This is a genomic window from Nocardia albiluteola (assembly GCF_018860155.1).
In the GTDB taxonomy this organism is placed as follows: domain Bacteria; phylum Actinomycetota; class Actinomycetes; order Mycobacteriales; family Mycobacteriaceae; genus Nocardia; species Nocardia albiluteola.
Map to the genome: position 1 here is coordinate 630,708 of NZ_JAHKNI010000002.1, position 56,045 is coordinate 686,752.

Genomic DNA, 56,045 nt, shown 5'->3' on the forward strand with positions numbered 1-56,045 from the left:
GGTCCCCTCGATCGCATCACGCTGATCGCGCTCGGCGACGAGCAGAACCCCGCCGCCGATCCGGCATTGCCCTGGCCCGGCCGGCTCCCCGAGCCCGCCCCCGCCGTCGTGCTGATCAACCATCCCCCGGTGTCTCTGGAAACGGTTGCCGGAGAACAGGTCTGGGTCACCGATCGCGGTGTTTTCACCGCCGAGCCGGGCCTCCTGCGCTGGGGCAGCAAGCAGTGGGAAGTGACCGGATGGGCCGGGCCCTGGCTTCTGGACGAACGCTGGTGGGCTGGTGAACATCCTGGTGGCTACGCCGTGCGCGCCCAGGTCCTGCTGGACGCCGCGGTGCGTGCCCTGCTACTTCTCGGCTATGACAACGCCTGGCATGTGGAGGGCCTCTACGAATAACCCGGGATCACTCGGGCAGCGTCCAGACCAGCGCCATGCTGAACGGATGCCCGAGCAGGTTCGCCCATTTCGGCTTGGTCGCCAGCCAGGCTTGCTCGACCAGGGCCTCGGCAGCCTCGTCCAGGCGCCAGCCCGCCTCGACCCCGGCGGCGACGTGCTCGCTGAGCAGGTGCAGATGGGTGCTGATCGCCAGCGGTTCGCCCGACTCGCCTGTGTAGTGCGTGGGCATTCCGGTCACCATGAGGAACTGCGGGTGGTAGCTGACCAGGACGAAGATGCCGCCCGGCGCGGCCAGCCGCCGGGCCTCGGCGTAGAGCGGGGCGAGTTCGGGCAGGTGCTCATCGATCAGGGACGAGATCACCAGATCGTAAGCGCCGCCGGGTAATCCGCTCTCGCGCGCGTCAGCCCGGGTGAGCGTGGCGTGTGCGCCGCGCTCGCGGGCCACGCCGAGCATGCCCTCGCTCAGATCCACCCCGTCGATCCGGTCGATTCCCCGTTCGCGCAGCCAGTGGCCGGTCCGTCCGGTCCCGCAGCCCAGGTCCGCGGCCCGGCGGACGCGACCCCAGGTCGGTCGCCGCAGCCGGTCCAGCAGCGCGATGTCCATCTCGTCCATGACGGTCTGCTCGTAGGTGGGGGCCCATCCGTCGTATCCGGTGGCGACATCGACGGTGGGGTAGTTACGGCGATCGAAATCCGCGAAAGTCGGCATGGGGCAGTATCGCCGGTCGGAGCGGGCGGAGGCCAGGGGATTTCCGGCACAGTTCGCCGCGGTCGATGCGCCAGGGGAGGATCGTCGTGGTTTGCGGCCCGGGCTGCGTCCATCACCAGCGAACGACCGCTGCGCCGCACACAACGGCGTATGACTCCCGGCACATTCGGCGGCGTGGGCCCTGACGGGGCACGTATTCTGGCTGATCGTGGAGTTGACGGTTGCCGGGGTCTCGCTGCGCGGCGCCCGTATCGCCTATCGCGATACGGGTGCGACGGACTCGGCCTCCGGTCCCGAGGCGCCCGTGGTGGTGGTGCACGGCATGGGCGGGGACGGGCACACCTGGGATCGGTTCGTGCACCGGCTGGTGCGGCTGGGCCGCCGCGTGATCATCCCGGATCTGCGCGGCCATGGCCGCAGCGCGCACACCGGCTCCTATCAATTCGACGAGTTCGGCGCGGACATCCTGCAGCTGTGCGAGCGGCTGGGGCTGACGTCGGTGGATCTGGTCGGGCATTCGCTCGGCGGCTACGCGGTGTCGTGCGTCGCGATCGAGCGGCCCGGCCTGGTGCGGCGCTTGGTGATCGAGGAGCAGCCGCTGCCGATGCGCCAGGGTGACGAGCAGATGGCCCTCACCCGTCGCCTGCCGACGGCGCCGGAGCTGTGGCACGCCACCACCAGCCTGCTGCGGCATCCGCGCGCGGTGCTGGCCTTCGACCGATCGATGACCAGGGCCGCGCTGGAACAGTTCCGCAGGCCCAATCCGCAGTGGTGGGACCGGCTCGGCGAGATCACCGCACCCACCCTGATGCTGCGCGGCGGCCCGGGGGGCATGGTCGACCCGGACAAACTGGAGCACTTCCGCGCCCGCGTCCGGGATTGCAGGATCGAATCCTTCGACTGCGGCCACAGCATCCACCGCGACCGCTACCACGAGTTCTCCGCCACGGTCCTGCCGTTCCTCGGGCACTGACGCCTTCTCTATTGTGAAACCGTGTTCGAAGGAATGTCGTGCTCGGCCGCTGCCGCGGTGGATATTCCCCTGCCGGGTAGCGCCACGCGGGTGACCGGGTGGCTGTGCGTCGAACAGCCCGGGGCCTGGGGACGCGATGTGATCGGCGACGAAGTGCTCGGGAGCCGGATCACCGCTGAACTTGCCGCCCATACGAAGGCCGCCGGGGTGCGCCCGACCCTGATCCGGCGGCCGGGGCGGAGCGAATTCACCGGTGCGCGAACGGTTCTGATCGCCTCGACCGGCCCGCGGGATCCCTGGTGCGAGCGGCTGGAGATCACCGGCCTCGAGCAGCTACTGGAGCTGGACCTGCAACTGCTGAACGGTCCCGCGCCCGGAATCGGTGCGCGCGTGACGGATCCGGTGGTGCTGGTATGCGCGCACGGCAAGCGCGATCAGTGCTGCGCGCTGCTGGGGCGTCCGATCGCGGCGGGGCTGGCCGGGGTGTATCCCGAACAGGTCTGGGAGTGCTCGCATACCGGCGGTCATCGGTTCGCGCCCGCGATGGTGCTGCTGCCCGGCGGGCTGACCTATGGGCGCGTCGGCGAGGACGCGGCGCTGGATGCGGTGGCCGCTTATAGTCGGAATGATCTGTCGCTCAATGGATTCCGTGGGCGCAGCTGTTATACGCCCGTCGAGCAGGTGGCGGAAATCGCTGTGCTCGAGCAGCTTTCGCCGGATCGATCATCGACGGACATCGAACTTTCCGTCGCCTCGATATCCGATGCGATTGTCTCCGGTGATCCCGCGACCTTCGCCGGAGCCGCCCTGGTCACTCACCTCGATGGCCGCCGATGGCTGGTCACCGCGCATACCGTCGCGCACGCGCCGCGCCAGGCCAGTTGCGGCGCCGCCCCGAAGCCCGCTACCGCCATCGTCGCGGACCCACCCCGGCTGTTGCCCTGAACGAGGTTGTCTCACTCGGGCATCGGCAACTGGAATCAGCCCGCAACTGCTGATCGCTCATGCCCTCGACTCGGCCGGTTACTCCATGGCGCCCGCGCCCGATGAGAAGATCGCGATGGACTCCGGCCGCATGTGGTGACGACGAGACCCATGACGCCTATATCGGCAGAGCGACGCAGATGCGCCGGGTCGTGAAATTGCGTTGCTGTTCCGTGCCGGTGGCGGCACGATCGGACGATGGACACCGAACGACCGCAGGCGCTGGCACCCGGTGTTGCCCCGCCCGAACGAATCGAACTCGACGGCTTGGTGATCCGGCGCTGGCTGCTGAGCGACGCCGAGGCGCAGTTGCAGGCGATCGAGGCGTCGTACGACGAACTGCACAGCTGGTTGTCCTGGTTGGCTGAGCCGCTGACGCTGGAGAAGCAGCAGGAATACTTCCGGATGAACGTCGCGGACTGGCCCGTCAACGGGAACTGCAACTACGGCGTATTCGATTCCGGCGGAACCCTGCTCGCCTCCCTCGGTCTGCACGATCGGGTCGGGCGCAGGACGCTGGAGATCGGATACTGGTGTCACACCGAGCACACCGGCCGCGGCATCATCACCCGTGCCGCGGGCGCGGTGACCGAGATCGGGTTGTCCTTGCCGGGTATCGATCACATCGAAATCCATTGCGACGTAACCAATGAGCGCAGCGCGGCGGTGCCCCGCCGCCTCGGCTACCGACTCGATCGCATCCAGGAGCGCGCACCCCGCGCCCCAGCCGAATCCGGGCGGGAGATGATCTGGGTACGTGACCGTTAGCGTCCGTTCATGGTGAAGGCTCAGGCCTTCCTACCAGTAGGTGCCCGGTACCAGGCGGGCCGCCCGGCGCAGGGCCCTGCGGGTGACGCGCCCGGCCGGTGATTGCGGGCGTCGCGGCTTGCGTTGCGGCGCCAGGGATTCGGGGCTCGCCTCGGGATCCGGGGCGGATTCGCCCTTGGCTGCGGGGGAATCGGGCAGCGCGCGGTAGTAGCGGTGCAGCACCCGGTCCTTGATGTGCGGGGCGAACAGCGTGCCGTATTCGGCCAGGGTGCCCAGCGGGACGTCGATGCGCTTGGGGCGCCCGGTCAGTGCGCGCACGATGGTCGCCGCGGCCCACTCCGGGGATTCCGAGGGGCCCTGGTTGCCGCTGGGGGTGATCATCGGGGTGCGCACCAGCGGCATGTGGATCGTGGTGAATGTGACGTTGTCCGCGAGCATTTCGGCCGCGGTCACCTCGGCGAACTTGTCCAGTGCGGCCTTGGAGGCCAGGTAGGCCGCGAAACGCGGGGTGGCGACCTGCACGCCGGCGCTGGAGATGTTGACGATGTGCCCAAACTTGCGCTCGCGCATCTGCGGCAGCAGCGCCAGCGTCATCCGCACCGCGCCGAAGTAGTTGACCGCCATGGTGCGCTCGAAGTCGTGCATCCGGTCGGTGGAGCGGTGCACCGCGCGGCGAATGGAACGTCCGGCGTTGTTGACCAGCATGTCGACGTGGTCGTGCTCGGCGAGGATGGCCTTGACGGTCTGCTCGACCGATTCGGCATCGGTGACATCGCAGCGATATCCGTATGCCCGCCCGCCCGCGGCGTCGACCTCCCGCACCACCTCGGCCAGTTCGTCCTCGCGCCGGGCCAGCAGCAGCACCACCGCGCCCTTCGCGGCGACCGCGAGGGCGGCGGACCGCCCGATGCCGGAGGAGGCGCCGGTGATGAGCACATGCTTGCCGGTCAGATCCCGGCGGGCGCGCCGGCGGTCCACGTAGTTCCCGGCAGCGTGGTTGTCCGTCATCAGTGCTCCCTTGCAGGTCGATTTGCCATTAACTTACTCCAGAGTAAGTTCCGGTGCCACTAGGGGTTCGTCACAGTTTCGATCCGGGTCGGCCGCGTCCACGGTCGAGCACTTGACATATCAGGCAACCGGATATCGAATATATGTTCGATACGAGATGGCTCGCGGAGGTGCGCATGGGCTGGGGCAGTGGCCCGCCGACCTGGTCGGAGATGGAGCGGGTGCTCTCCGGGCGGCCCGGCCGCGCCCCCGAACCCCCCGGCGACGGCGGCGACAGCCCGGCCTGGTCGCGCAGACGCGGGGAGTATCGGGCGGGCGAGCGGCCGCGGCCCGGCGGACCGGTGGTGCCGTATGCGGAGCTGCACACCCATTCGGCCTACAGCTTTCTCGACGGCGCCTGCCAGCCCGAGGAACTCGTGGAGGAGGCGGTGCGACTCGGACTCGAGGCGCTCGCGCTGACCGATCACGACGGGTTCTACGGCGTGGTGCGGTTCGCGGAGGCCGCGGCCGAATGGGGGCTGCCGACGGTGTTCGGCGCGGAGTTGTCGCTGGGTGCGGACGCAATGACCGCACGCCGGGGAGACGAGGGTGCGGTGCGGCGCGATGGCGAAGCCGGTCGCCGGAACGCCGGGGAGGGGGCGATGCGGGCGCCGCGGAGGGCGGGCGCGGGATCGGCCGATTCCGAACCGCGTGCGGGCGCACCGGATCCCGCGGGCCCGCATCTGCTGGTGCTGGCGCGTGGGCAGGAGGGCTACCGCCGGTTATCACGGGAGATCTCGGCCGCCCACATGGCGGGCGGGGAGAAGGGGATCCTGCGCTACGACCTGGACCGGCTCACCGAGGCGGCGGGCGGGCACTGGCAGATCCTCACCGGATGCCGCAAAGGTCATGTGCGCCAGGCGCTTGCCGACGGTGACGCGGCGGCCGAGGTGGCGCTGCGGGAGCTGATGGAGCGATTCGGCTCCGACCGGGTGAGCGTGGAACTCACCCAGCACGGCATTCCGCAGGACGACGAGCGCAATGCCCGGCTCATCACCCTGGCCGATCGGGTGGGCCTGCCGGTCATCGCCACCACCGCGGCGCATTTCGCGACCCCCGGCCAGCGGCGGCTGGCGATGGCGCTGGCGGCGGTGCGGGCCCGCCACAGCCTGGACGATATGGACGGCTGGCTCGCGCCCGCGGGCGGGGCACATCTGCGCTCCGGCGCGGAGATGGCGCGGCTGTTCGCGGATTGCCCGCGGGCGGTCGCCGATGCGGCTGCCCTGGCCCGCGAATGCGCCTTCGATCTGCAGCTGATCGCGCCGAAATTGCCGCCGTTCGAGGTCGAGTCCGGGCACGACGAGAGTTCCTGGCTGCGCAGGCTCACCTATGAGGGTGCGGTGCGGCGCTACGGCCCGCCGTGGGAATACCCCAAGGCGTACAAGCAGATCGAACACGAGCTGCGGGTGATCCAGGAGCTGGATTTTCCCGGCTACTTCCTGGTGGTGCACGATATCGTCACCTTCTGCCGCGACAACGACATCCTGTGCCAGGGACGGGGTTCGGCGGCCAATTCCGCGGTCTGCTACGCGATCGGTATCACGAATGTCGATCCCGTGGCCAATGATCTGTTGTTCGAACGGTTTCTGTCGCCCGAGCGCGACGGTCCGCCCGATATCGATATCGATATCGAATCCGATCGCCGCGAGGAGGTGATCCAGTACGTCTACGCCCGCTACGGCCGCGAATACGCCGCCCAGGTGGCCAACGTAATCACCTATCGCGGTAAGTCCGCGGTCCGCGATGCCGCACGGGCACTGGGGTTTTCGACCGGCCAGCAGGACGCGTGGAGTAAACAGGTGAGCCGCTGGAACGGGGTCGCGGAGGAGACCGATTCCGATATTCCCGCCGAGGTGCTGGAGCTGGCGGGCCGGATCGAGGGACTGCCACGGCATCTGGGCATCCATTCCGGCGGTATGGTGATCTGCGATCGGCCCATCGCGGACGTCTGCCCGGTGGAATGGGCCCGGATGCCCGGCCGCAGCGTGCTGCAGTGGGACAAGGACGACTGCGCCGCGGTGAAATTGGTGAAATTCGACCTGCTCGGCCTCGGGATGCTCTCGGCGCTGCATTACATGATCGATCTTGTGCACGAGCACAAGGGGCATCGCGTCGACCTGTACCGGCTCGATCTCGCCGAAGCCGGTGTCTACGAGATGCTTTCGCGCGCCGATTCGGTGGGGGTCTTCCAGGTGGAATCCCGGGCCCAGATGGCCACCCTGCCGCGGCTCAAACCGAAGAAATTCTACGATCTCGTCGTCGAGGTGGCCCTGATCCGGCCCGGTCCCATTCAGGGCGGTTCGGTGCATCCCTATATTCGCCGCTACAACGGGAAGGAGGAGATCACCTACGATCATGACTCCCTGCGTAATTCGCTGTCCCGGACGCTCGGCGTGCCGCTGTTCCAGGAGCAGCTCATGCAGATGGCCGTGGACGTGGCCGGTTTCACCGCGGCCGAGGCGGATCAGCTGCGCCGGGCCATGGGTTCCAAGCGATCGCCCGAGCGGATGGAACGACTACGCGAGCGGTTCTACCGCGGCATGCGTGAATTGCACGGTATCGAGGGAGAATTGGCGGACCGGATCTACGAAAAGATCTATGCCTTCGCGAATTTCGGTTTTCCGGAGAGTCATTCGCAGAGTTTCGCCTCGTTGGTCTTCTATTCGGCGTGGTTCAAACTGCATCATCCGGCGGCGTTCTGCGCGGGCCTGCTGAACGCTCAGCCGATGGGATTCTATTCACCCCAATCGCTGGTTGCGGATGCCCGGCGGCACGGGGTGGTGGTGCACGGTCCCGATATCAACCACAGCCTCGCCGCGGCCACGCTGGAAATGGGCGGTATGAGCGAGTCAGGGCGCGGTGCGCCCGGCGGGCACGGAGGAGGCAGCTTGCGTAACCACGCAGGGCCCTCGGAAGCACCGCCATCAGATACAGCGGTGGCAGCGGAGCCCAATGGAGACAGCACGCAGGTGCGGCTGGGGCTGGCCGCGATCCGGCAGATCGGCGCCGAACTGGCCGAGCGGATCGTGGCCGCGCGGGTGACCGGGCCCTACACCTCGTTCCTGGATCTGACCGGTCGTGTGGAACTCACCGTGCCGCAGGCGGAATCGCTGGCCACCGCGGGTGCACTGGACAGTCTCGGGATCGACCGCCGCGAGGCGCTGTGGGCCGCGGGCGCGGCGGCGGGGGAGCGGGCGGACCGGTTGCCCGGCACGGGTGCGGCCACCGCCGCCCCCGCACTGCCCGGCATGAGCGAACTGGAGCTGGCCGCGGCCGACGTCTGGGCGACCGGGGTCTCGCCCGGCAGCTATCCGACCGAATTCCTGCGCCCGCACCTGGATGCGCTCGGGGTGATCCCGGCGGCGAGACTGCTCGAGGTGCCGGATGGCTCGAAAGTGCTGGTGGGCGGGGCCGTCACGCATCGGCAGCGCCCGGCCACCGCGGGCGGGGTCACCTTCCTGAATCTGGAGGACGAGACCGGCATGGTGAACGTGGTGTGCTCGGTGGGGCTGTGGCAGCGCTATCGCCGCATCGCCCAGGGGGCGTCCGCGCTGCTGGTGCGCGGGCGCGTGCAGAACGCCGAGGGAGCGGTCACAGTCGTCGCGGAACATCTGCAGCGCATGGATTTACGCGTCGCGTCGCGTTCGCGCGACTTCCGCTGAGTGGCCGCCCTCCTCGCCGGGCCGCCGAGTCAGAAGCTGCTGTCGCCCCCGCCACCGCCGCCGTCGAATCCGCCACCGCCGCCGTCGAATCCGCCACCGCCGCCGTCGAATCCGCCGCCGTTGTCGCCGCCGAAGTAGGAGTCGCCGCCCCCGCCGCCGAACTGCTGGTCGCCCTGATAGCCGCCCTGGTCGTAGCCGCCGCGGTCGTAGTCGCGGTCGCGCTCCTCGTCCCTGCCCTCCATCTTGCCCAGCTCATAGCCGAGCAGGCCGCCGCCGACCGCGCCGATGCCACCGGCCATGCCCGGGCTGATGCCGCCACCTCGACCGTAGCCGGGACCGTAACCGCCGCCGCCGTAGCCGGGGTCGCCGTAGCCCGGGCCGCCGGGGCCGTAGCCGCCGGGGGCACCGCCGCCGAAGCCGCCGCCACCCCGGCCGCGCCGCCGGAACACCGCCACCACGGCCGCCACGATCAGCCCGATGATGATCACCGGGCACAGGATGCCGAACAGTCCGATGTGGCCGCGGCTGCTGGAGTGCGAGGCCTGCGGGCCGGTCGCATTCGTGCCGCCCGCCTGGTTGACAGTGGTGGCCAGCGATTGCAGCGCGGCTACCGTCGCGCCGGTGTAGTTACCGGTGCCGTAGCCGCTCTTGAACGCGGAGATCGCGGCCGAGGTATCGCGGATGTGGGAGTTCGAGCCGGTCCTTATCGCGATTTCGTGGGGCTTGGTATTGATGGCGATGACCACGTCGGTCGCGCCCGTGACGTGCTTGCGCGCCTCGTTGTCGAACGCCGTTGAGCCGCCGGAGAATGCATTGACGGTGTAGATCTTCACCGGGTCGGACAGCGCGTTGCCCGCGGTGGTGACCTGCCCGCTGTCGAGGATGTTCGCGGCGTCGTTGATCGTGACCGGACCGGCCGTCGCCACACCCATGGTCGTCAGAAACGTCGCCGCTGCCATCGCCAGCAGGACTGCAAGTCGTTTGGCCATACCGCACTCTCTGGGTTGTACAGGGACACTGCCGCCCCGTTCGTACGCGAGCCTACCGAACCGGTCGGACAAGACCATGCGGTCCGGATTCGGCGCGCGCATCCCGTGAGTTCCCAGACTTCGCGGAGATATTCGTCCGGGCCGTTCCGGCGGGTGCGTTTGGCGACTAATGGGGTGCGTTTCAGGAGTGAGGGTGCGGATGTGGCCTTGTTCGTGACAAGGCCGTCGACGCTGATTACGGTGCCGGATATCGGTGGGAAATCATTCGGGCAAGGGGGATGGATGATGTCGAATTCGTGTGTTGTCGATTCCGATGCCGTGCGGCGGCTCGGGGCCGTCGCACGCCGGGCATGCCGGGAGATCGATGGCTCCTCGGGCGCGGAACTCGGAACCGTCGGGCTGTTCGCGCGGCTGGTTCCGCACAGCGTGGTGGTGCACGCGTGGTGCGAATCGGCAAGTACCGCGGCCGATCTCGTGCAACGCAGCGCCGATCGTTTCGGGCGCCTGGCCGAGCATACCGACCGCGCGCTGAGTGTGTACCTCGAGGCCGATCTCGCGCACGCGGGGCTGTTCGCCGGGCTGGAGGTCCGGATATGACCCCGCCGCGGTCGGTGCTGGAGAACTGGCGCGCCCTGGAGGCGGCCGATCGGGTACGCGCCGAATTCGACCGGCGGATAGGGGATCTGGAGGCACTGTCCGCGGCGGTGCGCGCGGAATGTCATCGGCTCGACGGCGACGGCTGGCGCGGTGCGGCCTTCGAGGCGGTGCTCGCCACCGTCGAGGCCTCGCACCGGCACAACCGGATGCTGTGCGATCACGCCGAGGGCCTGCGCGATGCGGGTGTACGAGCCCTGTCCGATCTGCACTACACGGCGCTGGCGCTGTTGGACTATGTCGCCGATGCCGAGGCGGACGGTTGCACGGTCGCGCAGGACTGGACCGTCACCGCCGAATCCGCGGCGGGTGCGGAATGGGCAGAGGTCATCGGCGAGGCCCTGGCCGCTGTCGAGCGCGCCGAACAGCGAGGCAGACAGGCGATTTTGGCCGTGGGCCACGAATTGCGGCACCTGGCCGGCGCGTTCGGCGGCGATCTCGGGCCGCGGTTCTCGGACCCCGATGTGCCCGGCCCGACCGGCGACGATTCGCCCGAGCAGACCGGCCATGGTTTGCCCGAGCAGTCCGGCGACGATTCGCCCGCGCGGACCCACGACGATTTGCCTGGGTGGGCCAGCGATGCGAGCAGACTCGCGGCCTTGAACGGTCGACCGGGCTGCGCGATATCGAACGGTACCGGGGCCGATTCGTCGATGCTGCCCGCCGTGGGGGCCGATGCGGCATCGAACTCCGAACTCGCAGTCCGGGACGAATCTTCGGCTACGGAAGTCGCCGCTGCGGTAGACAGCGTTCGAACGGAATCTGCCATGGAATTGGCTGCCGCGCAGCATTTTCCGCTGTCGGGGACCGATGTCGCCCCGACACCCGGTCCGGGGGTTTCCGCCGAACAGCTCATCGCGATCATGCCGGATCTGCCGATGGATCAGGCGCGGGAGTATCTGCCCGCGCTCAACGCTGCCATGCAGGAGGGCGGGATCACCACACCGCAACGGCAGGCGGCATTTCTGGCACAGCTGGCCCACGAGAGCTGCCAGCTCCGGTATTTCCAGGAGCTCGGCGACGACGATTATTTTCACCAGTACGACCCGGGCCGGCTCAATGCCGCCGCCGGCAACACCGAGCCGGGTGACGGCCCGCGCTACCACGGGCGCGGTCCCATTCAGCTGACCGGTCGTGCCAACTACCGTGCCGCGGGGCAGGCCCTGGGCCTGGATCTCGAGGGTGATCCCGAGATTGCGGCCCGTCCGGATGTCGGCTTCCGAATCGCCCAGTGGTACTGGATATCTCGCGGCATCAACGCCCTGGCCGATGCGGGCGACTTCGCCGCGGTTACCCGCGCGATCAATGGTGGCTACAACGGCATGGAGTCCCGGGAGGCGTTCTACCGGCGGGCGCTGGGGGTGCTGGGATGAGCCCGGGCGGCATCCAGGCCGCTCCGCCGCGCCCTGCGCGCCCGCGCCCTGGCCTTATGGGGATCTGCCGCTTGCCCGCGCTGGCGCTGATGGTGTGGGTTTTCGTTGCCTCGGGATGTGCAGGCGGGGTATCCGGGTCGGCGGCGGTCCAAGCGCCGGCGCTGATGAGCAATTCGGCGCCCGCGGCCGCGTCGGGTCGCCCGTTCGTCTTCCGCTCCCGGACCGAACTGGTCCTGGCCACCGCCGAGCGGGTCCTCGCGCGGTACCCGGGCGTATACGTCGATGCCGGTTTCGCGCAGGACAATTCGCATGTCTACGCACTCGACGAATCGGGAGTGCTCACCGCGATCCGGGTGGCCGATGGCATGCGGCTGCCGTGGCGGGTTGATTGCGGCTGCGATCGGATCTTCCCGCTGCACAACTCGGAGGTCGGCTGGTGGCAGGAGCCGGGCCGGCTCATGCAGGCCGATCTGCGCGATCCGGATCCCGCTGTGCGGGCGGCGGTTTCGCTCCCGTCGCCGGTGCCGGTCGTACCCGGTGCAGCGGTGTCGGGGCCGCGGCTGCTCGCGGCCCGGGAGCGGATACTGATTCTCGACCAGGTGGAATCGCCGCCCGGTGCATCCTGGGGTGTCAATCACCTGTCCCTCGTCGACATCGGGACGGGATCGGTGCGGGCACTGGGGCCGGTCGAGGGCGTCAACACCGCGCTGGATCGGGCAGTGCTGCGTCCCGACGGGCAGGCCGTCGCCCTGTCCGGTCGGGTGCGGGACGGAATTGCCTGCGGCACAACGCGTCTGCTACGCATCGACCTGTACCGTGAGCGGCTCGAGGCAGTCGAGCTTCCGGCGAGCCACAGCTGCTCGGAGCTGGCCGATCTGCGCTGGGACGACGCCGAGCTGACCGTCACGGATACAACGTGGGAGTCACGATCCCCAGATCGGCTCGCCACCGCGGTCTGGAGCAGATCCGGCACGCGCTGGGATCGGCGCGGTGACGACCGCACCGTCAGATACGGTGCGCTGACATCGGAGGTGGCGCTCGAGATCCGCCGCACCGGTCACGACCGGCCCCACGGATCCCACTCGGGCGATCTGGTTCTCACCGCCGCCGGAGACTCCCTCGTCCTCGCGCACGACGTCCTGGACCTGAGGCTTTCCCATGGGTGAGCCCATTGTGCGTACCTCCGCCTTCGCTCCGCCGGTGCGCGGTGTACCAACGGCTGCGCAGGCAGCGCCGATTAGGCTGCGGTCATCCCGCCGAGCCAGGAGCATCGCATGCCGACCGTGGTCCGGGCGACCATCACGCCCAACAGCCGCAAGGGCCCCCTCGTCGAAACCCTCGACGACGGCACCCTGCGACTGTACGTGCGCGCGCCTGCGGTCGAAGGAAAGGCGAACAAGGCGGCGATCGAGCTGCTGGCCAGGCACCTCGGCGTGTCCAAGGGCTCGGTCCGCCTCACCGGCGGCGCTACCTCGCGCTTCAAGCGCTTCGAGATCGACGCCTGAGGCACCCTCCGAGACAGGGCAGCCCGCCGACTCACACCCCGCCGGGAAATCCCAGCTGTCGCCACGCCTCGTACACCGCGACCGCCGCGGCATTCGACAGGTTCATCGAGCGCCGGCCCGGCAGCATCGGGATCCGCACCTGGTCGGTGATGTGCGGATCGGCGAGCACCTCCGGTGGCAGCCCTGTCGGCTCGGGACCGAACAGCAGCACGTCGTCGGGGCGGTACACGATATCGGTGTTGCGCGTGGCGCCGCCGGTGGTGAAGGCGAACACTCGGTCCGGGCGAATGGCTTTCCAGGCGGCGGCGAGATTTTCGTGCACCGACACCGAGGCGAGGTCGTGATAGTCCAGCCCGGCGCGGCGCAGCTTCGGCTCCGACAGATCGAACCCCAGCGGCTCGATCAGATGCAACGAACATCCCGTCCCCGCGGACAGCCTGATCGCATTGCCGGTGTTCGGTGGAATGCGCGGCTCGAAGAACATCAGCTTCAACACAGCAGGAGACAGCCTCTCGTCACGTCCGGCTGCGAGAACTCTACGCGTGGTCCGGGCCGTCCTGCGGCGTCGGCCTCGGTCACCGCCGAGCGCTCCCGTCCTAGGATCGGCGCCATGATCAGCGCCGACGACCACACCTATCTCGCACGCTGCGTCGAACTCGCCGCGCGCGCACTCGACCTGGGGCACGAACCGTTCGGCTCGCTGCTCCTGGCGGGCGATGCGATCGTCGCCGAGGCCATCAACGAGGTCGGCGGCGGTGACGCGACGCAACATCCGGAGTTCGAGTTGGCGCGCTGGGCCGCGGGCAATCTGCCCGCCGATCGGCGCGCCGAGGCGACCGTCTACACCTCCGCCGAGCATTGCCCGATGTGCTCGGCCGCGCACGCCTGGGTGGGGCTCGGGCGCATCGTCTATGCCAGCTCCACCACCCAGTTGACCGCCTGGCGCGCCGAACTCGGGCTGCCGTCCGGCCCGGTCCGGCCACTGCCGATCAACGAGGTCGCACCCGGAATTCCCGTCGCGGGTCCCGATCCCGAACTCGCCGACCAGGTTCGCCGGCTGCACGTCCGGCACGCCGAGCGGAGCCGGGGTGACTGACGTCCGAGCCGACTGACCACCGCGCCGCCGCCGGGTGAATGCGAGAATCTGGGGGTGACCGATGCGCCCGCGACCACTCCGCCCACCCGCCCGCTCGGATTCCTCGGGTCACTGCGCAACCAGCTGCCGATACTGCTGGTGGCGGTGGTGCTGCTGGTGGCCGTGGTGTTCATGGCGCAGGACCGATGGCGGCGCGGTGCCCTCTTCATCGGCGGCGCACCGCTGCTCGCGGCAGTACTGCGGCTGGTACTGCCCGAGGCGCGGGTCGGGTTGCTGGCGGTGCGCAGCAGACCGTTCGACGTCGGCGCCTACGCGGTGCTGGGCGGCACGATCATTGCCCTGGCGGTCACCATCAGCACCCTCGGCATCGGCTGAGGCACTACGGCGCCGAGGCACTGCGGCCCGGTGCCCCGCCGAGCCTCGGCTGACCCCGCTACAGCGAGTTGCGCGCCAGGTCCATCGTCTGAACCAGCAACTTGCCGACCGCCTCGGTCTCGGTCAGGAATCCGTCGTGCCCGTCGCGCGAGCGCACGATCTCGAGCCGCCGGCATCCGGGGAGCAGATCGGCCAGCTCCTGCTGGGTGTGCAGCGGATACAGCCGGTCCGAGTCGACACCGCCGACCACGCAGGGCACCGCCGTCGCGGCCAGCGCCGCGGCCACCCCGCCCCGGTCGCGGCCCACGTCGTGACGGTTCATGGCGTCGGTCAGGAGCACGTAGCTGGCCGCGTCGAAGCGCGCGGTCAGCTTCGCGGCCTGATGGTCCAGATAGCTCTGCACCGCGTAGCGGCCGCCGTCGCGGGGGTTCTCCTCGCCCTGGGCGCGGTTCTCGAAGCGGTGGTCCAGCTCGAAATCGGTGCGATAGGTCAGGTGCGCGATGCGACGGGCGATGCCCAGACCGGTCGTCGGCGTGCGGCCGGTGCCGTGATAATTGCCACCCTGCCAGTCCGGATCGGCCGTAATGGCCGCGATCTGCGTGGTCTGGGTGCCGATCTGGTCCGCGGTGGCGCGGGCTCCGACGGCCAGCACCAGCGCGGCTCCCACCCGCTCCGGGTGCCCGACCATCCACTCCAGCACCCGCATGCCGCCCATCGACCCGCCGACCACCGCGGCGAGCCGGTCGACGCCGAGCAGATCGAACAGCGCCCCCTCCGCACTCACCTGGTCGCGGATGGATATGCCGGGGAACCGGGCTCCCCAGGGCCGCCCGTCCGAGGCGATGGACGCCGGGCCGGTGCTGCCCTTGCAGCCGCCAAGCACGTTGGTGGCGATCACGCACCACTCGTCGGTGTCGAGCGGTGCGCCGGGCCCCACCACGCCGTCCCACCAGCCGGGCAGCGGGTGCAGCGCATCGGGCGCGCCGACCACATGCGAGTCGCCGGTCAGCGCGTGCTCGACCAGCACGATGTTGTCCGCCGCGGGGGACAGCTCACCCCAGCGCTGCACGGCGAGCTCCACACCGGGGATCACCTCGCCGCTCTCGAGGCGGATATCGCCGACGCCGATGGTGCCCAGCCGCCCATCCGGTGGCGGCAGCAGCCGTGCTGCCCGGGTACGGGACGCGCTCCGCTCGATGCTCACGGTCACCGTGCCACCGCCGCGCGGGGCGGCGTGGTCCGCCGGACCACGAAATCGGTCACGGACGCGAAAGAATTACTCATGTCGTGGCTCTTTCCAGAGGTCTGCCGGTGAGCGTTATCGGAGTCCGGATAGCGGACGGCTACAACACATTTCGGAAATCCTCCTGATGGTCGCGCTTGCTCTCGGCCTTCGAGAGCCCGGTCATCACCCGGAGCACCCCACCGCGACAGGAGGGTTGCCGGCCAGCGAGCCGGGGCTTGGCGCTGGCGCTCATGACCTTCCCGCCATGGTAGCGGGCCGCGGCGCGGGGGAGAAAGCAGGTGTGCAATGGCGGCGCCGCGGACCCGGCGCGAACGCCGGGCGAGCAATTGCCTGCAAACCGCGGGTGTGACGGAGGTATCACTCACCGGTACGTCGGCGCGCGTGAGACTCAGCGCACCAGTATGCTTGTACTGTTTGGCACCTCGGAGTCCCGTGACCAACACGGGGCGTATACGTTGTCTGTTGAACAGCCGGGCCCGCTCACAAGCGTGTTCACCTGGCCGAGTTAATGGGAGCATCATTCCTAGGAGGACACGAAGATCCATGTCCAAGATCAAGGTTGAAGGCACTGTCGTCGAACTCGACGGCGACGAGATGACCCGGATCATCTGGCAGTTCATCAAAGACAAGTTGATTCACCCGTACCTGGATGTGAATCTCGATTACTACGACCTCGGTATCGAATACCGCGACAAGACCGACGACCAGGTGACCATCGACGCCGCCAACGCCATCAAGGAACACGGCGTGGGCGTCAAGTGCGCGACCATCACCCCGGACGAGGCGCGCGTCGAGGAGTTCGGCCTCAAGAAGATGTACCGGTCGCCCAACGGCACCATCCGCAACATCCTCGGCGGCACGATCTTCCGCGCGCCGATCATCATCTCGAACGTTCCGCGTCTGGTTCCCGGCTGGACCAAGCCGATCATCATCGGCCGTCACGCCTTCGGTGACCAGTACCGCGCCACCGACTTCAAGGTGTACCAGGCCGGCACCGTCACGCTGACCTTCACCCCGGAGGACGGCAGCGAGCCGATCCAGCACGAGGTCGTGAAGATGCCCGAGGACGGCGGCGTCATCATGGGCATGTACAACTTCAAGAAGTCCATCCAGGACTTCGCGCGGGCCTCGCTGAACTACGGCCTGCAGCAGAACTACCCGGTGTATCTGTCGACGAAGAACACCATCCTGAAGGCCTACGACGGCATGTTCAAGGACACCTTCCAGGAGGTGTTCGAGACGGAGTTCAAGCCGCAGTTCGACGCCGCGGGCCTGACCTACGAGCACCGGCTCATCGACGATATGGTCGCCTCCTCGCTCAAGTGGGAGGGCGGTTACGTCTGGGCGTGCAAGAACTACGACGGTGACGTGCAGTCCGACACGGTCGCGCAGGGCTTCGGCTCGCTGGGTCTGATGACCTCGGTGCTGCTGACCCCGGACGGCCGGACCTGTGAGGCCGAGGCGGCGCACGGCACCGTGACTCGGCACTACCGGATGCACCAGCAGGGCAAGCCCACCTCCACCAACCCGATCGCCTCGATCTTCGCGTGGACCCGTGGCCTGGCGCATCGCGGCAAGCTGGACAACACCCCCGAGGTGATCGGCTTCGCCCAGACCCTCGAGGACGTGGTCATCAAGACCGTCGAGGAGGGCCAGATGACCAAGGATCTGGCACTGCTGGTCGGCGGCGATCAGGGCTACCTGACCACCGAGGAATTCCTCGGCGTGCTGGATGCCAACCTGGCGCGCGAGCTGCGCTGAGATCGTGCCGTCGTCGCGGCGTGCGGCCGTGATGACCTGATGAAAGCCCGGGCACCCGCCCCCACCGCTCTCCCGGTGGCCGCGGGTGCCCGAACTGTTTCGGCTGGCGGTCAGCGTGACTGCAAGAGCTGGACGATCTCACCGAGCTGATTGTCGAGTCGGTTGAATCGTTCGGCGGTTTCGTTGAAGCGTTCGGTGGTCTGGTGTTCGAGTTGGTCGAATCGCTGGGCGGTTTCGTTGAAGCGTTCGGTGGTCTGGTGTTCGAGTTGGTCGAATCGCTGGGCGGTTTCGTTGAAGCGTTCGGTGGTCTGGTGTTCGAGTTGGTCGAATCGCTCGGTGGTCTCTTTGAAGCGCTCGGCGGTCTGTTGCCCGAGTCTCTCGAACCGCTTGTTGTGCTGACGCAGCATCCCCAGGACGACTCCGAACTGATGACCGGTGGTCCGCTGGAAGCGGCGTAGTCGCAGATCAACCCCGCGGACAGCGGCCTGCGTGGTGTGGGCCGTGCGGTTGGTGTCGTCGAGCAGCTCGTAGATGTCGTCGACGTCGTGTCGCAACCGATCGATGCTTGGGTCTCGCTGCGGCTTGGTCATGCCGACCACGCTAAAGGCCGTGACATCGCCTGGAAAGGCACATTTTTCGATCTGGGGATAACTTTCGACCGACGCGATGGTTGTGAATAGCGACCGGTTGACTCTGTGCTCGGCTGGAATCACCGGGCCGGTGATTCCAGTTACACCGCGACCGACATGCGCCGCCGTTGCGTACTCGAAAGCCGGTGACCCCCAAGGGATTCCGGTAGATCCTCGAACCGGGCGCCGTGGTGGTGAGTGAGATCACCGGCGTCTCGGGTATCGGGGCTGGTCGTGGTCGTGTTGCGCTTGGTCGTGCCCAATTCTTCCGTCGCGCCCGCCGTTCCTGTCGTGCCTGCGCAGTCCGTGCCCGTCCGATCGGATGCGCGCGTCACGGTGCATTCGGGTGATGCCACCGCACCACGCACCGGCTGGCACATTCCCGCCATGCTGGCGTTGGCGCTGGGCGGATTCGGCATCGGCACTACAGAATTCGTCACCATGGGTTTGCTGCCGAATATCTCGCGGGCCTTCGGGGTGTCCGAGCCGACCGCAGGGTATGGGGTGTCGGCCTATGCGCTCGGCGTGGTTGTCGGCGCGCCGGTGATCGCCGCGCTGTGTGCCCGGGTGCCGCGCAAGCGGCTGCTCATCGCCCTGATGGCCGCGTTCACGCTGGGTAACCTCGCGACGGTCTTCGCGCCGTCCTTCGCCACGATGGTGCTCGCTCGATTCGTCTCCGGCTTGCCGCACGGCGCGTACTTCGGCGTCGCCTCCCTGGCCGCGGCGAGTCTGGCCCCTGCCGGGCAGCGGGCAAAGGCGATTGCCGCGGTTATGCTGGGACTGAGCGCCGCCAATGTTGTCGGCGTTCCCGCTGCCACCTGGCTGGGCCAGAATCTCGGGTGGCGGGACGCCTACCTGGTGGTCACCGTGATCGGGCTGCTGACCGTCGTGGCCATCGCGCGATTCGTGCCCCAGCTGTCGGGCATCCGGGTCACCGATCCGCGCACCGAGCTGGGCGCGCTGCGTCGCTCGCAGGTGCTGCTCACGCTGCTGGTGGGTGCGGTCGGCTTCGGCGGCATGTTCGCGGTCTACACCTACATCACCACCACGCTCACCACGGTCGCCGGGATGTCCCTGGGTGCGGTTCCGATGGTGCTGGCGCTGTTCGGGTTCGGCATGATCGCCGGAAATATCGCCGGGGGCGTGCTGGCCGATCGCGGGGTGGACATGTCGGTATTCGCGGCGCTCCTGGCGATGGTGGTCATCCTGGCGGGATTCGTTGCCGCGGCGCACAATCCGTACACCGCGGGCGTGGGCGCCTTTCTGGTCGGGGCATCGGGCGCGGCGCTGTCGCCGGGGCTGCAGACCCGATTGATGGACGTCGCGCACGACGCTCAGACCCTGGCCGCCGCCCTCAACCACGCCGCGCTGAACATCGCCAACGCCGCCGGGGCGTGGCTGGGCGGTTGCGTGATCGCGGCGGGGCTCGGCTACACCGCTCCGGCCGCGCTGGGCGCGGGACTCGCGGTAGCCGGTGTGCTGCTGTTCACGGTCACCGTGTGGTTGGGCCGTCGGGCGGCCCCGGCGCACTGAGGTCGATCGGGTGCGCACGATCGGTCGGTCGTGCGCGCGCCGTCGGTGATACTTCGCACGACAGTTCCATTCAGATCTGCATGTAAGTGTACAATTCGCGAAATGACCAGGCCTGCCCCTCCGAAGCCGCGGCGCCGAACCCAGGAGCAGCGCAGCAGCGAGATGCGGGTGCGGCTGCTCGATGCCACCATCGACTGCCTGGTCGAGTTCGGCTACGCGGGGACGACCACGCCACGGGTCGCCGAGCGTGCCGGGGTCACCCGCGGCGCCCAGGTGCATCACTTCAAGTCCAAGACCGATCTGGTCGTGGCCGCGATCAGCCACCTCGCCCAGCGGCGCACCGAGGCGGCCATGCAGGAGCTCGGACGAGCGCGGGCCGGCGGTGATCCGGTCGGCGCCATGCTCGAATCGCTGTGGACGCTGCATCAGGGGCCGCTGTTCGTCGCGGCGATCGAACTGTGGGTGGCGGGCCGGACCGATCCGGTGCTGGCCGCCGAGATGGAGAAGGTCGAGCCCTTCGTCAACAACGCGGTGCTGCTGTCGGTCGCGCAGGCCGTGCCGGATGAGGTGCAGCGCAAGGAAGTTCGCGACTTCGTCTACACCGCGATGGACGTCCTGCGCGGCATTCTTGTGACCGGCTTCATCGCGCCCGATCCCGAACGCGCGCACCGCCGCTGGCGCCGGGCGTCGGTGCACCTGCGCGCCGCGGCCGCCGCTGTGCCGGGGTTGCGGCCCGTCGCCGGCTGATCCGGTCGCAAGCTCGTCCTCTTACGCCGTACGGCGGCCCCGATTTCGCTACCGACAGCCCTTGTGGCCTTACATACATGTCTGTATGTTTGTTTTCATTCGGTCCCCTCGGGACCGCCATTACCGCCGCCGGAGGCGACCGGTGGTGCGGATGTGAGGAGTTCGATGGCGAACAAGGTCTACGTCGTCGGCGTCGGTATGACGAAATTCGAGAAGCCGGGTCGACGCAAGAACGAGGACGGCAGCGCCTGGGACTACCCCGACATGGCGCGCGAATCGGGCACGAAAGCGCTTGCGGATGCCGGGATTTCGTACGACGAGGTGCAGCAGGCGTACGTCGGCTACGTCTACGGGGAGTCCACCTCGGGGCAGCGCGCGGTCTACGAACTGGGCATGACCGGCATTCCCGTGGTCAACGTCAACAACAACTGCTCCACCGGATCGACCGCGCTCTACCTTGCCGCACAGGCGATTCGGGGTGGCCTGGCCGACTGCACCCTGGCCCTGGGGTTCGAGAAGATGCAGCCCGGCTCGCTCGGATCCACCTGGGACGACCGCGAACAGCCGATGGCCAAGCACATCATGGCGCTGGCCGAGATCTCCGAGGTGCTCTTCCCCGTAGCGCCCTGGATGTTCGGCGCCGCGGGCCGCGAGCACATGAAGCAATACGGCACCACCGCAGAGCATTTCGCGAAGATCGGCTACAAGAACCACAGGCATTCGGTCAACAACCCGTATTCGCAGTTCCAGGACGAGTACACCCTCGAGGACATCCTGGCCTCACGAATGATCTACGACCCGCTGACCAAGCTGCAGTGCTCACCGACCTCCGACGGCTCGGGCGCGGTGATCCTGGCCTCCGAGGCGTTCGTGGACCGGCACGATCTGGCCGGGCAGGCGGTGGAGATCGTGGGGCAGGCGATGACCACCGATTTCCGGTCCACCTTCGACGGCACCGCCAAGAACCTGATCGGTTACGACATGAATGTCCAGGCCGCACGCCAGGTTTACGCGCAGTCCGGCCTGGGGCCGGAGGACTTCCAGGTGATCGAGTTGCACGACTGCTTCTCCGCGAACGAACTGCTCACCTACGAGGCGCTGGGACTGTGCGGCGCGGGCGAGGCCGGGCGGCTCGTGGACGACGGGCTGACGACCTACGGCGGCACCTGGGTCGTCAATCCGTCCGGCGGCCTGATCTCCAAGGGGCATCCTCTGGGCGCAACGGGTTTGGCGCAATGCTCGGAGCTGACCTGGCAGCTGCGCGGGCAGGCCGAGCGCCGTCAGGTGCCGAATGTGACCGCCGCACTGCAGCACAACATCGGCCTGGGCGGGGCGACGGTCGTCACGGCATATCAGCGCGCGGACCGCTGAGCGGCCGCGGGCGCGCCGGACAACGTTGCGAATGATGTTGTCCGGCAACCGAACTCACGTCAGGAGCAGTACATGGGGCACATCGAGTACACCCGGAAGATGACCGCGACCCCCGAGGCACTGTGGGCCATGGTCGGCAACCCGAACACCTGGGGCGACTGGTTCTCCATTCACGAGCGGTGGATGGAGGAACCGCCCGCGACGCTCACGGTCGGCGGCACGCTCGTGGCGAAGGTCGTGATGCTGGGTATGGCGAACAAGTTCGAATGGAACGTGCTCGCGGTCCAGGAGCCGAGCACGCTGACCCTCGGCGCGACCGGAATGGCCGGTGTGAAGGTCGAATTCACCTTCGATATCTCCGGCGACGACGAGGGCAGCGAACTGTCGCTGCGGGGCGATTTCGAGGGCGCCCTGATCAAGGGCGCGCTGGGCAAGGCCGTGGAGAAGGACGGTATGAAGCAGCTCGAGACCTCTCTCGAGGCTCTCGACAACCTGGCCTCGGCGTCGTGAGCGGGCCATCGACACGGTGCGCATCGGGCACGACGGAGCCGATCGCCGGCGAGGTCGAGTCGTGACCGGGGCCGACGCCCGGGTAGTCGAATTCGACGACGCGGGACTGGGGAGCTGGTCCGAGGAGGAGCAATTCCAGGTCACCCAGGACCGGATCGTGGAGTACGCGGCCGCGACCAATGATCCGATCGCCGCGCATCGCGCGGGCGAGGTTGCCCCGCCGGTCTTCGCCATCGTTCCGGTCTTCGACACGATGCTGGTCCCGGTCCTGGATGTGGCGCCTACGGACATATTCGGCCGGGTGGTGCACGGGGAGCAGGACTTTCACTTCCACCGCCCGATCCGGCCGGGGGAGACGCTCACCGCACGGGCCCGCGCGATCGGTTACGCCGGCCGCGCCAACGGCAGCACCATCACCATCCACATCGAAACCCGTTCCGCCGATGGGGAGTTGGTCAACGAGCAGTACCTCACCGCCTTCTTCCGCAATATCGACGCAGGCCGAACGGTCGGCGCGGCGGCGCCCGGCCACAAACTCGACCAGGCCCTGCGGGGCGGCGATCCGATCGCGGAGGTGCCCCAGCACGTCGACGACGACCAGACCTTCCGTTACGCACCGGCCTCCGGCGATCCCGTACCGCTGCACCTGGACGAGGAGGTCGCCAAGGAGGCCGGGCTGCCCGGCATCATCGCGCACGGGCTGTGCACCATGGCATTCGCGTCCTGGGCGGTGCTGACCGAGGTCGGTGGATCGGACGTGCACCGGCTGCGGCGCTTCGCGGTCCGATTCGCGAAATTGGTCTTCCCCGGCGATGATCTGCAGACCCGAATCTGGAAGATGAACTCCGGCAACGGAATCACCACCTACGCATTCGAAACCGTGCGAGGTGCGGACGTCGTGCTCAGCGACGGCCTGGCCGAGATCGCGGACTGATTCCCGCGCCCGGCACGGCACGAACCCGCCGGGTGCACAACCTTTCGACAGGAGAGACGATGGGCGCATTGGAAGGCCGGGTCGCCGTGATCACCGGCGCCGGCCGCGGGATCGGGCGCGAGCATGCCCTGCTGTTCGCCCGCGAGGGCGCGAGCGTCGTGGTCAACGATCTCGGCGGCAGCAATGCCGGTGAGGGCGCCGATTCCGGTCCGGCCCACGAGGTGGTCGCGGAAATCGTCGCCGCGGGCGGGCGCGCGGTGGCCGACACCGGCAACGTCGCCGAGTGGGACGGCGCGAAGAGCCTGGTGGACCGGGCCGTTTCGGAGTTCGGCAGCCTCGATGTCGTGGTCAACAACGCGGGCATCCTGCGCGACGGATTCCTCGCGGGCCTGGACGAGTCGCAATGGGACGCGGTGATCGCCGTGCATCTCAAGGGACATTTCAACGTCCTGCGCCACGCGGCCTCGTACTGGAAGGAACAGTCCAAGGCCGGCAACAGGCCCAACGCGGCGGTCATCAACACCGCTTCGGCCTCGGGCGTCACGATTCCCAATGCCGGACAGGCGAATTACGGCGCCGCGAAGGCCGGCATCGCCGCGCTGACCCTGGTCGCCGCGGAGGAACTGGAACGATATGGCGTGCGGGTCAACGCGATCGCCCCGATGGCCCGCACCCGGCTGACCCTGGCCACTCCCGGAATGGGTGCGATCTTCGCCGCCGAGGTCCCCGAGGGCGAATTCGATGCGTTCAGCCCGGCCAACATCTCCCCGCTGGTGGCGTACCTGGCCGGCGCCGAATGCCCGATCACCGGCAAGGTGTTCGCGGTGCAGGGCGGGGCGATCTCCGAGCTGGCGGGCTGGCACGACGTGAAGACCATCGAGACCGAGGGGCCCTGGCTGATCGACGATATCGCCGCCCGGCTGCCGTGAACCGAAAGGTATGGGATAACAACGATGTTCGAATGGTCCGAGACCGATGAGCTGATCCGCGACGCGGTGCGCGGCTTCATCGCCAAGGAGATCCGCCCGCATCTGGACGAATTGGACAGCGGCGATATGTCGCCGTACCCGATCATCCGGAAGCTGTTCAGTCAGTTCGGCATCGATGCGCTCGGTGCGGAATCGGCCGAGAAGATGCTGGCGCGAGAGCGGGCCCGGGCGGCCGGTGCAGCCGATACGGGCACGGAGAAGTCCTCCGACGGAGGCGCTTTCGGCGGCGGTCAGCAGTCGCTGATGGCGGTGCTGATCGGCGAGTTGTCCGGGGTCTGTATGGGGTTGGTCTCCGCCATGGGCGTGAGCATCGGCCTCGGCGCGACCACCATCGCCTCCCGCGGCACGCTCGCGCAGAAGGAACGCTGGCTCGCGGACATCCTGACGATGAAAAAGGTTGCGGCGTGGGCGATCACCGAGCCGGATTCGGGCTCGGACGCCTTCGGTGGCATGAAGACCCACGTGCGCCGCGACGGTGAGGACTACATCCTCAACGGGCAGAAGACCTTCATCACCAACGGCCCGTACGCCGACGTCGTGATCGTCTACGCCAAGCTCGACGAGGGCGACGGCGCCGACAAGCGCGAGCGCAAGGTCCTGACCTTCGTGCTCGACAAGGGCATGGAGGGCTTCACCCAGGGCAAGCCGTTCCGGAAGATGGGCCTGCACGCCTCGCCCACCGGCGAGCTGTTCTTCGACAACGTCTGCCTCGGCCGCGACCGGCTGCTGGGGGAGACCGAGGAGCACAGGGGTGGCGACGGCCGCGAGAGCGCCCGCTCCAGCTTCACCGCCGAACGGGTGGGCGTGGCGTTCATGTCGCTGGGCATCATCAACGAATGTCACCGGCTGTGCGTGGATTACGCCAAGAACCGGACGCTGTGGGGCCAGGAGATCGGCCGCTTCCAGCTGATCCAGCTCAAGCTGGCGAAGATGGAGATCGCGCGAATGAACGTGCAGAACATGGTGTTCAACGCGTTGGAGCGTACGCGCGCCGGAAAGCCGCTGACCCTCGCCGAGGCATCGGCGATGAAGCTGTACTCCTCCGAGGCCGCGACCGACGTAGCGATGGAGGCGGTCCAATTGTTCGGCGGCAACGGATACATGACCGAATACCGCGTGGAACAGCTTGCGCGCGACGCGAAATCGCTGATGATCTACGCGGGCAGCAACGAGATCCAGGTGACCCACGTCGCCAAGGGGCTGCTCGGCGCCGAGTAGGTGGTGCGGGGTCGCCCGCGCGGCCCTGTCACACGGCGTGCAGGCGGGTACGGCTGGCGTAGACGTGCTCGGCGATCAGGGTGGCGATGCGGTCGGGCGCCTCGAGCATCGGGACGTGCCCGACGCCGTGCACCAGGATGCGGTCGGCGGATTCGGGTAGCTCGCGCAGGAAACGCTGGGCATAGGGATTGTTCGGGATGACCCGGTCGTGTTCACACATCAGCAGGCGCACGGGCGTGCGCAGCGTGGAGATGCCCTCGAGTGATGGCATGCGCAGTCCGCTGGCCAGCAGCGGCAGCATCGCCGGGCAATTCAGCGCCGAGGTGATCGCCGCCTCCAGGCCGCGCCGCGGCACCGCCGAGGTGTTCTTGCTCAACACCAGCGCCGCGAACTGCCGGGCGGGAGTGCTCAATCCGAGCTCCGGACCGATCTTCCTGCCGATCTGGACCACCGGCACCAGCGACAGGAATTTCAGCCCGACCAGCAGCTGGGCCAGAGACGGATTCGACCAGCCGCCGGCCGGTGCGATGGCGGTCAGGGTGCGCGCGCGGCCACGGCGGGCCAGCTCGAAACCCACCCAGCCCCCGAGGGAATTGCCCGCGATATGGCAGGTACGCCAGCCCAGTTCGTCGAGCTGATTCTCGATCTGGTCGGCCAGCGCGGCGACATCGAGGTACCAACCGTCGAGGTCGGGGCCGCCCCAGTGCCCGCGGAAGGCGGGGGCGTACACCTCGCACGTGCTCGACATCCGCTCGGCCACCTGTTCCCAGCAGTGCGGGGAGAGCATGAATCCGTGCAGCAGCAGCAGGGGATCGCCGGAGCCCGTCTGCAGGGCCTTCATCGGTGTGAGCGGAGCGGTGCCTGACTTCAACGTCATCACCCCTTTCAGGACGGCGGTGTCCGCAGGGAGTGTGTGTTACCAGCATTGTACGGTTTTCCGGTGGCCTTCATCATCAGCTCGATCAATGTGAACGGGATTCGTGCCGCGACCGGCAAGACGGGCAAGGGAATGCTCGAGTGGCTGGCCGGTACGGAGGCCGACGTCATCTGCCTGCAGGAGACGCGCGCCACCGACGAGCAGACCCGCACCGCATTGGCACCCGCGCTGGCGTCGGGATGGCATCTGTCGCCCGCCGAGCCGGGCGCCAAGGGCCGCGCCGGGGTCGCGATCCTGTCCCGCCGCGCGCCGCGCGCGGTGCGCATCGGTTTCGGCAGCGCCGAATTCGACGGCATGGGCCGGTACATCGAGGCCGAGTTCGACGACCTCACCGTCGCCAGCGTGTATGTCCACACCGGCGAGGCCGACACCCCGATGCAGGACGAGAAGTACCGGTTCCTGTCCGAGCTCGGCGCCCACATGAAAGCACAGACCCGTGACTTCGTGATCACCGGCGACTGGAACGTCGCGCACACCGAGCTGGACATCAAGAACTGGAAGGGCAATGTGAAGAATGCCGGATTCCTGCCCGGCGAGCGCGCCTGGATCGACGAGCTGATCGCCGCCGGGTACGTCGACGTCGTGCGCATGCTGCATCCCGGCGTGCCGGGCCCGTACAGCTGGTGGTCCTATCGCGGTCGCGCCTTCGACAACGACGCGGGCTGGCGCATCGACTATCAACTCGCGCGCGGCGAGATCGCCGGGCGCGCGAAGCAGGCCGTCGTCGAGCGCGCGGACGATTACCACCTGCGCTGGTCGGACCATGCCCCGGTGACGGTGCAGTACCGATGAACAAGCGAATGCAGGGCGGGCTCGGGCTCGTCGTCGTGGTGATCGTCATCGTGGTCGGGCTGCTGGTCTCGCGCGGCCACTCGACCCATTCGGCCGCGCCGTCCTCCAAGGCGGTGGCCGCGGCCAGGGTCTCGGCCGCACCGGTCACCGGCCATGCGGCGGGCGTGCCGGATCGTGCCTATCAGACCCTGGCCCTGATCGACGCGGGCAAGTGGCCGGCGGCGGCCAACTCGCCCGGCACCCACGGCGGCGACCAGTGGATGAATCGCGGCGGCTCGCTGCCGAAGACCGATTCCTCCGGCAAGGCGATCAGCTACCGGGAGTGGGACGTCAATCCGAAGAAGCAGGGGCAGACCCGCGATGCCCAGCGCATCATCACCGGCAGCGAGGGCTCGGCGTACTACACCGGCGATCACTACACGACCTTCACCAGGATGCGCTGACGGTGCCGGGGCGGGACGCGTCGGCCGAGAGGGGAGAATCCGATGGGTAGCACGATGACGCTGTCGCAGTTCCTGGCCGGTACGGACCCGAGCGACGCGGCGAGTTCGACGCCCGCGGTGCTGGGGTCGCTGGCGGTGGAGGCCGCCGAGTTCAGCGGCGTGCGTTTCCGGATCCCCGAGGGCTATCTGGCCCGGGAGCTGCGGGGCGCCAAGATGCGCACGATCGCGGGCGTTTTCGACGAGTTCGCCGCGGCCTTCCAGTTCCCGTACTACTTCGGGCAGAACAAGGACGCCTTCGACGAATGCCTGCGGGACCTGGACGAATTCGTCGGCGCCGCGCCGGGATACGTTGCGATCGTTCGTGATTCGGCGCAGCTGCTGGCGGCCGAGCCCGCCGCGCGGGAGTGGTTCGCCGCCGCGATGACCGACTGCGCCGCGCGCTGGGCCCGGCGCGGCGTGCGGTTCCGCGTCGTGCTGCAGAATGCGCCCGGGGACCTGTCCGCCGCGGTGCTCACGATGTGATATCGAGACCCATCCATCGGCACGACTCGGACCAGGAGGCGATCGCGGCGGCTCTGGCGCACCACGTCGGGCTGTCGGTGTGCGACGCGCGTGCCGACGGCTGAGCTGTCCAGCCGCGCAGGACGAACCGTCTGTTCGCGGCTCGGGCGATTCAGCGCAGGCGTTCCGCCAGATCCTCGCCCAGCAGCACGAAGACGTCGGTGGTGTGGTCGATCAACTCGTCGCGGGTCATCGGCAGGTCGCCCTGCAGCCAGCTGGCGAGCGTCTGGACCAGCCCGCCGACCAGATAGGTGGCGCGGAAGCTGATCACCGGGTCGGGATCGGGCCGGGCCAGCGCGTAGAAGTCGATGCCCTCGGTGGCGACCAGGCCCGCGAAGCCGCGGATCGTGTGCATGGTCCGGGTGCGCAGTTCCGGGGTCGCGGCGCTGATGATCAGGGCGACCTGCGCCTTGCGCGGGTCGTCGGTGAGCACGTGGATGCCGGCGCCGATCGCCGCGTGCGCCCGGCCGCGGGTGTCGGCGGGCGCGTGCTGGGACGCGCGCAGCACGGCCGTCGCGAGTTCCTCTGCGATGCCGTCGAACAGGGCGATCAGCACCGCGTCGCGGCCGTCGAAGTTCTCGTAGTAGTAGCGCTCGTTCAACCCCGCCCGGGCGCACAGCCCGGCGACGGTCAGCTTGTCCGGGCCCTCGGCGCCGATGATGTCCAGTGCCGCCTCGAGCAGCGCGGCCCGGCGCTGGGCGCGGCGTTCCTGCGCGGAGACTCCGCCGTAGGTCCGTTGGGCTGCCACAGGTCGATTCTGTCACGAGGGGGTCGCGGTTCAGGGCGAGCTCACCCACCCGTCGCCTCGCTGTCCTCAGCCCTCGCGAAATTCTGGAGGATGACATTGCCAGTTTCTCAATTCTGGGGGATGCTGTTGCCAGATGCACTCGACGAGGAGGCAACCGTGTCCGAACCCGGTTATTTCACCGATGATTCGATGATCCGGCGCGTCATGCGCAAGCGTGCGGTCGGACTCACCTACGGCCAGCGGGCGCTGGTCATCGGCGCGGTCCATCCGCTGCTGTACGTCGGCACGGCCGAGCACACCAAGCACCGCACCACGCCGTACACCCGCCTCGCGCTGACCGGCCGGTTGTTCGAGGCCGTGGCGCTGGGCAGCCGCGAGGAGGCCGATCGCGCGCTGGCGTTCACCCACAAGAAGCACGCCACCGTGCGGGGCGCGCTGCCCGAGGACGCGGGGGCGCGTCATCCCGCGGGCACCCGGTATGCCGCGCACGATCCGCAGCTGATGTTCATGACCATGGCCTTCACCTTCGATTCGGCCGAGGTCATGCACGACCTGCTGGTCCGCCGGCTGAGCGCGACCGAACGCGAGGACCTGTACCAGGACTACGTGCGCTGGGGCGAGCTGTTCGGCATGCCGCGCGAGGCCGCGCCCGCGAGCTATCCACGGTTCCGTCGCTACTTCGACGACTACCTGGCGTCCGAGGAGCTGTTCCTGACCGACGAGGCGCGCCTGGTCGGCACGTACCTGTCCGGGCAGCGGGTGCCCTATCCGCTGCCGCTGCCGCTGAATCAGGTCGTCAACAGCGTGCATCTGCTGATCCAGGGCAGCCTGCCGCCGCGCATCCGCGAGATGTACGCGATGCCCTGGGGGCGCAGGGAGGAGATCGCCTTCCGCACCCTGGCCCAGGCGGTCCGCGCCGCGCACCGCACCCCGCCGCTGGCGCCCCGGGTCCTGCACGGCACCCTGGCGGGCCCGAGCGCCCCGGTCTACCGCCTGCTCACCCGCCGCGAGCACCGGCTGGTCAATTCCGGGCACGCCAGCATGCCGGGTATCGATCCCCGGAATTACGCCGAGCGGCACCCGGTCTGAGGCGTGCAATAGGACGCTGCAAGGGGCGATCGGGCCGCACACTGTTGCCGCTGCTCGCTGCCGCGCGTCGTAGGAATGCCGAACAGGAGTCGTCCTGGTGCACGGGCCCGGCCGCCATCACCGGACGCATCGATACCGGCGGGTTCGACGATCCAACAGCCCGAGGATCTGCTCGTGGTAGGTCCGTGGCCGGTGCGTTCCCGCACCCCACGGCTACACGCTGTGGTTCGTGTACGGCCTGTTGAACGGGGGTGCGACTAATTGGCCGAGGTGCGGCTGCGGTGGGGTCGGCGCGGCGCGGCCGGGGGCATGCGAAGATCTGGGTATGTCCAGTCCTGCCCCGGCCGACGAACGCAAGCAGCGGATCCTGTCCGGCATCCAGCCGACCAGCGATTCCTTCCACCTCGGCAACTACCTTGGGGCGCTGCAGTACTGGGTGAAGTTGCAGGACGACTACGAGGCCCTCTACTTCATCCCCGACATGCACGCCATCACCGTCCCGCAGGATCCCAAGGAGCTGCGCACCCGCACCAAGCGGGCCGCCGCGCAGCTGCTCGCGCTGGGCATCGACCCGAAGCGCGCGACGCTGTTCGTGCAGAGCCAGGTGCCCGAGCACGCCGAGCTGACCTGGGTGCTGAGCTGCATCACCGGCTTCGGCGAGGCCAGCCGGATGACGCAGTTCAAGGACAAGTCGGTCAAGCAGGGCGCCGAGAACGCCACCGTGGGCCTGTTCACCTATCCGGTGCTGATGGCCGCGGACATCCTGCTCTACCGCGCGCATCTGGTGCCGGTCGGCGAGGATCAGCGCCAGCACCTGGAGCTGACCCGAAATCTGGCGCAGCGGTTCAACACTCGCTTCAAGAAGACGTTCGTCGTGCCCGAGGCGCACATCGTCTCCGGCACCGCCAAGATCTACGACCTGCAGGACCCCACCGCGAAGATGAGCAAGTCGGCGGCCACCGACGCGGGCCTGCTCAGTCTGCTCGACGATCCGAAGGTCTCGGCGAAGAAGATCCGCTCCGCGGTCACCGACACCGAGCGCGAGATCCGGTACGACCCGGAGACCAAGGCCGGCGTCAGTAATCTGCTGGTTATTCTGTCCTCGCTCACCGACACCCCCATCGTGACCCTCGAAAAGGATTACGCCGGTAAGGGATACGGCGATCTCAAGGGCGACGTGGCCGACGCGCTGGTGGAATTCGTCACCCCGCTGCAGGCCAGGGTCCAGGAGTACATGGACGATCAGGGCGAACTCGATCGCATCCTGAACGCCGGGGCCGAGCGGGCCCGGGAGATCGCCGGAAACACCCTGGCTCAGGTCTACGACCGAGTCGGCTTCCTGCACCGCTGACTCGATTCGGCGTTCCAGACGGCCTCGGCGCCGGATCGCTGCGTTGGGGTTCGTGTCGGGGCAACCGGTCCGAGTAGTGCGCACTCCGTGCAGCCCGATGCTCACTCTCCGCGAACGCGCAGTCCCGGGTTCGAGCTCGCCGGTTGTGCGTCGATGCGCGAAATGCTCGACGCGCTGGTGGAATTCGCCACTCGGTTGCAGCCAGGGGCGGGAGTACCTGAACGAGTGCCCGCGAGAGCGTTCCGGGCGCGGGCGGTCGCCGGGCACGCCCGTGGCGCGGACCGGGGATCGAATGTGACCGACGCGCTGCGGCGTTCGTCCGCACGGCGCGGGCGAAGGTGGGAGAGTAGCGGCGGTACTGGTGTGCGGGCGCGGCCAGCGGTGGTCTCCCTGTCGACGTCCGGTTGATGTGAGTTTGCTGCGGGAGGACGGGTGTTCGACGGGATCAGGGCAAAGATCAGCCGCGAGGTCGAGGCGCGGCCTTGGCTGGACCATCTGGTGCGCGCGGGCGCCAGCTATCAGCGTCAGCGCGGGAACTACTACGCGGCCGGTATCACCTACTTCACCGTGCTGGCGCTGTTCCCGCTGCTGATGGTCGGATTCGCGGTGGCCGGATTCGTGCTCTCGCGCAACCCGCATCTGCTCACCGAGCTGCAGTCCAAGATCGTGGAGAACATCCCCGGCTCGCTGGGTGGGCAGGTGACCGATCTGATCAACGAGGCGGTCAGGTCGCGGACCAGCGTCGGCGTGATCGGCCTGATCGGCGCCTTCTTGGCCGGGCTCGGCTGGATCTCCAATTTGCGTGCTGCGCTCACCGAGCAGTGGGAAGGTGAAGTGCCACAGGGTAATTGGTTCCGCGACAAGATCTCCGACATCTTCTCGCTGATCGGCCTCGGGGTGGCCATCGCGATCTCGGTGGCGCTGTCGGCGCTGTCGTCCAGCAGCCTGGGGCGCGACCTGCTGCGGCTGGTCAACCTCGAGCGCGCGCCCGGGGTGAACATACTGCTCACCGTGCTGTCGCTGGCACTGGCTATCGCGGCGTCGTGGGCCGTGTTCGTGTGGATCATCGCGAGGCTGCCGCGGCAGCCGGTGACGCTGCCGAGCGCGGGGAAGGCGGCGCTGATGGCCGCGATCGCCTTCGAGATCTGGAAGCAGGTCGCCTCGTTCTATCTGAGGAAGGTACTGACCGGCCCGGCCGGGGTCACCTTCGGTCCGATCCTGGGCCTGATGGTCTTCGCCTACATCACCGCCCGGATCATCCTGTTCGCCACCGCGTGGGCGGCCACGTCCCGCGAGAACATGATCGAGGTGACCGTGCCACCGCCCGGCGCGGCGGTCATCGAACCCCGGGTCGTCGCGGGGGTGTCGGCGCGGACCGGTGTCGCGCTGTTCGGCGCGGGCGCCGTCGCGGGTGCGGTGCTCACTCAGGCGCGGCGCGCGCGGCGGTGAGCCTCGGGGCATTGCGGCCGGGGTGCGTCAGCGTCCGGGGTTGTCCTGCGGCTCGGCCAGTTCGGGGTCGGGGAAGCGGCGGGCGTACTGATCGATGACGGCGGTGCCGGTGTCGTCCTCGCCGACCGTGTCCATAACCATCGCCTCGACCTCGTGGCGCAGGATCGCCTGGGCGCGGCGTAGGCACCGCATGATCTGCGTGGCCAGCTCGGCGGGGGCGCGGCCGCGGGCACTCTCGGCCAGGTGCAGGTCGGTGGGCACGCCGGTGTTGTCGATGGTGACGGTGATCGCGCCGTCGCGTGAGGTCTCGGTCACACTCAGGCCCGCCATCCGCCCGTGCAGGTCCTGATATCGCTCGGCTCGGCCCTCGAGATCCTGCGCCCAGGCCGCCATCTCCCGGGCCGCCGTGTTCGGATTGTCGCTCATCGCATCTCCGATTCCCCTGGTGCCCCGCGGATTTGCTCGCATCGTCCGGGCCGAAGGTACTCGCGGCCGCCGGTGCGCCGCAACAGGTTGCCCGGAACGGGTTTGCGATCGGAGGGAACCTGAGGTGGACTTCGTGCGTCAGAACGTTAGAAGCGTGAATGTTCGATCGAGGGGAACCTGTGGATCAAGCCGGTTACGACCAACTGCAGGCGCGTACCGAGGCGCTGCAGTCCGAGGTCGATGTGATGCTCGACAACTATCAGACGCAGATGGATAATATCGCCGCCGCGCGGGAGACGCTGGCGGCCGCCACTGCGCAGGGATGGTCGTCGGACAACCTGGTGCGGGTCACATGCAGTGCGGCCGGCGTTCCCATCGAGGTGTGGGTCGATCCCCAGGCGTTCAAGCGTTCCACCCCGCAGAAGCTCGGCAAGTCGATCACCGAGGCCTCGCAGGCCGCGGCGAGCGTGGCGAAGAAGGAGATCGAGGGTGTGATGGCGCCGCTGCGGGCCGCCTCGAACATCACGGTGGAAAATCCGCTCGACGGCCAGACCTCGCCCTTCCCAACGACTCTCGAAAGCATTCTGCCGCCCGCTCCGAAGGGGCCGGAACCGACCTCGTCCTATGCGGAGCCGCAGGCGCCGCCGCAGCCGTCCTACAATCAGCAGCCCTCGTACGGTCAGCAGCCGTCCTACGGTCAGCCGCAGCAGCCCACCCCCTCGTACGGCGGCCAGCCCGCGCAGCCGCCGGCCCCGTCCTACGGCCAGCAGCAGCCCTACAGTCAGCCCCCGCAGCAGCCCGGCCGTCCCGAGCCGAAGCCGGACTACGCGCCGGCGTGGGAGGACGACCAAGAGGGCCCGCACTGGAAGGGCTGGTGAGTAGCCGATGAGTAATGATTTCGAGATCGAACTCGAGGAATTCAAGGCGCACGCGCCGAAATTCGAAGAGCTCGGCAAGGATCTGCTGTCCGAATTCAAGCAGCTCAAGAGCGATATCGAGGCCGTTCACGGCAAATGGGGCAACGACGAATTCGGCTCCGCCTTCGCCAAGAACTATCTGCCCAAGGTGAAGGAGGCCTTCGAGGGCATCGAGAAGGCCGCCAAGCTCTTCGAGGAACTCACGAGCAAGTCCAAGACCGTGGCCTCGGAGTTCGAAAAGCTCGACGACGACTTCAAGTCGGCGATCGAGAAGCTCATGGGGCAGATCGACGGCAGCGGCAGTACGTCCGGAACGACGACCGGGTCGAGCACGGGCAGCGGCAGCGACGGCGGCGACGGTTCCTACAACAAACCCGCCAGCGGGCCCAGTGGCAGCGGTAGCGGTAGCGGTAGCGATTCGGGCAGCGACGGCTCCGGGTCCGGTTCGGGTTCCGGTGGCGATTCGGGCAGTACGACCACGGCCGGATACGGTGGTGGCAGCGGTGACTCCGGCGATTCGGGCACCAGCGTGTCGGGTCAGGACAGCGGCGGCTATCCGAACAACAGCGGCTCGGGTACCGGTGGCGATTCGGGCAGCACCACCAGCGGCACCGTCCAGTTCCCGTCCGACAGCGGCTCGGGCAGCGGCAGCAATTCCGCCAGCACCGATACCCACACCGCCGGAGCCAGCGGAAGCGGCACGGGCAGCGGAACCGATTCCGGTGCCGGGAGCAATTCGGGCAGCGGCAGCTCGGAACATTCGGGCACCGGTAATTCCGGCAGCGGGAGCGGTACCCCGGACCATTCCGGCAGCTCCGAGCACTCGGGCACCACGAACCATTCGGGTACCGAGCACTCGGGCACCACGAACCAATCGGGTACCGAGCACTCGGGCACCACGAACCATTCGGGGACCACGAACCATTCGGGGACCACCGAGCACTCGGGCACCGGCATCAGTCACACGGGTGCGGGCGCCAGCCACACCGGTACCGGCAGCGGCTATCTCTCGGGTAGCGGGACCGGTAGCGGATACCTCCAGGGCAGCGGCATCGGCAGCGGAAACCTGCACCCTACCGGTAACGGCAGCGGCCACCAGCCGGGTGAAAGCGGCACACCGCAGAGTAGTCACAATCCGGGGAATCCGACGAGTAGTCATAACCCGGGGAATCCGACGAGTAGTCATAACCCGGGGAATCCGACGAGTAGTCATAACCCGGGGAATCCGACGAGTAGTCATAACCCGGGGAATCCGACGAGTAGTCATAACCCGGGGAATCCGACGAGTAGTCATAACCCGGGGAATCCGACGAGTAGTCATAACCCGGGGAATCCGACGAGTAGTCACAATCCGGGGAATCCGACGAGTAGTCACAATCCGGGGAATCCGACGAGTAGTCACAACCCAGGCACGTCGCACAGCGGCCATCCACACAACGGACGCCACAAGTAGCCGGGCGTCATGGGTATCGAACTGCTTGACGACAGCGGAACCCTCCGCCGCTCGGGACACGGTGGCGCCGGCCACCGCCCGGGCGGCGCGGGGGCCCCGCGTCACCCGAACCACGGCGGCTCCCCGCCGCCTCCGGACGACCGCGCAGGCGCGCGCCGGAATCCGAGCAATAATGGTGCACAACCACATTCGAGAGCCAGCGGCGATTGGCGCGGCGGCGTCCGCGGCGGAACCACACACCCGCATCCGGGCGGGGGGACGAGGAAGTAGCTCATGGGAATCGAACTGCCGGGCCCACTCAAGCCGGTGGCCAGCCTGGTCGCGTGCAAGTGGCCCGAGTGCGACGAGACCGCGCTAAAGAATGTCGGCACGGACTGGGACAACATCGCCACGACCCTCGGCCAGATCAAGGACGAGGGCGACCAGGTCGCCAAGACGGTACTGAGCAAGATCAGCGGCGAGGTGCACGACTCCATCCAGAAGTACTGGAAGGACATCTATGACGGCCTGGACGACCTCATAACCCTGTGCAAGGCAATCGCTTTCGCGTGCCGGGTGATGGCGATGCTGATCCTCGCGATCAAGCTGTACATCATCGCGCAGCTGGTCGCCCTGGCCGCGCAGATCGCGATCGACACCGCCGCGGCGCCGGAAACCCTCGGCGCCAGCGAGGCCGAGGCGGTGGTCGCCGAGGCGGCGGCCAAGGTTGCCCTGAAGGCGGCGCTGAAGGAGCTGCTGGAGAAGATCGTCAAGGAGACCGCGATCGCCGCGGGCAAGGGCTTCCTGAAGGGCGCGGGCAAGGAGCTCGCGTGGGAGACCGCCGAGAACGCGATGGGCCTGCGCAACGGCATCAGCATGTCGACCGTGCTGCAGGCCGGTGAGCACGAGGCGGTTCAGGACGGGGTGAGCACCGCCGCCAACACCGCCCTGAGCGGTCTGGGCGTCGACACCAGCGATTCGGATGTCAGCAATGCCGTCGACAGTGCCAGCAGTTCACTCGCCGACGACACCGGCGACAGCCCCCAGAGCGACAAGGACCGCGCCAAGGACGACGGCAAACAGATCCTGAGCAGCATTTTCGGGGGCACGTCGAGCAGTTCGACCACCGACGGTTCCGCCAGCCAGGATTCATCGGACGACGGCTCGACGGCCACCTCGCAGTCCGGACTCACGGACAGCAATGAACAGACGATCAATCGCGACTACTCGTGGCAGGCGGACGCCAACGGCGGAGGGAAGCACCATACCCCGCTCGTGGAGGGCGACAACCAGTCTTCGTCGAGTTCCATCCTGAACCTTCCGTAAGGACTTGGCCCCGAACCGATTCCGATGCCGGCGGGCGCGCGGAAACCGGCTACCGCCGCGCCCGCCCGCCGATCCGCCAGGCGAGGACGACGAGGATCAGCACCACCACGATGCCGCCGACGATCGTGCCCGCGCGCAACGTTTCGTGGCTGTGGCCGGCATCCGGTGCGGCGGAAGGGCTTTGCGCCGGGGGAGTGGCCAGTGCCACGGAGGGGTTCGTGGCCTGAGCGGGCGTGCTGCCCGGTAGCGAGCCGACGGTCGCGTCCGCGGGCAACGCGAAGCCGTAGTCCAGCAGGCGAGCGGCCTGCTCGGGCGGGCGCAGCGGCAGCACGTCCGCCTTGAGCAGGGTGACGACCAGGCGGTGGCCGCCGCGCTGGGCGGCGGTGACGAAGGTCTGGCGGGCGTCGTCGGTGTAGCCGGTCTTGCCGCCCAGATCGCCCTCGTAGTCGTAGAGCAGGTGATTGTCGTTGGCGATGGCGAACCCGGGATGGTCCTTGTCGCCCTCGATCTTCGGATTGGCGGGGAAGCCCGGGAAGTCGAACTGCTCGGTGTGCACGATGCCGGCGAACGTCGGATTCGTCATGTCGTGGCGGAAGATCGCGGCCAGATCGAAGGCCGAGATGCTCTGGCCGGGACCGTCCAGCCCGGACGGCGTCGCCGCGCGGGTATCCAGGGCCTGCAGCTGCTTGGCCGTCTCGTTCATCTGCGCGACGGTCTCGTCCACGCCGCCCAGCTCGGTGGCGATGGCGTGGGCGGCGTCATTGCCCGAGCACATCAGCAGGGCGTGCAGCAGCTGATCGTTGGTATAGCGACCGCCGGCGCCGATGCCGACGCGGGTGCCGTCGGCATTCGCGTCGTCCTGGGTGCCGATGACCACCTGGTTCAGGTCGAGTTTGGGCAGCGCGTACGCGGCGAGCAGGGTCTTGAGTGTCGACGCGGGCCGGTAGCGGCCGTGTGGATCCTTCGCCGCCAGCACGCGGCCGGTGTCCAGGTCGGCGATGACCCACGCGGTGGCGGAGATGTCCTTCGGGACGGGCGGCGCGCCGGTGGGCAGGACGAGTCCGCAGGAGCCGAGCTTCGCGCCGCCCACCGGGGTCGAGGGGACCGGCAGTGGTGCGGGCGGGCGCTGGCCGGGCTCGGGCACCTCGGAGTCGTCGATCGGCGGCGGCGGGGCCGTCCTGTCCGGGCAGGTGTCGGTCTTCGGCGTGGCGAACGGCGGCGCGATGGTGGCTACCGGTTCGGCCGTGGCCACGGGGGCGAGCATGGCGTCGAGGCCGGTCAGGGAGCTCGCGCCGAGCAGTCCGGCGGCCAGCGCGCCGGCGAATCCGGCGCGCCGGATTCGGGCCGCCCGGGGGGAGTCGTTGCGGCCGGTCGAGCGGTGGTTTCGAGTGCGCATCGCCGTCGAGCTTAAGCGGAACTCGCGCGGCCGTAGCTGTGAGTTGGGCGGGCGTCTGACTCGCGGGTATTGACAGAGACAACAAAATGAGAGTTACTATCAAAAGGTAGAAAACCTCAAATGATCGGATCTGTCATGAACGGAACGGATGCACGCGGCCGGACCCCGGCCGCCGCCGCGCCGGGAGCGCTGACTTCGCCCACCTCGGCCGCCGACGATGCCCGGGTGACCCCCGCGGCGGCGAAGACCCGCTGGCTGGCCCTGAGCGCCCTGGTGGTGGCGATGCTCACCATCGGCCTCGACACCACCGTGCTGGTGGTCGCCCTCCCCACCATCGCGGTCGACCTGCACGCGAGTACCTCTGCGCTGCAATGGTTCACGACCGCCTACACGCTCGCGCTGGCCGCGCTCATGCTGCCCGCGGGCGCCCTCGGAGATCGCTACGGCCGCAAGCGCTTCCTGGTCGGCGCGCTCGCGCTGTTCGGGGCGGCGTCGGTGTGGTGCACGCTGGCGGCCTCGTCCGGCCAGCTCATCGCCGCCCGCGCGCTGCTTGGCGTCGCGGCGGCGGCGATGATGCCGCTGTCCATGGCGGTGCTCCCGGCGCTGTTCCCCGACAAGGGCGAACGGCAACGGGCACTGACGATCTGGGTCACCTCCACCGCTATCGGCATGCCGCTGGGCCCGATCGTCGGTGGCTGGCTCCTGCAGAACTTCTGGTGGGGTTCGGTGTTCCTCATCAACGTCCCGATGGCGCTGGTCGGCCTGCTGGCCGTCGCGGTCCTGGTGCCGGAGTCACGCAGCGCGAACGCCTTCCGGATCGATCTGCCGGGCGTGGTGCTGTCCGCCGCCGGAATGCTCGGTCTCACCTACGGTTTCATCCGCCTGGGCGGCCAGGGCTGGGGTGACGGCGCGGGCTGGGCGAGTGTCGCCGCGGGCGTGGTGATGCTGGCGCTGTTCATCGGCTGGCAGCGCCGCACCGCGCATCCGCTGGTGGACCTCGGACTGTTCGGTGCGCGCGGATTCCGCTGGGGCACGGTCTATTCCGTCCTGGTCAACTTCGCGATGTTCGGCATGTTCTTCACCGTGCCGCAGTACTTCCAGGCGGTGCTGGGCGTCGACTCGCTGGGCAGCGGGCTGCGGCTGCTCCCGCTGATCGGCGGGCTGCTGGTCGGCACCCGGCTGGTGGACAAGCTGCTGCCGCGCCTGGGCCTGCGCATCGTGCTGGTCGCCGGATTCCTGCTGCTGGCAGGCGGTTTGGTGATCGGCGCGCTGACCCGGGTGGGCAGCGGCTACGGCCACACCGCACTGTGGCTCACGGTGCTGGGCATCGGCATGGGCTTCGTGATGCCCGCGGCGATGGGCATGGCGATGGGCGAACTCGATGCCGAGCGGTCCGGCTCCGGCTCGGCGCTCATGCAGGCGCTGCGGCAGGCCGGTGGCACCATCGGCGTCGCGGTGCTGGGCACGGTCCTGGCGACGCAGTATCGTGCGGGCCTGGGCGGTTACGATCGCGCGCCGATCTCCGACGGGGTCAACGGCGGCGTCGCGGTCGCGCACAAGCTCGGTGATCACGCGATGCTCGCGCAGGTGCAGTCCGCGTTCGTCGGCGGTATGGGCGCGATGCTCTGGGTGTGTGCCGGGATCTGCGTGATCGCCGCGCTGGTTGCCGCGATTCTCACTCGCGGTCACGGGTCGGGTGCGCAGGATGCCGCTGAGGATGGCGGGGATCCGGCCGCGGTGGATGCGGGCATGACGGTCGGTGGCGGAAGCGCGACCGCCGTCGATACCGCGCCCGATGCTGCGGACCCGGTCGCGAGTGCGGGAGAATCGGACCATGCCGGCTGATTCCATCCCCGTCACGGAGCCTCCTCCAGCCCGGGCCCATCCGGGGGCTGCCTCGCCCCGGATGGGCCTGCGCGAGCGCAAGAAGGAGCGCACCCGCCGTACCATCCGCACCGAGGCCATGCGGTTGTTCCGGGAGCAGGGCTACGCGGAGACCACGGTCGAGCAGATCGCCGCCGCGGCGGAGGTCTCGCCCAGCACGTTCTTCCGCTACTTCCCGTCCAAGGAGCAGGTCGCCATGGCCGACGACCTGGACCCGCTGATGATCGAGGCCATTCGTGCGCAGCCCGCGGACCTGTCGCCGCTGCGCGCGTTCGTGCGGGCCACCATGGAGGTCTTCGACTCGCTCAGCCCGCAGGAGATGGAGTTCGAGCAGCACCGGATGCGCCTGATCGCGTCGGTGCCCGAACTCAGCAGCGTGATCGCTCAGGAGACCGACCGCAACATCCGGCTGCTGGCCACGCTGGCCGCCGAACGGGCGGGCCGCGACGAGGACGAACTCGAGGTCCGCGCCTTCGCCGGCGCGTTGATCGGCGCGATGATGACCGCGTTCGACCCCATGCCGGGCGGCGGCCTCGACATCGACAAGATCGGGCGGATCGCCGACTTTCTCGAGGCGGGAATGCCGCTGTAGCTAGGCCGCCCGGTGCCGGGCCACGACGTCGTCGTTCACCGTGGCGAAGAATCCGCCCACCACGTCCTCGATCTCGGAAATCGATTCGGCGCAATACAATACGGGCTGATAGTGCGTGATGTCGTAGACCGCCGTGCCCATCTCGTGGATGTTCAGTGGATGCAACTCGGCCTCGCGGAACTCCTCGATCTCGCCATAGGACGACAGCAGCCCGGCCCCGTAGCAGCGCACTTCGCCCCGCTCGCGCACCACGCCGAATTCCATCGAGAACCAGAACACATCGGCCAGGAACTTCAGTGCCGCATCGGTTTCCAGCCGGGCCACCGCCGCGCCCACCTCGGCGTAGATCGCCGCGAAGCGGGGGCTCGCCAATTGATTGGCGTGGCCGATGATTTCGTGCACCGCATCGGGTTCCGGCGTGTAGAGCGGGGCCGAATGATGGCGAATGTACTGGGTGGAATGGAAAATACGGTCGGCGAAGGAGCCGAAGAACTCCCGCAGCGGCACCAGCCCGGCCGCGGGCACGTAGCGGAATCCGCTGAGCGGCACCAGTCGTGCGGATACCTCGTCCAGCTGGGGGATGTGGTCGACCGGCAGGGCCAGGCGTCCGGCCGCGGCCAGGACCTCCGCGGAGGCATACCGTTCGTGCTTGCGGGCCAGCTCGGTGGACACGATCCGCCAGACCTGCTGCTCCTCGTCGGTGTAATCGATGCGCGGTGTCGGAGATCCCGGTCGATACGCCAGCGCCCGGGCGGCAATCGCGTTGCGGCGGGCCCGGTAGTCGGGATCGTTCACGCCGGGGTGCTCCTCGCTCAGGTGCACGGTCACATCACCTTGGGTGCTCGTGGTCACCGGCGAGTACAGCTGAGCTTCAGTGAACATGCCTTGATGCAAGCACTGCTGGGCGCATCCGACAACAAATACTCAGTTAACTTGACAAAATGCCTAGTTGATCGGGTCGGGGCTGCGGATGGCCGTCCTGGAGCACCGCATGCAAGCTTCCGGCTACGAAGGCGCTCCGGCGTGCCTGTGACGACGGCAGATCATGCGGGCCCCTGAGGTATTCGGTGCGGGCCGGTTGCGGCGTCAGCGGAGGTGAATATCTGCCGGATTTCGGGCCGGGGAGTGGTCGTTGAGAGTAAAACTTCCCGGAACGGGCTGTGCGGTTGGCCCGTTGTCGGAGGTTTGGCATGTATCACCAAGTACTCGATCCACTCGCCCATTCCCTGGCGTGGAGTTCGCTCATCGCCGCCCTGCCCCTACTGGTCCTGTTCATCCTGCTCGGGGCGCTGCGCTGGGCCGCCTGGATCGCCTCGCTGGTCTCGCTGCTCGTCGCGCTGGTCGTGGCCGTCTGGCTCTACGGGATGCCGGTGGGGCAGGCGCTGCTGTCGGGCACCGAGGGCGCCGCATTCGGGTTCTTCCCGATTCTGTGGATCGTGATCAACGCGATCTGGGTGTACAACATGACCGTCGCCACCGGCCATTTCGATGTGTTGCGCCGCTCCTTCGCCGGGGTCAGCCCCGATCAGCGGGTACAGGCCATCCTCATCGCCTTCTCGTTCGGCGCCCTACTCGAGGCCCTGGCCGGATTCGGCACGCCCGTCGCGGTGACCGCGGTCATGCTGATCGCGCTCGGATTCGCACCGCTGAAGGCGGCGGTGCTGGCGCTGACCGCCAATACCGCGCCGGTCGCGTTCGGCGCGATGGCCACGCCGATCCTCACCCTGGGCGCGGTCACCGGGCACTCCTCCGACACGCTCGGCGCGATGGTCGGCCGCCAGACCCCGGTGCTGTCGCTTTTCGTTCCGCTGGTGCTGGTCTTCATCGTCGACCGCAGGAACGGGATCCGGCAGACCTGGCCCGCGGCGGTCGTCTGCGGGGTGAGCTTCGCGATCGCACAGTACGTGACCTCGAACTTCATCTCGGTGCCGCTGGCCGACGTGGTGGCGGCGCTGGTCTCCGCGACGGGGGTCGTGCTGCTGGTGCGGGTGTGGCGTCCGTCCGCGACCTACACCGAAGGCAGCCGTCCCGCGCCGGTGATCGCCGGTGGCGCGGCCGCCGAGCCCTCGCCCGAATTCGCCCGTCGCGTAGAGCATCCCGACTCGCCACGCGATATCGTCCGGGCCTACGCGCCGTACCTGATCGTGATCGCGGTCTTCGTACTCGGGCAGATCGGCCCGATCAAGCGGCTGATCGGGCACGCGACATACACCTTCGCCTGGCCGGGGCTGCACGTGGTCAATGCCAAGGGCGCCCGGCTCGGTTCCATCACCTTCACCCTGAACCTGCTGACCTCGCCCGGAACTCAGATGCTGATCGCGGGATTGCTGACGATGATCGCGCTGTCGGTGTCGATTCCCAGGGCCATGCGGGCGTACGGAACAACGTTGTACCAGTTGCGATTCGCGATCGTGACGGTGATGGCGGTGCTGGCCCTGGCCTATGTCATGAACACCTCGGGCCAGACCATCACCCTGGGCACCTGGATGGCCGGCGCCGGCGGGCTTTTCGCGCTGTTGTCCCCGATCCTCGGCTGGATCGGCACCGCGGTCACCGGATCCGATACCTCGTCCAACTCGCTGTTCGGCGCGCTGCAGGTGACCGCCGCGGGCAAGGCGGGCCTGTCGCAGACCCTGATGGCCGCGGCCAACAGCTCCGGCGGCGTGCTGGGCAAGATGATCTCCCCGCAGAACCTCGCCATCGCCGCTGCCGCAGTGGGTTTGGACGGCAAGGAGGGCGACATCTTCCGCCGGGTCTTCGGCTGGACGCTGCTGTTCCTGGCGGCGATGTGCGTGCTGGTCGTGCTGCAGTCGACGTCGGTGCTGTCCTGGATGGTGCCTTGAGGTCGGTGAACGAGAAGGCCGCCCTCATCGAAAGATGAAGGCGGCCTTCGGAATCGGGCTCAGAAGAAGCTATCGTCGTCGCGATCGTTCCGGTCGTCGCGGTACTCGGCATCCTCGTAACCGCGCTCGTAGGCGCGGTTCTCGTCGCGCTCGTCGTCGTCCGAGAGCATGTCGCCAATCAGCATGCCGCCCACAACGCCCGCCGCGCCCGCGCCCAGCATCGCGGCGGTGCTGTGGCCCTGGCGGGGCGGCTGCTGCCCATAGCCCGGCTGGGGATAACCCGGCTGCTGAGGGTAACCGGGTTGCGGATAACCGGGCTGGGCCGGATAACCCTGCTGCGGGTACCCCTGCATGGGCTGATAGAACGGCGGCTGGGTGGTCTGGATCCGCTGCGCGCAGAACTGGCAGACCTCGACGGGCCGCGGCACACCCCACTGCGGCTGCCAGTTCACGGACATGGCCGCCGGGCCGTGGGAGGGGTCGAAGAAGCAGATCACGGGACTTTCCTTCTACGTGCGTCCGGTTCCGTTGGCGGAGCCTGGGTTCGAGCCTATCTGGACTGCCAACGCCGCGGGAGCGAGGACGAGTTCCCCCGCGGCGGGCGCATGTGACGACCATCATGTGCATGTAGGCATCAATGAATATGGAAGCGGTGTGACGCCTCGTATACGGCCGTTGAATTGAGCGGCGCGATGAGGTCAATTCGTCGATCGGTACCGAGTCCGCTGACCACGACCACCGATCTGCTCGACAAGTCCTCTCGCACGCAGCCGAAGCCGGGGAGTCCAGATGAGTAGTCACGGCGAAGGCCGCCTGCATCGCAATGATGAAGGCGGCCTTCGGGTTTGGCGGACCAGCCTAGCGGGCGAAGAGCAACGCGCGCTTGACTTCCTGGATGGCCTTGGTGACCTCGATGCCGCGGGGGCAGGCGTCGGTGCAGTTGAAGGTGGTGCGGCAGCGCCAGACGCCCTCGACGTCGTTGAGGATGTCCAGGCGTTCCCGGGCGCCCTCGTCGCGGCTGTCGAAGATGAAGCGGTGCGCGTTCACGATCGCGGCCGGGCCGAAGTAGCTGCCGTCGCTCCAGTACACCGGGCACGAGGTGGTGCAGCAGGCGCACAGGATGCACTTGGTGGTGTCGTCGAAACGGTGGCGGTCGGTCTGGGACTGGATGCGCTCGCGGGTGGGCTCGTTACCCGAGGTGATCAGGTACGGCTTGACCGCGCGGAAGGCGTCGAAGAACGGCTCCATGTTGACCACGAGATCCTTTTCCACGGGCAGGCCGCGGATCGGTTCGACGGTCATGGTGAGGGTCTTGCCGCTCTTGGGCAGCATGTCCCGCATCAGCACCTTGCACGCCAGCCGGTTCACACCGTTGATGCGCATGGCATCCGAACCGCAGACGCCGTGGGCGCAGGAGCGGCGGAAGGTGAGCGTGCCGTCCAGGTAGGACTTGATGTAGATGAGCACGTTCAGGAAGCGGTCGGTGGGCAGCACCGGCACCTGGAACGAATCCCAGTACGCGCCCTGCCCGTTCTCCGGGTTGAACCGGGCCACCTTGACGGTGACCATGACCGACCCGTCCGGAACGGGGGCCGGCTTCTGTGGAGTCTCGGCGACAGCAGTCATCAGTACTTACGCTCCATCGGCTCGTAGCGGGTCTGCACGACCGGCTTGAAATCGAGGCGGATGTCGGCGATCAGCTTCGCCGGCTCACCGGGCTCGACCTCCTTGTACGCCATGGTGTGGCGCATGAAGTTGGTGTCGTCGCGGTTGGGGTAGTCCTCGCGGGCGTGGCCGCCGCGCGACTCCTTGCGGTTCAGCGCGCCGACCACGGTGACCTCGGCCAGCTCGAGCAGGAAGCCGAGCTCGACGGCCTCGAGCAGGTCGCTGTTGTAGCGCTTGCCTTTGTCCTGGACCGTGATCCGCTCGTAGCGCTCCTTGAACCCGTGGATGTCGGTGAGCACCTTCTTCAGCGTGTCCTCGGTGCGGAACACACCGGCGTTGGCGTCCATGGTCGCCTGCAGCTCGCCGCGGATGTCCGCGACGCGCTCGTTGCCGTGCTCGGACAGCAGGTTGGCCAGCCAGTTCTGCACCATCGTCGCGGGGTTCTCCGGCAGCGCCACAAAATCGTGGCGCTGGGCGTACTCGGCGGCGGCAATGCCCGCGCGGCGGCCGAACACGTTGATGTCCAGCAGCGAGTTGGTGCCCAGGCGGTTCGATCCGTGCACCGAGACACAGGCGCACTCGCCGGCGGCGTAGAGGCCAGGCACCACGTCGGTGTTGTTGCGCAGCACCTCGCCACGGATGCGGGTCGGGATGCCGCCCATCACGTAGTGGCAGGTCGGCATGACCGGCACCGGCTCCTTGACCGGGTCGACGCCCAGATAGGTGCGGGAGAACTCGGTGATGTCGGGCAGCTTCTCCTCGAGCACGTCCTCACCGAGGTGGGTCACGTCGATGAAGACGTAGTCCTTGTTCGGACCGCCACCGCGGCCCTCGGCCACCTCGAGCACCATCGACCGGGCGACGATGTCGCGCGGGGCGAGGTCCTTGATGGTGGGGGCGTAGCGCTCCATGAACCGCTCGCCCGAGGCGTTGCGCAGGATGCCGCCCTCGCCACGGACCGCCTCGGAGATGAGGATGCCAAGACCGGCCAGGCCCGTCGGATGGAACTGGTGGAACTCCATGTCCTCCAGGGGAAGACCCTTGCGGAACACGATCGCCATGCCGTCGCCGGTCAGCGTGTGCGCGTTGGAGGTGGTCTTGTACATCCGGCCCGAACCGCCGGTGGCGAAGATGATCGCCTTGCCGTGGAACACGTGCAGCTTGCCGGTGGCCAGCTCGTAGGCGACGACGCCGGTCGCGACCGGGCCGCGGTCGGTGTCGGTGAGCAGCAGGTCCAGCACGTAGAACTCGTTGTAGAACTCCACGTCGTGCTTGACGCAGTTCTGGTAGAGCGTCTGCAGGATCATGTGACCGGTGCGGTCGGCGGCGTAGCACGCGCGGCGCACCGGCGCCTTGCCGTGGTCGCGAGTGTGACCGCCGAAGCGGCGCTGGTCGATCCGGCCCTCGGGGGTCCGGTTGAACGGCAGGCCCATCTTCTCCAGGTCGAGCACGGCGTCGATGGCCTCCTTGGCCATGATCTCCGCGGCGTCCTGGTCGACCAGGTAGTCGCCACCCTTGACGGTGTCGAAGGTGTGCCACTCCCAGTTGTCTTCCTCCACGTTCGCCAGCGCGGCGCACATGCCGCCCTGGGCCGCGCCGGTGTGGCTGCGGGTGGGGTAGAGCTTGGTCAGGACCGCCGTGCGCACCCGGGGGCCGGCCTCGATAGCCGCGCGCATACCGGCACCACCGGCACCGACGATCACCACGTCGTAGCGGTGCTCCTCAATCGGGTTTTCAGTCATCGCTGGTGGCGTTCCTAACTGATGTTGGGGTCGAAGGTGAAGATTACGTAGGTGCCCACGCCCATGATCAGGATCATCGACACGGCCAGCAGGGTCTTGAGCCAGAAGCGGGTGGCGTCCTTGCGGGCGTAGTCGTCGATGACCGTGCGCAGGCCGTTGCCGCCGTGCAGCTGGGCCAGCCACAACATGGCCAGGTCCCAGAGCTGCCAGAACGGGCTGGACCAGCGTCCGGCCACGAAGGCGAAGTTCACGCGCTTCACGCCGCCGTCGAGCATCAGCATGATCGTCATGTGGCCGAGCACGAGCACGACCAGCAGCAGGCCGGAGAAGCGCATGAACAGCCACGCGTACTTCTCGAAGTTGTTGCCCTTGGCGCGCCGCGGGGCGCGGGGGGAGTCCAGGCTGGCGGGGCGGTCGTAGGACTTGCCCAGAACAGGTGCAGTCATTGGCGTCACAGCTCCGTCGTGATCATGTAGAAGAGCTCACGGCCCACGCCCGCGCCGGCCACGATGACCCAGACCGCGAGCACGATCCAGAGCATCAGCCGCTGGTACTTGGGACCCTTGGACCAGAAGTCGACCAGGATGACCCGGATGCCGTTGAGCGCGTGGAACAGCACGCACACGACCAGGCCCATCTCCATCAGGGCGACGATCGGGTTCTTGTACGTCTCGATCGCCCGGTTGTAGGTGTCGGGGCTGACCCGCACCAGCGCGGTGTCGAGCACGTGGACGAAGAGGAAGAAGAAGATCGTGACACCGGTGATCCGGTGCATCGCCCAGGACCACATACCCGGGTCGCCGCGGTACAGGGTCTTCCGCTTCGGCTGAGCCGGAGCTTCCAGCGTGGTGGTCATAGAGTGCGGTGCCTCCAACGTCGTTGATGGACAGGCCGGCGAGCCGGCAAGTCGTGATCCGGCGCAGATTCGGCGCGCGGACACAGAGCCGATTGGATGGAAAACACCAGCTCGTGTCCGGAGCCGACACCCCAGAGGCGGTGGCCGTCTGTGCAACGCCAAACCTGAACCGATCTGCCGAGAACTGTAATCCCCGGAGATTCGCGGAACTAATTCGGCGTGCCGTGCGTTGCGGCGAAATTCACTGAGTTAGGTTTGCCTTGCCTGACGTTCGAATGTGGCTGCGGTACCGTTCTTTCGGCCCGGTGCGGCCCATTCGGACGGAGGTCTCATATGTCGGAAATTGACTGGAATATGTTGCGCCACAATGCGTTCGATGTTATGCAGAATGCCTATGCACCCTATTCGCGGTTTCCGGTCGGGGCCGCCGCGAGCACCCTCGACGGACGAATTGTGCGCGGGTGCAATGTGGAGAATGTCTCATACGGTCTGGGGCTGTGTGCCGAGTGTGTACTGGTCGGTAACCTCTGCGCGTCCGGCGGGGGCCGGTTGCTGGCGGTAGCTGTGTGCGACTCGCGTGGGGCGATCCTGATGCCGTGCGGGCGGTGTCGCCAGCTGCTCTACGAGCACGGAGGCGGCGATCTGCTCGTCGATCACGCGAGCGGTCCGATGCCGCTGAGTAGTTTGCTGCCGTTTGCCTTCGGGCCGGATGATCTTGCGGCGGGGCAGAAATGATGTGAGGTTTCGCACGCCTCGGAGCGTGCGGCCCAACTCTGGGGCGCCCGTCGCGGCGGCCGCGGCGCCGCCGCACGAGCTATCTGAGGCTGAAGGCGTTGTCCGGCAATGGATTACGATCCCGATCCGTCGCGGACTCTGAGATGTCTCCCCCGAACGAGGCGTCGATTTCGTCCTTGCTTCACGCCTCGTCCTCGAAAGATTGGTCGATCTCGGCATCGTCGGCAGGGGTGATCTCCTCGAACGGGATCGGCGGTATGCCGAGATGCTTCATGATCAGGGTGAGGCTTCGGCCCACGGAGTTCGCATGGGAGACGAGCCGGCGATTGTCGATCTTGAGCCCGCGAACGTCTCGTGTGAGCGCGTATATCGAGTTGCCGTGGCTCTCCTCGATATCGGTGACCCGGTGCTCCAGCTTCGCCACCCGGACATCCAGTCCCACGTGCGTCATAACGTCCCCCTAGCTCTCGATCGGTTGGTGGCCGCGACAGTACACGCGGAAATCGACCCCTTCCGCATGTCGCCCGAAATTTCTCGCAGACGCACCCTTTACCACCAATGTACAGGCGTTTCTTGGCGATACGCGCCGGGGATCCGTGCGCCGGGCGAGGTTCTCTGGGAGGCTGGCGGCCATGGTGAGCGTGCATTCGGCGGTGTCGGTGATCACGACCAAGCGGGACGGCGGCGAGCTGTCCGACGAGCAGATCGACTGGGTCCTGGATGGGTTCACCCGCGGCGAGGTGGCCGACGAGCAGATGTCGGCCCTGGCCATGGCCGTCCTGCTGCGCGGCATGACCCGGCGCGAGCTCTCCCGCTGGACGCGGGCGATGATCGAGTCCGGCAGGCGCATGGACTTCACCGATCTGCCGCGGCCCACCGTGGACAAGCACTCCACCGGCGGCGTCGGGGACAAGATCACCCTGCCGCTGGCGCCGCTGGTCGCCGCCTGCGGCGCCGCCGTGCCGCAGCTGTCCGGTCGCGGCCTGGGCCATACCGGCGGCACCCTGGACAAGCTCGAGTCGATACCCGGCTGGCGGGCCGAGGTGCCGGTGTCGCGGATGCGTGCCATGCTCGCGGATCCGAAGATCGGTGCGGTCGTCTGTGCCGCCGGGGCCGATCTGGCACCGGCCGACAAGCGCCTGTATGCCCTGCGCGATGTCACCGGCACCGTCGAGTCGATTCCGCTGATCGCCAGCTCGATCATGAGCAAGAAGATCGCCGAGGGCACCGCGGCGCTGGTGCTGGATGTCAAGGTGGGTTCCGGTGCCTTCATGAAGTCCCTGGAATCGGCCCGCGAACTGGCCACGGCCATGGTCGAATTGGGCGCGGACGCCGGCGTGCGCACGGTCGCGCTGCTGACCGCCATGGACACCCCGCTCGGCCGCGCCGCGGGCAATGCCCTCGAGGTCGCCGAATCGGTCGAGGTGCTGGCCGGCGGCGGGCCCGCCGATGTGGTCGAGCTCACCGTGGCGCTGGCGCGGGAGATGCTGTCCCAGGCCGGAATTCACGACGCGGACCCCGCGGCCGCCCTGGCCGGCGGCCGGGCGATGGACCACTGGCGCGCGATGATCCTGGCCCAGGGCGGCGATCCGCTCGCGCCACTGTCGGTCGCGGCGCACACCGAGGTTGTGACCGCGGCCGAGACCGGCACCCTGGCCCGGCTGGATGCGATGGGTGTGGGTCTGGCCGCCTGGCGCCTGGGCGCCGGGCGGGCCCGTCAGGGGGAACCGGTGCAGTTCGGTGCGGGGGTCGAAATGCATGCCAAGCCGGGCGATTCCGTTGTCGCCGGTCAGCCGCTGCTCACCCTGCACACCGACACCCCCGAGGCATTCGAGCCGGCGCTCGAGGCCCTGCGGGATGCCTACGAGATCGGCTCCACCCCACCTGCGCCGACTCCGCTCGTGCTGGACCGCGTCGCGCCCTGACACGGGGCGCATCCATCGGCGGCAGCCGAGAGTACTGGTCACCAGCACCGTCGCCTACACCACCGGCACGACCGAACCACTCCTCCGCGGCCCGGTGCTCGACGCCATCGCCGCCGAGCTCGACTGCGGATCCCGAACCGAATCCGATGGGACCGGCGGCGTTCATCACCCTGCCCAGCAGTCGGGTATTCGGCTCGGGATCGGGTGGCCGGGCTCGGCATCCGATCCGTACGCGACACGCGGGCGACCGGCAGGTGTCGACATGCCAGCTATCGAATGGATACACCGAAGGTTTCCTGCGGAACGCCGCGGATGCGGCTAGCGTCGATACATGACTGGACCGATGCCTATAACCCTTGCCTCGATCCGCCAGGCCCCCAAGGCCGTGCTGCACGACCATCTCGACGGGGGGCTACGGCCCGCGACGGTCCTCGAGCTGGCCGCGCAATGCGGATACGACCAGCTGCCGGCCCACGACACCGTCTCGCTGGGGCACTGGTTCCGCGATGCCGCCGACAGCGGATCGCTCGAGCGATATCTGGAAACCTTCGCGCACACCGTCGCGGTGATGCAGACCCCCGAGGGGCTGCGGCGGGTGGCGAGCGAGTGCGCACAGGACCTCGCGGCCGACGGCGTGGTGTACGCCGAGGTGCGTTTCGCCCCCGAACAGCACCTCGAGCGCGGCCTCACCCTCGACGAGGTGGTCGAACACACCCTGGCCGGCTTCCGCGAGGGTGAACAGCTGGCCGCCGCGGCGGGGACGCCCATCCGGATGGTGTGCCTGCTGACCGCGATGCGGCACGCGGCGCGCTCGCTGGAGATCGCGGAGCTGACCGTGCGGTGGCGCGAGCGCGGTGTCGGCGGATTCGACATCGCGGGTGCGGAGGCGGGATATCCCCCCAGCCGTCACCTGGACGCCTTCGAATACCTGCGGGCCAACTGCGCGCACTTCACCATTCACGCGGGCGAGGCGTTCGGCCTGCCGTCGATTCACGAGGCGGTCGCGTTCTGCGGCTGCGAACGGCTCGGGCACGGGGTGCGGATCACCGACGACATCTCGGAGGCCGACGCCGGTTCCGAGGCGCGCCTGGGCCTGGTCGCGAATTACGTTCGCGACCAGCGGATTCCGCTGGAGCTGTGCCCGTCCTCGAACGTGCAGACCGGCGCGGTGCCCTCGCTGGACAAGCATCCCTTCGATCTGCTTGCCCGCCTGCGTTTCCGGGTCACGGTCAATACCGACAACCGGCTGATGAGCGATACCAGCATGAGTCAGGAGATGCTCAAGCTGGTGGAGACGTTCGGCTACGGCTGGAGCGATCTCGAGCGCTTCACGATCAACGCCATGAAGTCGGCGTTCATCCCGTTCCCGGACCGATTGCGCATCATCGACGAGGTGATCAAGCCCGGTTACGCGGTCCTGCTCGGCTGAGCCGGGGCGGTTCCCGATGTCCCGTTCCCGGCGCTGGAGTCGGGAACGGCGCTGGGACAACGGATCTCGTGTCATCGCCGACGCACGAGCCGCGCCCGGACAGCACCGGCCCGGCGACACGGGCGCCGGCATGTTCGGGCTGGTGGCGTTCGTGCGCGCCGGTCGCGCAGCGGATCGCACGCGCGCTGAAGCCTGGGTAGCACGTGTGGGGGCGCTTGGGCCCTGCGGGTGTCGAGGGGTGGGTGGACGCAGAGGCGCGGATCCCGGGGTGCTGCAGAGGACCCTGGGGCTCGGAATGGCTTACTCGCGGGCGCGGCTGGCCGTGTGGATCTGGTGAGCTGCGGGCTGTGTCGGCATCGTCAGGCGGTGCGCCCGCGGTACCGGGAGGGCGTCGCCGGTGAGTGGGTGGAATGCGCTGCACCCCCGTGCGCACTCCGGGCCGATCAACGTGCCGTCGTGCGCACGCGGACCATGGGGAGGGCGTCGACGGGTGCTCCGGTGGCGTGTTCGATGGTGGCGCGGAGGTTCTTCCACGCGCGCGGATGACGCTGGATGTAGTGGTCGAGGGCGGTAGCGGCGTCCCGTTCGGTCATGGGTGTCGCGGTGGCGGGTACCGCGCGGTGCAGGCCGGCCCAGAGCCGGACTAGTGGCTGGGCCTGGATATTCCGGTACCACTGCGAGTTCTCGCCGAAGCCGGACACGATGACGTATTCGTCCAGCCCGGGATGGTCGACGACCTCGAGCACCACGTATCGGCGGGCGCCGCTGCGGCGGCCGATGTGCTCGATCATGAGCATGCGGGTGCCGAAGAGGAACCCGAGCCCGGCACGGTAGAGGCCGATCGGGGCGCGGACCACCGCGCGGGTCCGCAGGGCGCGTGCGCCGAACGCGGCGGCGGAATCGGTCAGAGTCATCTGATTGTCCTTTCCGGATCGTGATCGCTCACTGTGGTGTCCCGCCGTCATCGGAAAACCCGGTCAGCCGGCGCAGCGGGCCGTCGACGCCGAGTTCGCTCAGCCGGGGATCGATGAGCCGATGCAGGACCAGCCCGTCCAGCGCCGCAACCAGCACGGCCGCGGTCGCGTCCGGGTCGGCCGCCGTGCCCGCGTCGCGCAGCCAGGAGGCCACCGCGGCCCGGAAGTCGTCCAGCACCTCCCGCAGGCCCCGCCGCAGGCGCTCGTATCGTGTTGCGGCCAAAAGCATTTCGCTGAACACGCGGGTATCGGTGGTCGCATCGGCGTAGGCGCCGACGGTGGCAAGTAGAAACTCCAGCCCCGCCGCCCCCTGCTCGGCCAGTGCCTCCCCCAGCACGCCCTCGCCCAACTTCCGGGCCATCCCCAGCGAGGCGTCGATGAGCAGGTCGTTGACCGAGCTGAAGTGGTAGTGCACCAGCCCGGGGCGCAGCCCGGCGCGTTCGGCCACCAACCGGGTGGTCACCGCACTCCAGCCGCGCTCGGCGATCAACTCCAGCGCCGCGTCCATGAGTCGGGCGCGCGTCTCACGGCCCTGCTCTGCGGAAGTCGCCATACGAACCCGCTTCGATCGGAGAATCCCCTTGGGCAAGCGCCTTGGGCATCTGTCCAAGGCTACACCGAATCGGGCCCTACGCAACAGTTGTCAATGGCATGAATCACGACGGAATCTCAGCGTGCTCTCAGCGCCGGCCGGGAACACTGTCGATGTCCTGTGCCCGGATTCGGGGCCGTGCCGGTAGCCGGTATCCGTATCCGTCCTTCACTACCGCAAAGGTTGCTCGTTGAATTCCGCATCCGGCAGTCCGAATTCGCCCTCTTCCGCGCTGACCCGAATCGGCGCGCTGCGTGTTCCCGAAGTCGCCGCCGCGTTCTGGATCATCAAGGGATTGTCCACGGCGATGGGCGAATCCACCTCCGACTTCCTGGTCACCACCATCGACCCGCAGATCGCGGTCGTGCTCGGCTTCGTGGCCTTCCTCGCGGCGCTGATCCTGCAGCTGCGTCTGGGCCGCTACAACGCGTGGGCGTACTGGCTCGCGGTGGTCATGGTCGGCGTCTTCGGCACTATGGCCGCCGACGTGATGCACGTCGTGCTCGGCGTCCCATACCCCGTTTCCACCCTGTTCTACGCGGTGGTCCTGGTGGCGGTGTTCTTCCTCTGGTATCGCACCGAGCGCACCCTGTCGATCCACGAGGTGAACACCACCCGGCGCGAACTGTTCTACTGGGCCGCGGTCATGGCCACCTTCGCCATGGGCACCGCGCTCGGCGACTTCACCGCCTACACACTGCATTGGGGATACGCGGCCTCCGCGGCGGTCTTCGCGGCCGGCATCCTCGTCCCCGCCGCCGGCTACCGCTGGCTCGGCTGGAATCCGATCCTGTGCTTCTGGGGCGCCTACGTCATCACCCGGCCGCTGGGGGCCTCGGTCGCCGACTGGCTCGGCAAGCCGGCCGACACCAGCGGCCTGGGCCTCGGCGACGGTCCCGTCGTCGCGGTGCTCGGCCTGGCGATTCTCGCGCTGGTCGCCTACCTCGCCGTCACCAAATCCGATGTGCAGCGGCCCGGCGCCGACGATGCGCCGGATCGTGCGGACACCGCGCTGCGCCGGTGATCCGATCCGGCCGCCGCGTCCGGGGTGATCCGGTGCGGCGACCGGGTGCGGTTGCTACCCCTTCTGCAGGCGGGTCTCGAAATTTTGCTCGAGGGTGCGCCAGGCCTCGGCCTCGGCCGCGAACGGTGGGCTGGGCGCCAGCCGACTCGGGTCCGGCTCGAGCAGATAGGAGACGTACCAGCCGAGCGGGGTGGACTTGGCCAGCGCCTGCTCGACGGTGTCGTCGTCGGCGTAATCGGCGGCGTCGGTGAACAGTTCGAAGGCCAGATCCAGCTGGTCGATGTCGACCGCCTTCGGGCCCTGGGCCAGGTCGTCGGCCAGGCCCGGCAGCACGTAGACGTTCTCGTCGGAGACCTCGATCTCGAGCGAGCCGTCCATCGCCGCGGTGTGTACCTCGTCGTAGGTGCTCACGGCGGCGAGATCGTGATCGTGGTCGTCGGCCAGGTAGCGCGCCAGGGCGCGCTCGGAGGAGAACACGGTGATCGTGCCGCCACTGCCCAGGAATACCGGCTCGTCGTCGAGATAACAACGCAGCGTGTAGAACTCGCCCTCGGAGGTGACGATGCGGATCGGGTCGATGCCGACGCCGTGCCAGAACGTCTCGTCCTCGGCGTCTTCCTCGTCGTCCTCGTCGAGGTCGACCTGTTCGATCTCGTCGTCGTCATCGGTCTCCGCCGCGTCCTCGGCATCGACGATGTTCTCTTCCGCCGCAAGCAGTTCGGCCTCCGCGAGGGCGACCGCGTCGGCATCGACGGCCGGGGACTTCACGACCGAATCGATCGCGTCGACGACCTTGTCCCAGTCCTTGACGATGGCCGCCCCGATCTGGCTCCACAGCTCCTGGCCCTCGCGCCCGTAGAAGGCGCTGACCCCCGCGGGCAGCGCACCCAGCACGGGGTGCGAGCCGAAGAACTTGGTCACCACCTCGAGCTCGCACACCTCGCCGATGGTGCGGGCCATGTCGAGCGTCTCCTCGAGCTCGCCGACCGAGTCCGGATCCGGATCGCCCGCCGCCAACTCCGGCACCCCGACCAGATCGAAGATGTGCTCTTCCTCCGGCTCCAGTTCGGCCGCGGACAACCCGGCCACGACCTTCCATGCCGGATGGTCGACGAGGTCGTTGTCGTCGTTGGTCCGGATGAAGGCGGCCAGCTCCGCGACGGAGTCGAAGCCGTACAGCGCGTCCTCGTGCCCGAGGAATGCCTCCCACTCGTCGTCACCGTCGCGCCAGCGCGGTGCCCACAGGGTGACGAGATCGCCATCGGTCAGGCCGAGCTCGATCGGGACGATGTCTCCAGAAGCCATGACCGTGAGCCTATCGAGCCGCCGCGTGCGGCACTATTCGGCCCGCCCCCCAACAGTTCCAGGCTCCGCGCCAGTGAAGGTGGAATTCAGGTTCGACACCACCTCCGAACGCTGTGCACCCGCGTCCTGGGCCGCCTGGGTGC

Annotated in this window: 55 protein-coding genes, 1 pseudogene and 1 riboswitch (2 of these 57 cut by a window edge); of the genes and pseudogenes, 35 read left to right on the forward strand and 21 right to left on the reverse strand. The window is 68.2% G+C overall.

The annotated features are described in order from the left end of the window. A protein-coding gene (locus tag KO481_RS08740) for a DNA polymerase Y family protein (protein ID WP_215916467.1) crosses the window boundary here: on the forward strand, positions 1-396 show its 3' portion. 1,758 nt of this gene lie to the left of the window's left edge; 396 of the gene's 2,154 nt are visible here — the last part of the coding sequence; the start codon falls outside the window, past its left edge; its stop codon occupies positions 394-396. A gap of 7 nt (positions 397-403) precedes the next feature. On the opposite strand, the gene KO481_RS08745 is transcribed toward KO481_RS08740, so the two are convergent. After that, on the reverse strand, positions 404-1,105 hold the full coding sequence (locus tag KO481_RS08745) for a class I SAM-dependent DNA methyltransferase (protein WP_215916468.1): 702 nt from the start codon (positions 1,103-1,105) through the stop codon (positions 404-406). A gap of 208 nt (positions 1,106-1,313) precedes the next feature. On the opposite strand from KO481_RS08745, the gene KO481_RS08750 reads away from it, so the two are divergent. The 3 genes from KO481_RS08750 (at position 1,314) to KO481_RS08760 (ending at position 3,830) form a co-directional block, all read left to right on the forward strand. Beyond that, positions 1,314-2,078, forward strand: coding sequence for an alpha/beta fold hydrolase (locus KO481_RS08750; protein ID WP_215916469.1), 765 nt, complete (start codon positions 1,314-1,316; stop codon positions 2,076-2,078). Positions 2,079-2,111: 33 nt separating this feature from the next. Then, entirely contained in the window at positions 2,112-3,023 is a 912-nt protein-coding gene (locus KO481_RS08755) for a ferredoxin family protein (protein ID WP_215916702.1), read from the forward strand. A 237-nt stretch (positions 3,024-3,260) separates the two neighbouring features. Beyond that, complete coding sequence (locus tag KO481_RS08760) at positions 3,261-3,830, forward strand: GNAT family N-acetyltransferase (protein ID WP_215916470.1); 570 nt, start codon at positions 3,261-3,263, stop codon at positions 3,828-3,830. Between the two features lie 30 nt (positions 3,831-3,860). Here the strand turns inward: KO481_RS08760 and KO481_RS08765 are convergent. Next, positions 3,861-4,808, reverse strand: a pseudogene (locus tag KO481_RS08765) (SDR family NAD(P)-dependent oxidoreductase); the annotation flags it as partial. A gap of 206 nt (positions 4,809-5,014) precedes the next feature. Between KO481_RS08765 and KO481_RS08770 the strand changes: the two are divergent. Continuing rightward, positions 5,015-8,539 (forward strand): error-prone DNA polymerase, encoded by a 3,525-nt coding sequence (locus tag KO481_RS08770; RefSeq protein ID WP_215916703.1) that lies wholly within the window; start codon positions 5,015-5,017, stop codon positions 8,537-8,539. Between the two features lie 29 nt (positions 8,540-8,568). Here the strand turns inward: KO481_RS08770 and KO481_RS08775 are convergent, their stop codons facing one another. Further along, positions 8,569-9,528, reverse strand: a complete 960-nt coding sequence (locus tag KO481_RS08775; protein WP_215916472.1) for a hypothetical protein — start codon at positions 9,526-9,528, stop codon at positions 8,569-8,571. Positions 9,529-9,810: 282 nt separating this feature from the next. On the opposite strand from KO481_RS08775, the gene KO481_RS08780 reads away from it, so the two are divergent. From KO481_RS08780 to KO481_RS08795, 4 genes are all read left to right on the forward strand, one after another. Continuing rightward, positions 9,811-10,125 (forward strand): hypothetical protein, encoded by a 315-nt coding sequence (locus tag KO481_RS08780; protein ID WP_215916473.1) that lies wholly within the window; start codon positions 9,811-9,813, stop codon positions 10,123-10,125. Next, positions 10,122-11,555: a glycoside hydrolase family 19 protein gene (locus tag KO481_RS08785; RefSeq protein ID WP_215916474.1), complete on the forward strand. Its 1,434-nt coding sequence runs from the start codon at positions 10,122-10,124 to the stop codon at positions 11,553-11,555. Before KO481_RS08780 ends, KO481_RS08785 begins: the two co-directional genes overlap by 4 nt. A gap of 71 nt (positions 11,556-11,626) precedes the next feature. Beyond that, a complete protein-coding gene (locus tag KO481_RS08790) occupies positions 11,627-12,721 on the forward strand; it encodes a hypothetical protein (protein ID WP_215916475.1) in 1,095 nt (364 codons plus the stop codon). A 108-nt stretch (positions 12,722-12,829) separates the two neighbouring features. Then, positions 12,830-13,060, forward strand: coding sequence for a DUF167 domain-containing protein (locus KO481_RS08795; protein ID WP_215916476.1), 231 nt, complete (start codon positions 12,830-12,832; stop codon positions 13,058-13,060). 31 nt (positions 13,061-13,091) lie between these two features. On the opposite strand, the gene KO481_RS08800 is transcribed toward KO481_RS08795, so the two are convergent. Beyond that, positions 13,092-13,544, reverse strand: a complete 453-nt coding sequence (locus KO481_RS08800) for a tRNA (cytidine(34)-2'-O)-methyltransferase (RefSeq protein ID WP_245400683.1) — start codon at positions 13,542-13,544, stop codon at positions 13,092-13,094. Positions 13,545-13,673: 129 nt separating this feature from the next. Between KO481_RS08800 and KO481_RS08805 the strand changes: the two genes are divergently transcribed. After that, complete coding sequence (locus tag KO481_RS08805; RefSeq protein WP_215916704.1) at positions 13,674-14,156, forward strand: nucleoside deaminase; 483 nt, start codon at positions 13,674-13,676, stop codon at positions 14,154-14,156. A 54-nt stretch (positions 14,157-14,210) separates the two neighbouring features. Next, a complete protein-coding gene (locus KO481_RS08810) occupies positions 14,211-14,531 on the forward strand; it encodes a DUF3017 domain-containing protein (protein WP_372451959.1) in 321 nt (106 codons plus the stop codon). 58 nt (positions 14,532-14,589) lie between these two features. Here KO481_RS08810 and metX read toward each other — a convergent pair whose 3' ends face one another. Then, a complete protein-coding gene (gene metX, locus KO481_RS08815; RefSeq protein WP_215916478.1) occupies positions 14,590-15,741 on the reverse strand; it encodes a homoserine O-acetyltransferase MetX in 1,152 nt (383 codons plus the stop codon). Between the two features lie 161 nt (positions 15,742-15,902). Then, positions 15,903-16,013, reverse strand: a riboswitch (SAM riboswitch). Positions 16,014-16,320: 307 nt separating this feature from the next. Between metX and KO481_RS08820 the strand changes: the two genes are divergently transcribed. Beyond that, positions 16,321-17,538, forward strand: a complete 1,218-nt coding sequence (locus KO481_RS08820; protein WP_215916479.1) for an NADP-dependent isocitrate dehydrogenase — start codon at positions 16,321-16,323, stop codon at positions 17,536-17,538. Between the two features lie 110 nt (positions 17,539-17,648). Here KO481_RS08820 and KO481_RS08825 read toward each other — a convergent pair whose 3' ends face one another. Next, positions 17,649-18,251 (reverse strand): DUF3106 domain-containing protein, encoded by a 603-nt coding sequence (locus KO481_RS08825; RefSeq protein ID WP_215916480.1) that lies wholly within the window; start codon positions 18,249-18,251, stop codon positions 17,649-17,651. Positions 18,252-18,503: 252 nt separating this feature from the next. Here KO481_RS08825 and KO481_RS08830 point away from each other — a divergent pair, with 252 nt between their 5' ends. From KO481_RS08830 to KO481_RS08860, 7 genes are all read left to right on the forward strand, one after another. Then, positions 18,504-19,700, forward strand: coding sequence for an MFS transporter (locus tag KO481_RS08830; RefSeq protein ID WP_308166466.1), 1,197 nt, complete (start codon positions 18,504-18,506; stop codon positions 19,698-19,700). Positions 19,701-19,802: 102 nt separating this feature from the next. Further along, complete coding sequence (locus KO481_RS08835; RefSeq protein ID WP_215916481.1) at positions 19,803-20,447, forward strand: TetR/AcrR family transcriptional regulator; 645 nt, start codon at positions 19,803-19,805, stop codon at positions 20,445-20,447. 165 nt (positions 20,448-20,612) lie between these two features. Beyond that, complete coding sequence (locus KO481_RS08840) at positions 20,613-21,818, forward strand: lipid-transfer protein (protein ID WP_215916482.1); 1,206 nt, start codon at positions 20,613-20,615, stop codon at positions 21,816-21,818. Between the two features lie 72 nt (positions 21,819-21,890). After that, complete coding sequence (locus tag KO481_RS08845; RefSeq protein ID WP_215916483.1) at positions 21,891-22,328, forward strand: type II toxin-antitoxin system Rv0910 family toxin; 438 nt, start codon at positions 21,891-21,893, stop codon at positions 22,326-22,328. A 61-nt stretch (positions 22,329-22,389) separates the two neighbouring features. Continuing rightward, on the forward strand, positions 22,390-23,262 hold the full coding sequence (locus KO481_RS08850; protein WP_215916484.1) for a MaoC/PaaZ C-terminal domain-containing protein: 873 nt from the start codon (positions 22,390-22,392) through the stop codon (positions 23,260-23,262). 59 nt (positions 23,263-23,321) lie between these two features. After that, a complete protein-coding gene (locus KO481_RS08855) occupies positions 23,322-24,191 on the forward strand; it encodes an SDR family oxidoreductase (RefSeq protein WP_215916485.1) in 870 nt (289 codons plus the stop codon). Positions 24,192-24,215: 24 nt separating this feature from the next. Further along, complete coding sequence (locus KO481_RS08860; protein WP_215916486.1) at positions 24,216-25,469, forward strand: acyl-CoA dehydrogenase family protein; 1,254 nt, start codon at positions 24,216-24,218, stop codon at positions 25,467-25,469. Positions 25,470-25,497: 28 nt separating this feature from the next. Here the strand turns inward: KO481_RS08860 and ephH are convergent, their stop codons facing one another. After that, positions 25,498-26,346, reverse strand: coding sequence for an epoxide hydrolase EphH (gene ephH, locus KO481_RS08865; RefSeq protein WP_215916487.1), 849 nt, complete (start codon positions 26,344-26,346; stop codon positions 25,498-25,500). Positions 26,347-26,409: 63 nt separating this feature from the next. Here ephH and KO481_RS08870 point away from each other — a divergent pair, with 63 nt between their 5' ends. Genes KO481_RS08870 through KO481_RS08880 form a run of 3 tightly spaced genes read left to right on the forward strand, consistent with a single transcriptional unit; the run spans position 26,410 to position 28,163 of the window. Beyond that, a complete protein-coding gene (locus tag KO481_RS08870; protein WP_215916488.1) occupies positions 26,410-27,198 on the forward strand; it encodes an exodeoxyribonuclease III in 789 nt (262 codons plus the stop codon). Then, the gene (locus KO481_RS08875; RefSeq protein ID WP_215916489.1) at positions 27,195-27,641 is read left to right on the forward strand and encodes a guanyl-specific ribonuclease; all 447 of its coding nucleotides are present in this window, start codon (positions 27,195-27,197) and stop codon (positions 27,639-27,641) included. The genes KO481_RS08870 and KO481_RS08875 overlap by 4 nt, the downstream gene beginning before the upstream one ends. A gap of 42 nt (positions 27,642-27,683) precedes the next feature. After that, a complete protein-coding gene (locus tag KO481_RS08880; RefSeq protein WP_215916490.1) occupies positions 27,684-28,163 on the forward strand; it encodes a barstar family protein in 480 nt (159 codons plus the stop codon). Positions 28,164-28,314: 151 nt separating this feature from the next. On the opposite strand, the gene KO481_RS08885 is transcribed toward KO481_RS08880, so the two are convergent. Continuing rightward, entirely contained in the window at positions 28,315-28,950 is a 636-nt protein-coding gene (locus KO481_RS08885; protein ID WP_215916491.1) for a TetR/AcrR family transcriptional regulator, read from the reverse strand. A gap of 156 nt (positions 28,951-29,106) precedes the next feature. Between KO481_RS08885 and KO481_RS08890 the strand changes: the two genes are divergently transcribed. The 3 genes from KO481_RS08890 to yhjD all read left to right on the forward strand — a co-directional run bounded on the left by KO481_RS08890 (position 29,107) and on the right by yhjD (position 32,839). Continuing rightward, the gene (locus KO481_RS08890; RefSeq protein ID WP_215916492.1) at positions 29,107-30,039 is read left to right on the forward strand and encodes an oxygenase MpaB family protein; all 933 of its coding nucleotides are present in this window, start codon (positions 29,107-29,109) and stop codon (positions 30,037-30,039) included. 325 nt (positions 30,040-30,364) lie between these two features. Continuing rightward, positions 30,365-31,390, forward strand: a complete 1,026-nt coding sequence (gene trpS / locus KO481_RS08895) for a tryptophan--tRNA ligase (RefSeq protein ID WP_215916493.1) — start codon at positions 30,365-30,367, stop codon at positions 31,388-31,390. A gap of 432 nt (positions 31,391-31,822) precedes the next feature. Further along, positions 31,823-32,839 carry an inner membrane protein YhjD gene (yhjD, locus tag KO481_RS08900; protein WP_215916494.1) on the forward strand — a complete coding sequence of 339 codons (1,017 nt, stop codon included), beginning with the start codon at positions 31,823-31,825 and terminating at the stop codon, positions 32,837-32,839. 27 nt (positions 32,840-32,866) lie between these two features. Here yhjD and KO481_RS08905 read toward each other — a convergent pair whose 3' ends face one another. Continuing rightward, positions 32,867-33,265 (reverse strand): YbaB/EbfC family nucleoid-associated protein, encoded by a 399-nt coding sequence (locus tag KO481_RS08905; protein WP_215916495.1) that lies wholly within the window; start codon positions 33,263-33,265, stop codon positions 32,867-32,869. A gap of 179 nt (positions 33,266-33,444) precedes the next feature. Between KO481_RS08905 and KO481_RS08910 the strand changes: the two genes are divergently transcribed. From KO481_RS08910 to KO481_RS08920, 3 genes are all read left to right on the forward strand, one after another. Further along, the gene (locus KO481_RS08910) at positions 33,445-34,143 is read left to right on the forward strand and encodes a YbaB/EbfC family nucleoid-associated protein (protein ID WP_215916496.1); all 699 of its coding nucleotides are present in this window, start codon (positions 33,445-33,447) and stop codon (positions 34,141-34,143) included. 7 nt (positions 34,144-34,150) lie between these two features. Next, a complete protein-coding gene (locus KO481_RS08915) occupies positions 34,151-35,635 on the forward strand; it encodes a WXG100 family type VII secretion target (protein ID WP_215916497.1) in 1,485 nt (494 codons plus the stop codon). A 273-nt stretch (positions 35,636-35,908) separates the two neighbouring features. Then, on the forward strand, positions 35,909-36,940 hold the full coding sequence (locus tag KO481_RS08920; protein ID WP_215916498.1) for a WXG100-like domain-containing protein: 1,032 nt from the start codon (positions 35,909-35,911) through the stop codon (positions 36,938-36,940). 49 nt (positions 36,941-36,989) lie between these two features. Here the strand turns inward: KO481_RS08920 and KO481_RS08925 are convergent, their stop codons facing one another. Further along, complete coding sequence (locus KO481_RS08925) at positions 36,990-38,336, reverse strand: D-alanyl-D-alanine carboxypeptidase family protein (RefSeq protein WP_372451962.1); 1,347 nt, start codon at positions 38,334-38,336, stop codon at positions 36,990-36,992. Between the two features lie 120 nt (positions 38,337-38,456). Between KO481_RS08925 and KO481_RS08930 the strand changes: the two genes are divergently transcribed. Together KO481_RS08930 and KO481_RS08935 are read left to right on the forward strand one after the other, a co-directional pair. After that, positions 38,457-40,181 (forward strand): MFS transporter, encoded by a 1,725-nt coding sequence (locus KO481_RS08930; RefSeq protein ID WP_281066035.1) that lies wholly within the window; start codon positions 38,457-38,459, stop codon positions 40,179-40,181. After that, entirely contained in the window at positions 40,171-40,812 is a 642-nt protein-coding gene (locus KO481_RS08935) for an acyl-CoA-like ligand-binding transcription factor (RefSeq protein ID WP_372451963.1), read from the forward strand. Before KO481_RS08930 ends, KO481_RS08935 begins: the two co-directional genes overlap by 11 nt. Here KO481_RS08935 and KO481_RS08940 read toward each other — a convergent pair whose 3' ends face one another. Then, complete coding sequence (locus KO481_RS08940) at positions 40,813-41,694, reverse strand: phenylalanine 4-monooxygenase (RefSeq protein ID WP_215916499.1); 882 nt, start codon at positions 41,692-41,694, stop codon at positions 40,813-40,815. A 308-nt stretch (positions 41,695-42,002) separates the two neighbouring features. Between KO481_RS08940 and KO481_RS08945 the strand changes: the two genes are divergently transcribed. After that, positions 42,003-43,655 carry an L-lactate permease gene (locus KO481_RS08945; RefSeq protein ID WP_215916500.1) on the forward strand — a complete coding sequence of 551 codons (1,653 nt, stop codon included), beginning with the start codon at positions 42,003-42,005 and terminating at the stop codon, positions 43,653-43,655. A 59-nt stretch (positions 43,656-43,714) separates the two neighbouring features. On the opposite strand, the gene KO481_RS08950 is transcribed toward KO481_RS08945, so the two are convergent. The 5 genes from KO481_RS08950 to sdhC form a co-directional block, all read right to left on the reverse strand. Next, the gene (locus KO481_RS08950) at positions 43,715-44,152 is read right to left on the reverse strand and encodes a hypothetical protein (protein WP_215916501.1); all 438 of its coding nucleotides are present in this window, start codon (positions 44,150-44,152) and stop codon (positions 43,715-43,717) included. A 361-nt stretch (positions 44,153-44,513) separates the two neighbouring features. Continuing rightward, on the reverse strand, positions 44,514-45,281 hold the full coding sequence (locus KO481_RS08955) for a succinate dehydrogenase iron-sulfur subunit (RefSeq protein WP_215916502.1): 768 nt from the start codon (positions 45,279-45,281) through the stop codon (positions 44,514-44,516). After that, entirely contained in the window at positions 45,281-47,062 is a 1,782-nt protein-coding gene (gene sdhA / locus KO481_RS08960) for a succinate dehydrogenase flavoprotein subunit (RefSeq protein WP_215916503.1), read from the reverse strand. Before sdhA ends, KO481_RS08955 begins: the two co-directional genes overlap by 1 nt. A gap of 14 nt (positions 47,063-47,076) precedes the next feature. Beyond that, positions 47,077-47,508: a succinate dehydrogenase hydrophobic membrane anchor subunit gene (locus KO481_RS08965; RefSeq protein WP_215916504.1), complete on the reverse strand. Its 432-nt coding sequence runs from the start codon at positions 47,506-47,508 to the stop codon at positions 47,077-47,079. A gap of 5 nt (positions 47,509-47,513) precedes the next feature. Further along, positions 47,514-47,918: a succinate dehydrogenase, cytochrome b556 subunit gene (gene sdhC, locus KO481_RS08970; RefSeq protein WP_215916505.1), complete on the reverse strand. Its 405-nt coding sequence runs from the start codon at positions 47,916-47,918 to the stop codon at positions 47,514-47,516. A 333-nt stretch (positions 47,919-48,251) separates the two neighbouring features. On the opposite strand from sdhC, the gene KO481_RS08975 reads away from it, so the two are divergent. Next, a complete protein-coding gene (locus tag KO481_RS08975) occupies positions 48,252-48,653 on the forward strand; it encodes a cytidine deaminase (protein ID WP_215916506.1) in 402 nt (133 codons plus the stop codon). Positions 48,654-48,834: 181 nt separating this feature from the next. On the opposite strand, the gene KO481_RS08980 is transcribed toward KO481_RS08975, so the two are convergent. Beyond that, positions 48,835-49,104, reverse strand: coding sequence for a hypothetical protein (locus KO481_RS08980; protein ID WP_215916507.1), 270 nt, complete (start codon positions 49,102-49,104; stop codon positions 48,835-48,837). A gap of 190 nt (positions 49,105-49,294) precedes the next feature. Between KO481_RS08980 and KO481_RS08985 the strand changes: the two genes are divergently transcribed. Further along, positions 49,295-50,578 (forward strand): thymidine phosphorylase, encoded by a 1,284-nt coding sequence (locus tag KO481_RS08985; RefSeq protein WP_215916710.1) that lies wholly within the window; start codon positions 49,295-49,297, stop codon positions 50,576-50,578. A gap of 331 nt (positions 50,579-50,909) precedes the next feature. Next, on the forward strand, positions 50,910-52,007 hold the full coding sequence (locus KO481_RS08990; protein WP_215916508.1) for an adenosine deaminase: 1,098 nt from the start codon (positions 50,910-50,912) through the stop codon (positions 52,005-52,007). A gap of 443 nt (positions 52,008-52,450) precedes the next feature. Here the strand turns inward: KO481_RS08990 and KO481_RS08995 are convergent, their stop codons facing one another. After that, complete coding sequence (locus tag KO481_RS08995) at positions 52,451-52,921, reverse strand: nitroreductase family deazaflavin-dependent oxidoreductase (RefSeq protein WP_215916509.1); 471 nt, start codon at positions 52,919-52,921, stop codon at positions 52,451-52,453. A gap of 28 nt (positions 52,922-52,949) precedes the next feature. Continuing rightward, complete coding sequence (locus KO481_RS09000; protein ID WP_215916510.1) at positions 52,950-53,534, reverse strand: TetR/AcrR family transcriptional regulator; 585 nt, start codon at positions 53,532-53,534, stop codon at positions 52,950-52,952. Positions 53,535-53,763: 229 nt separating this feature from the next. On the opposite strand from KO481_RS09000, the gene KO481_RS09005 reads away from it, so the two are divergent. Next, positions 53,764-54,597, forward strand: a complete 834-nt coding sequence (locus tag KO481_RS09005; protein ID WP_245400559.1) for a COG4705 family protein — start codon at positions 53,764-53,766, stop codon at positions 54,595-54,597. A gap of 54 nt (positions 54,598-54,651) precedes the next feature. On the opposite strand, the gene KO481_RS09010 is transcribed toward KO481_RS09005, so the two are convergent. Together KO481_RS09010 and KO481_RS09015 are read right to left on the reverse strand one after the other, a co-directional pair. Further along, positions 54,652-55,902, reverse strand: coding sequence for a SatS C-terminal domain-containing protein (locus KO481_RS09010; protein ID WP_215916511.1), 1,251 nt, complete (start codon positions 55,900-55,902; stop codon positions 54,652-54,654). A gap of 33 nt (positions 55,903-55,935) precedes the next feature. Next, positions 55,936-56,045 carry the end of a YbaB/EbfC family nucleoid-associated protein gene (locus KO481_RS09015; protein ID WP_215916512.1) on the reverse strand. The gene runs 223 nt beyond the window's last position, so 110 of the gene's 333 nt are visible here — the last part of the coding sequence; the start codon falls outside the window, past its right edge — the gene reads right to left on this strand; its stop codon occupies positions 55,936-55,938.

What these genes read in the sequence shown, in the direction of transcription:
- KO481_RS08855 (WP_215916485.1), top strand. Translation starts at nt 23,322, where the DNA reads ATGGGCGCATTGGAAGGCCGGGTCGCCGTGATCACCGGCGCCGGCCGC.
- KO481_RS08905 (WP_215916495.1), bottom strand. Translation starts at nt 33,265, where the DNA reads ATGAGCGACAATCCGAACACGGCGGCCCGGGAGATGGCGGCCTGGGCG.
- sdhA (WP_215916503.1), bottom strand. Translation starts at nt 47,062, where the DNA reads ATGACTGAAAACCCGATTGAGGAGCACCGCTACGACGTGGTGATCGTC.
- KO481_RS08760 (WP_215916470.1), top strand. Translation starts at nt 3,261, where the DNA reads ATGGACACCGAACGACCGCAGGCGCTGGCACCCGGTGTTGCCCCGCCC.
- KO481_RS08745 (WP_215916468.1), bottom strand. Translation starts at nt 1,105, where the DNA reads ATGCCGACTTTCGCGGATTTCGATCGCCGTAACTACCCCACCGTCGAT.
- KO481_RS08925 (WP_372451962.1), bottom strand. Translation starts at nt 38,336, where the DNA reads ATGCGCACTCGAAACCACCGCTCGACCGGCCGCAACGACTCCCCCCGG.
- KO481_RS08860 (WP_215916486.1), top strand. Translation starts at nt 24,216, where the DNA reads ATGTTCGAATGGTCCGAGACCGATGAGCTGATCCGCGACGCGGTGCGC.
- ephH (WP_215916487.1), bottom strand. Translation starts at nt 26,346, where the DNA reads ATGACGTTGAAGTCAGGCACCGCTCCGCTCACACCGATGAAGGCCCTG.
- KO481_RS08845 (WP_215916483.1), top strand. Translation starts at nt 21,891, where the DNA reads ATGGGGCACATCGAGTACACCCGGAAGATGACCGCGACCCCCGAGGCA.
- KO481_RS08945 (WP_215916500.1), top strand. Translation starts at nt 42,003, where the DNA reads ATGTATCACCAAGTACTCGATCCACTCGCCCATTCCCTGGCGTGGAGT.
- KO481_RS08965 (WP_215916504.1), bottom strand. Translation starts at nt 47,508, where the DNA reads ATGACTGCACCTGTTCTGGGCAAGTCCTACGACCGCCCCGCCAGCCTG.
- KO481_RS08935 (WP_372451963.1), top strand. Translation starts at nt 40,171, where the DNA reads ATGCCGGCTGATTCCATCCCCGTCACGGAGCCTCCTCCAGCCCGGGCC.
- KO481_RS08990 (WP_215916508.1), top strand. Translation starts at nt 50,910, where the DNA reads ATGACTGGACCGATGCCTATAACCCTTGCCTCGATCCGCCAGGCCCCC.
- KO481_RS08940 (WP_215916499.1), bottom strand. Translation starts at nt 41,694, where the DNA reads ATGTTCACTGAAGCTCAGCTGTACTCGCCGGTGACCACGAGCACCCAA.
- KO481_RS08835 (WP_215916481.1), top strand. Translation starts at nt 19,803, where the DNA reads ATGACCAGGCCTGCCCCTCCGAAGCCGCGGCGCCGAACCCAGGAGCAG.
- KO481_RS08800 (WP_245400683.1), bottom strand. Translation starts at nt 13,544, where the DNA reads ATGTTCTTCGAGCCGCGCATTCCACCGAACACCGGCAATGCGATCAGG.
- KO481_RS08975 (WP_215916506.1), top strand. Translation starts at nt 48,252, where the DNA reads ATGTCGGAAATTGACTGGAATATGTTGCGCCACAATGCGTTCGATGTT.
- trpS (WP_215916493.1), top strand. Translation starts at nt 30,365, where the DNA reads ATGTCCAGTCCTGCCCCGGCCGACGAACGCAAGCAGCGGATCCTGTCC.
- KO481_RS08755 (WP_215916702.1), top strand. Translation starts at nt 2,112, where the DNA reads ATGTCGTGCTCGGCCGCTGCCGCGGTGGATATTCCCCTGCCGGGTAGC.
- KO481_RS08920 (WP_215916498.1), top strand. Translation starts at nt 35,909, where the DNA reads ATGGGAATCGAACTGCCGGGCCCACTCAAGCCGGTGGCCAGCCTGGTC.
- KO481_RS08840 (WP_215916482.1), top strand. Translation starts at nt 20,613, where the DNA reads ATGGCGAACAAGGTCTACGTCGTCGGCGTCGGTATGACGAAATTCGAG.
- KO481_RS08995 (WP_215916509.1), bottom strand. Translation starts at nt 52,921, where the DNA reads ATGACTCTGACCGATTCCGCCGCCGCGTTCGGCGCACGCGCCCTGCGG.
- KO481_RS08880 (WP_215916490.1), top strand. Translation starts at nt 27,684, where the DNA reads ATGGGTAGCACGATGACGCTGTCGCAGTTCCTGGCCGGTACGGACCCG.
- KO481_RS08820 (WP_215916479.1), top strand. Translation starts at nt 16,321, where the DNA reads ATGTCCAAGATCAAGGTTGAAGGCACTGTCGTCGAACTCGACGGCGAC.
- KO481_RS08930 (WP_281066035.1), top strand. Translation starts at nt 38,457, where the DNA reads ATGATCGGATCTGTCATGAACGGAACGGATGCACGCGGCCGGACCCCG.
- KO481_RS08795 (WP_215916476.1), top strand. Translation starts at nt 12,830, where the DNA reads ATGCCGACCGTGGTCCGGGCGACCATCACGCCCAACAGCCGCAAGGGC.
- KO481_RS09000 (WP_215916510.1), bottom strand. Translation starts at nt 53,534, where the DNA reads ATGGCGACTTCCGCAGAGCAGGGCCGTGAGACGCGCGCCCGACTCATG.
- KO481_RS08955 (WP_215916502.1), bottom strand. Translation starts at nt 45,281, where the DNA reads ATGACTGCTGTCGCCGAGACTCCACAGAAGCCGGCCCCCGTTCCGGAC.
- KO481_RS08770 (WP_215916703.1), top strand. Translation starts at nt 5,015, where the DNA reads ATGGGCTGGGGCAGTGGCCCGCCGACCTGGTCGGAGATGGAGCGGGTG.
- KO481_RS09010 (WP_215916511.1), bottom strand. Translation starts at nt 55,902, where the DNA reads ATGGCTTCTGGAGACATCGTCCCGATCGAGCTCGGCCTGACCGATGGC.
- KO481_RS08915 (WP_215916497.1), top strand. Translation starts at nt 34,151, where the DNA reads ATGAGTAATGATTTCGAGATCGAACTCGAGGAATTCAAGGCGCACGCG.
- KO481_RS08980 (WP_215916507.1), bottom strand. Translation starts at nt 49,104, where the DNA reads ATGACGCACGTGGGACTGGATGTCCGGGTGGCGAAGCTGGAGCACCGG.
- KO481_RS08775 (WP_215916472.1), bottom strand. Translation starts at nt 9,528, where the DNA reads ATGGCCAAACGACTTGCAGTCCTGCTGGCGATGGCAGCGGCGACGTTT.
- KO481_RS08780 (WP_215916473.1), top strand. Translation starts at nt 9,811, where the DNA reads ATGATGTCGAATTCGTGTGTTGTCGATTCCGATGCCGTGCGGCGGCTC.
- KO481_RS08785 (WP_215916474.1), top strand. Translation starts at nt 10,122, where the DNA reads ATGACCCCGCCGCGGTCGGTGCTGGAGAACTGGCGCGCCCTGGAGGCG.
- sdhC (WP_215916505.1), bottom strand. Translation starts at nt 47,918, where the DNA reads ATGACCACCACGCTGGAAGCTCCGGCTCAGCCGAAGCGGAAGACCCTG.
- KO481_RS08875 (WP_215916489.1), top strand. Translation starts at nt 27,195, where the DNA reads ATGAACAAGCGAATGCAGGGCGGGCTCGGGCTCGTCGTCGTGGTGATC.